This window comes from Armatimonadota bacterium (genome assembly GCA_039679645.1).
In the GTDB taxonomy this organism is placed as follows: Bacteria; Armatimonadota; UBA5829; order UBA5829; family UBA5829; genus UBA5829.
Genome location: JBDKUO010000032.1, coordinates 1 through 57,671 on the forward strand (window position 1 = coordinate 1; position 57,671 = coordinate 57,671).

General features: G+C 51.3%; 45 protein-coding genes, 3 tRNA genes and 1 other RNA gene (1 of these 49 running past the window's edge). 30 read left to right on the plus strand and 19 right to left on the minus strand.

Going from position 1 to position 57,671, the window contains the following annotated elements:
* Window positions 1–128: 128 nt before the first annotated feature.
* From ABFD83_06405 to ABFD83_06430, 6 genes are all read right to left on the minus strand, one after another.
* Window positions 129–383 carry an EF-Tu/IF-2/RF-3 family GTPase gene (locus ABFD83_06405; GenBank protein MEN6356702.1) on the minus strand — a complete coding sequence of 85 codons (255 nt, stop codon included), beginning with the start codon at window positions 381–383 and terminating at the stop codon, window positions 129–131.
* Window positions 384–575: 192 nt separating this feature from the next.
* Window positions 576–1,946, minus strand: coding sequence for a PFL family protein (locus ABFD83_06410; protein ID MEN6356703.1), 1,371 nt, complete (start codon window positions 1,944–1,946; stop codon window positions 576–578).
* A complete protein-coding gene (locus ABFD83_06415) occupies window positions 1,943–2,515 on the minus strand; it encodes an ACT domain-containing protein (GenBank protein ID MEN6356704.1) in 573 nt (190 codons plus the stop codon). Before ABFD83_06415 ends, ABFD83_06410 begins: the two co-directional genes overlap by 4 nt.
* A 133-nt stretch (window positions 2,516–2,648) precedes the next feature.
* A complete protein-coding gene (locus tag ABFD83_06420) occupies window positions 2,649–3,086 on the minus strand; it encodes a pyridoxamine 5'-phosphate oxidase family protein (GenBank protein ID MEN6356705.1) in 438 nt (145 codons plus the stop codon).
* A gap of 54 nt (window positions 3,087–3,140) precedes the next feature.
* Complete coding sequence (locus tag ABFD83_06425; GenBank protein MEN6356706.1) at window positions 3,141–4,520, minus strand: cation:proton antiporter; 1,380 nt, start codon at window positions 4,518–4,520, stop codon at window positions 3,141–3,143.
* 398 nt (window positions 4,521–4,918) lie between these two features.
* The gene (locus ABFD83_06430) at window positions 4,919–6,271 is read right to left on the minus strand and encodes an IS110 family transposase (GenBank protein MEN6356707.1); all 1,353 of its coding nucleotides are present in this window, start codon (window positions 6,269–6,271) and stop codon (window positions 4,919–4,921) included.
* Between the two features lie 351 nt (window positions 6,272–6,622).
* Here ABFD83_06430 and ABFD83_06435 point away from each other — a divergent pair, with 351 nt between their 5' ends.
* On the plus strand, window positions 6,623–7,567 hold the full coding sequence (locus ABFD83_06435; protein MEN6356708.1) for a glycoside hydrolase family 130 protein: 945 nt from the start codon (window positions 6,623–6,625) through the stop codon (window positions 7,565–7,567).
* 62 nt (window positions 7,568–7,629) lie between these two features.
* Here ABFD83_06435 and ABFD83_06440 read toward each other — a convergent pair whose 3' ends face one another.
* Genes ABFD83_06440 through ABFD83_06460 form a run of 5 tightly spaced genes read right to left on the minus strand, consistent with a single transcriptional unit; the run spans window position 7,630 to window position 12,570 of the window.
* Complete coding sequence (locus ABFD83_06440) at window positions 7,630–9,120, minus strand: monomeric [FeFe] hydrogenase (protein MEN6356709.1); 1,491 nt, start codon at window positions 9,118–9,120, stop codon at window positions 7,630–7,632.
* Between the two features lie 4 nt (window positions 9,121–9,124).
* Window positions 9,125–9,388 (minus strand): NAD(P)H-dependent oxidoreductase subunit E, encoded by a 264-nt coding sequence (locus ABFD83_06445; protein ID MEN6356710.1) that lies wholly within the window; start codon window positions 9,386–9,388, stop codon window positions 9,125–9,127.
* A gap of 11 nt (window positions 9,389–9,399) precedes the next feature.
* Entirely contained in the window at window positions 9,400–10,572 is a 1,173-nt protein-coding gene (locus tag ABFD83_06450) for a SpoIIE family protein phosphatase (GenBank protein ID MEN6356711.1), read from the minus strand.
* A complete protein-coding gene (locus tag ABFD83_06455) occupies window positions 10,569–12,317 on the minus strand; it encodes a [Fe-Fe] hydrogenase large subunit C-terminal domain-containing protein (GenBank protein MEN6356712.1) in 1,749 nt (582 codons plus the stop codon). The genes ABFD83_06450 and ABFD83_06455 overlap by 4 nt, the downstream gene beginning before the upstream one ends.
* Complete coding sequence (locus tag ABFD83_06460) at window positions 12,304–12,570, minus strand: (2Fe-2S) ferredoxin domain-containing protein (GenBank protein MEN6356713.1); 267 nt, start codon at window positions 12,568–12,570, stop codon at window positions 12,304–12,306. Before ABFD83_06460 ends, ABFD83_06455 begins: the two co-directional genes overlap by 14 nt.
* A 374-nt stretch (window positions 12,571–12,944) precedes the next feature.
* Between ABFD83_06460 and adhE the strand changes: the two genes are divergently transcribed.
* The 7 genes from adhE (at window position 12,945) to ABFD83_06495 (ending at window position 18,671) form a co-directional block, all read left to right on the plus strand.
* Window positions 12,945–15,554: a bifunctional acetaldehyde-CoA/alcohol dehydrogenase gene (gene adhE, locus ABFD83_06465; GenBank protein ID MEN6356714.1), complete on the plus strand. Its 2,610-nt coding sequence runs from the start codon at window positions 12,945–12,947 to the stop codon at window positions 15,552–15,554.
* Window positions 15,555–15,815: 261 nt separating this feature from the next.
* Window positions 15,816–15,891 (plus strand) — tRNA-Arg (locus tag ABFD83_06470).
* A 6-nt stretch (window positions 15,892–15,897) separates the two neighbouring features.
* Window positions 15,898–15,973 (plus strand) — tRNA-Arg (locus tag ABFD83_06475).
* A gap of 166 nt (window positions 15,974–16,139) precedes the next feature.
* Window positions 16,140–16,227 (plus strand) — tRNA-Ser (locus ABFD83_06480).
* An 8-nt stretch (window positions 16,228–16,235) separates the two neighbouring features.
* An RNA gene (ffs, locus tag ABFD83_06485) (signal recognition particle sRNA large type) lies at window positions 16,236–16,501 on the plus strand.
* A 116-nt stretch (window positions 16,502–16,617) separates the two neighbouring features.
* Window positions 16,618–18,330, plus strand: coding sequence for a DNA polymerase III subunit gamma/tau (gene dnaX, locus ABFD83_06490; GenBank protein ID MEN6356715.1), 1,713 nt, complete (start codon window positions 16,618–16,620; stop codon window positions 18,328–18,330).
* A complete protein-coding gene (locus ABFD83_06495) occupies window positions 18,330–18,671 on the plus strand; it encodes a YbaB/EbfC family nucleoid-associated protein (GenBank protein MEN6356716.1) in 342 nt (113 codons plus the stop codon). The genes dnaX and ABFD83_06495 overlap by 1 nt, the downstream gene beginning before the upstream one ends.
* A gap of 122 nt (window positions 18,672–18,793) precedes the next feature.
* On the opposite strand, the gene ABFD83_06500 is transcribed toward ABFD83_06495, so the two are convergent.
* Both ABFD83_06500 and ABFD83_06505 read right to left on the minus strand, forming a co-directional pair.
* Window positions 18,794–19,396, minus strand: a complete 603-nt coding sequence (locus tag ABFD83_06500) for a hypothetical protein (GenBank protein ID MEN6356717.1) — start codon at window positions 19,394–19,396, stop codon at window positions 18,794–18,796.
* Window positions 19,397–19,599: 203 nt separating this feature from the next.
* A complete protein-coding gene (locus ABFD83_06505; GenBank protein ID MEN6356718.1) occupies window positions 19,600–21,477 on the minus strand; it encodes a S8 family serine peptidase in 1,878 nt (625 codons plus the stop codon).
* 93 nt (window positions 21,478–21,570) lie between these two features.
* On the opposite strand from ABFD83_06505, the gene ABFD83_06510 reads away from it, so the two are divergent.
* The 21 genes from ABFD83_06510 to ABFD83_06610 all read left to right on the plus strand — a co-directional run bounded on the left by ABFD83_06510 (window position 21,571) and on the right by ABFD83_06610 (window position 50,050).
* Complete coding sequence (locus tag ABFD83_06510; GenBank protein ID MEN6356719.1) at window positions 21,571–22,335, plus strand: NAD-dependent deacylase; 765 nt, start codon at window positions 21,571–21,573, stop codon at window positions 22,333–22,335.
* Between the two features lie 28 nt (window positions 22,336–22,363).
* A complete protein-coding gene (locus ABFD83_06515) occupies window positions 22,364–23,029 on the plus strand; it encodes an undecaprenyl diphosphate synthase family protein (protein MEN6356720.1) in 666 nt (221 codons plus the stop codon).
* 105 nt (window positions 23,030–23,134) lie between these two features.
* Entirely contained in the window at window positions 23,135–24,145 is a 1,011-nt protein-coding gene (locus ABFD83_06520; GenBank protein ID MEN6356721.1) for a hypothetical protein, read from the plus strand.
* An 11-nt stretch (window positions 24,146–24,156) separates the two neighbouring features.
* Window positions 24,157–26,145 (plus strand): ATP-binding protein, encoded by a 1,989-nt coding sequence (locus ABFD83_06525; protein ID MEN6356722.1) that lies wholly within the window; start codon window positions 24,157–24,159, stop codon window positions 26,143–26,145.
* A 539-nt stretch (window positions 26,146–26,684) separates the two neighbouring features.
* Complete coding sequence (locus ABFD83_06530) at window positions 26,685–27,569, plus strand: hypothetical protein (protein MEN6356723.1); 885 nt, start codon at window positions 26,685–26,687, stop codon at window positions 27,567–27,569.
* Window positions 27,570–27,645: 76 nt separating this feature from the next.
* On the plus strand, window positions 27,646–28,779 hold the full coding sequence (locus ABFD83_06535) for a DNA repair exonuclease (protein ID MEN6356724.1): 1,134 nt from the start codon (window positions 27,646–27,648) through the stop codon (window positions 28,777–28,779).
* Window positions 28,780–28,897: 118 nt separating this feature from the next.
* Window positions 28,898–31,336 (plus strand): AAA family ATPase, encoded by a 2,439-nt coding sequence (locus ABFD83_06540; GenBank protein ID MEN6356725.1) that lies wholly within the window; start codon window positions 28,898–28,900, stop codon window positions 31,334–31,336.
* A gap of 463 nt (window positions 31,337–31,799) precedes the next feature.
* Window positions 31,800–33,110, plus strand: coding sequence for a phenylacetate--CoA ligase (locus ABFD83_06545; GenBank protein MEN6356726.1), 1,311 nt, complete (start codon window positions 31,800–31,802; stop codon window positions 33,108–33,110).
* On the plus strand, window positions 33,107–33,538 hold the full coding sequence (locus ABFD83_06550) for an ACT domain-containing protein (protein MEN6356727.1): 432 nt from the start codon (window positions 33,107–33,109) through the stop codon (window positions 33,536–33,538). Before ABFD83_06545 ends, ABFD83_06550 begins: the two co-directional genes overlap by 4 nt.
* Before the next feature lie 118 nt (window positions 33,539–33,656).
* On the plus strand, window positions 33,657–34,808 hold the full coding sequence (locus ABFD83_06555) for an ABC transporter substrate-binding protein (GenBank protein ID MEN6356728.1): 1,152 nt from the start codon (window positions 33,657–33,659) through the stop codon (window positions 34,806–34,808).
* Window positions 34,809–34,965: 157 nt separating this feature from the next.
* On the plus strand, window positions 34,966–35,865 hold the full coding sequence (locus ABFD83_06560) for a branched-chain amino acid ABC transporter permease (GenBank protein MEN6356729.1): 900 nt from the start codon (window positions 34,966–34,968) through the stop codon (window positions 35,863–35,865).
* A gap of 1 nt (window position 35,866) precedes the next feature.
* Window positions 35,867–37,282 carry a branched-chain amino acid ABC transporter permease gene (locus ABFD83_06565; protein ID MEN6356730.1) on the plus strand — a complete coding sequence of 472 codons (1,416 nt, stop codon included), beginning with the start codon at window positions 35,867–35,869 and terminating at the stop codon, window positions 37,280–37,282.
* Window positions 37,266–38,054 (plus strand): ABC transporter ATP-binding protein, encoded by a 789-nt coding sequence (locus ABFD83_06570; protein ID MEN6356731.1) that lies wholly within the window; start codon window positions 37,266–37,268, stop codon window positions 38,052–38,054. The genes ABFD83_06565 and ABFD83_06570 overlap by 17 nt, the downstream gene beginning before the upstream one ends.
* Window positions 38,054–38,797, plus strand: coding sequence for an ABC transporter ATP-binding protein (locus tag ABFD83_06575; GenBank protein MEN6356732.1), 744 nt, complete (start codon window positions 38,054–38,056; stop codon window positions 38,795–38,797). Before ABFD83_06570 ends, ABFD83_06575 begins: the two co-directional genes overlap by 1 nt.
* A gap of 7 nt (window positions 38,798–38,804) precedes the next feature.
* Window positions 38,805–40,106 carry a phenylacetate--CoA ligase gene (locus tag ABFD83_06580; protein MEN6356733.1) on the plus strand — a complete coding sequence of 434 codons (1,302 nt, stop codon included), beginning with the start codon at window positions 38,805–38,807 and terminating at the stop codon, window positions 40,104–40,106.
* An 80-nt stretch (window positions 40,107–40,186) separates the two neighbouring features.
* Window positions 40,187–41,287 carry a hypothetical protein gene (locus ABFD83_06585; GenBank protein ID MEN6356734.1) on the plus strand — a complete coding sequence of 367 codons (1,101 nt, stop codon included), beginning with the start codon at window positions 40,187–40,189 and terminating at the stop codon, window positions 41,285–41,287.
* Window positions 41,288–41,453: 166 nt separating this feature from the next.
* A complete protein-coding gene (locus tag ABFD83_06590) occupies window positions 41,454–41,609 on the plus strand; it encodes a hypothetical protein (GenBank protein MEN6356735.1) in 156 nt (51 codons plus the stop codon).
* A gap of 138 nt (window positions 41,610–41,747) precedes the next feature.
* Window positions 41,748–42,791, plus strand: coding sequence for a multiheme c-type cytochrome (locus ABFD83_06595; GenBank protein MEN6356736.1), 1,044 nt, complete (start codon window positions 41,748–41,750; stop codon window positions 42,789–42,791).
* 110 nt (window positions 42,792–42,901) lie between these two features.
* Window positions 42,902–43,729 (plus strand): C40 family peptidase, encoded by an 828-nt coding sequence (locus tag ABFD83_06600; protein ID MEN6356737.1) that lies wholly within the window; start codon window positions 42,902–42,904, stop codon window positions 43,727–43,729.
* Window positions 43,730–43,988: 259 nt separating this feature from the next.
* Window positions 43,989–49,367, plus strand: coding sequence for a right-handed parallel beta-helix repeat-containing protein (locus tag ABFD83_06605; GenBank protein MEN6356738.1), 5,379 nt, complete (start codon window positions 43,989–43,991; stop codon window positions 49,365–49,367).
* A gap of 170 nt (window positions 49,368–49,537) precedes the next feature.
* Complete coding sequence (locus tag ABFD83_06610; protein MEN6356739.1) at window positions 49,538–50,050, plus strand: Spy/CpxP family protein refolding chaperone; 513 nt, start codon at window positions 49,538–49,540, stop codon at window positions 50,048–50,050.
* Window positions 50,051–50,115: 65 nt separating this feature from the next.
* Here the strand turns inward: ABFD83_06610 and tilS are convergent, their stop codons facing one another.
* The 6 genes from tilS to ABFD83_06640 all read right to left on the minus strand — a co-directional run bounded on the left by tilS (window position 50,116) and on the right by ABFD83_06640 (window position 56,757).
* The gene (tilS, locus tag ABFD83_06615; protein ID MEN6356740.1) at window positions 50,116–51,477 is read right to left on the minus strand and encodes a tRNA lysidine(34) synthetase TilS; all 1,362 of its coding nucleotides are present in this window, start codon (window positions 51,475–51,477) and stop codon (window positions 50,116–50,118) included.
* Between the two features lie 19 nt (window positions 51,478–51,496).
* On the minus strand, window positions 51,497–52,684 hold the full coding sequence (locus ABFD83_06620; GenBank protein ID MEN6356741.1) for a cofactor-independent phosphoglycerate mutase: 1,188 nt from the start codon (window positions 52,682–52,684) through the stop codon (window positions 51,497–51,499).
* A 185-nt stretch (window positions 52,685–52,869) separates the two neighbouring features.
* A complete protein-coding gene (locus tag ABFD83_06625) occupies window positions 52,870–53,802 on the minus strand; it encodes a phosphoribosylaminoimidazolesuccinocarboxamide synthase (GenBank protein MEN6356742.1) in 933 nt (310 codons plus the stop codon).
* Entirely contained in the window at window positions 53,799–54,881 is a 1,083-nt protein-coding gene (gene thrC, locus ABFD83_06630) for a threonine synthase (protein MEN6356743.1), read from the minus strand. Before thrC ends, ABFD83_06625 begins: the two co-directional genes overlap by 4 nt.
* 95 nt (window positions 54,882–54,976) lie before the next feature.
* A complete protein-coding gene (locus ABFD83_06635; GenBank protein MEN6356744.1) occupies window positions 54,977–56,263 on the minus strand; it encodes a homoserine dehydrogenase in 1,287 nt (428 codons plus the stop codon).
* 8 nt (window positions 56,264–56,271) lie between these two features.
* Window positions 56,272–56,757, minus strand: coding sequence for a biotin/lipoyl-containing protein (locus tag ABFD83_06640; GenBank protein ID MEN6356745.1), 486 nt, complete (start codon window positions 56,755–56,757; stop codon window positions 56,272–56,274).
* 234 nt (window positions 56,758–56,991) lie between these two features.
* Here ABFD83_06640 and ABFD83_06645 point away from each other — a divergent pair, with 234 nt between their 5' ends.
* A protein-coding gene (locus tag ABFD83_06645; GenBank protein MEN6356746.1) for a hypothetical protein crosses the window boundary here: on the plus strand, window positions 56,992–57,671 show its 5' portion. It continues 439 nt past the right edge of the window; 680 of the gene's 1,119 nt are visible here — the first part of the coding sequence; it begins with the start codon at window positions 56,992–56,994; the stop codon falls past the right edge of the window.

Here is a 57,671-nt window from a genome sequence, read left to right on the forward strand (position 1 = left end):
TGCGCTGGAAGAGGCACGGAATCGAGACAATCGCACATTTGCGCTCTGCAGTGCTTAATAAAAGAACTGGCAATATATTAGAGGCTGCCAAAATTGCAGCGTGATTCCGTAAATCTGACATGCACCCTTCAGATATATGTCTTATAGACGTCGTCGTGTTCGCGCACGTGCTCGTCCACTTTTACCCCCACGTTCTGCCCTTCGTCCGCTTCATCAATAGGTTGATGTTCAAGCTCAATAGAGCCGACAACAACCTCAGCGTCTGTCGTATGTCCGACAAAGTGCAGCCTGTCGCCTTTGTGCAGTTTTCCATGCTCGACAGCTATGGCAGCCACGCCGATCTTGTCATAGTAGTGCGTTACCTTGCCGATTTTCTCTTCCATCCTATTTCCTCCTGCAGCGGCATTACGGCATTGTAATACCCTTGGGGGCTGGGGGTAGAAACGCGAAGGATACCCTGCGGTTGAAACCGCGGCAACACCTATGCGTAGTCGGCCTTCGCCGACTGGCGTCTTAGTGTCCGAAGGGACACTTTGTGTTTTTGTGGCCGTGAATTTATTCGCTGGGCATTTCCATTAATTATTTAAACTCGTCAGCGGCGCTGGAATCCTTCCGGCCATTTTTACGAACGAATCTGAAGTGTCATTGGGTATGCGCATAATCGGTGATCCGCCAAACAGCCCTCCGAACACGGCTCTGTCTCCTGCCTTCTTGCCGGGGACGGGTATGAGCCTGCATGAAGTGGTCTTTCTGTTGATGACGCCAATCGCCAATTCGTCCATAGTCAGAGCTGCGATAGTCTCGGCGGATGTGTCGCCCGGCAGTACGACCATATCCAACCCTACCGAGCACACACTTGTCATCGCTTCCAGTTTTTCGATAGTCAAGTGGCCGTCTTCGGCAGCTTTCGCGAGAGCTGAGTCCTCGGCGACGGGTATAAACGCGCCGGACAGACCTCCAACTGATGACGACGCAAACGCGCCGCCCTTCTTTACTGCGTCGTTAAGCATTGCTAGTGCAGCGGTCGTTCCCGGCCCGCCGACTTTAGGTATTCCCATAGCCTGGAAAATTTCGCCCACGCTGTCACCTACGTCAGGTGTCGGGGCAAGCGATAGGTCCACAATCCCAAACTCTGCGCCCACAGCCTTCGCCACCTCGCGGCCAATTAGCTCACCGCATCGAGTCACCCTGAAAGCAGTGCTCTTTATCTCTTCGGCAATGCAGCCCAGATCACAGTCCGGGTTTGACTGCCGGAGTCTTTCTATCGCTCGCTTTACCACTCCCGGTCCGCTGACGCCGATATTGATCACGGTCTCAGGCTCGCCGATCCCCTTATATGCTCCCGCCATGAACGGATTGTCCTCGGGCATGTTTGCAAAGACACTGAGCTTGCAGCATCCGAAACCATCAGCTTCGGCTGTCTTTTGGGCTATTTCTTTTATGATGTGACCCAGCAGGAGTACAGCGTTTACGTTGATTCCGGCCTTAGTCGATGCGGCATTGACCGATGCGCAGAGTCGAGTGGTCTGAGAAAGCGCATCCGGCAGGCTTTCGATCAAAGCCTTGTCGGATATGGTCATGCCTTTCTGGACCATTGCAGAGTATCCGCCAATTATATCGATTCCGGCTTCTTCAGCGGCCTTATCGAGTGTATGAGCCACCTGCAGGAGTTCATCCTTGCCGTGCCCGGCCATTACGTCTGCGATGGGGCTTATCGCGACGCGTTTGTTTACTATAGGAATACCGTAGCGAGCAGAAATCGTCCGGCATGCCGGGATCAGAGGCTTCGCATGGGTTACAATTTTTTTGCGTATAAGTTTACAGGCGGTGTCTATATTACGGTCGGCGCAATCGAAGAGGTCTATGCCCATGTTGACTGCGCGCACGTCCAGCTTCTCGCTCTGCAGCATTTCTATAATTTGAAGGGTTTCATCAAGTCCGATCATACTTCCTGCCTCTGCAAATCCATTACTGGCCGAACGTTCAATGTGGCCTGGAATATGTTCTCATGCTGGAGATGAGCAACGATTCCAAACTCCTCACCTACGTTTTCTAATCCGGCCTGTAAATCTTCAATATCGATACCTGCAGGTACGGAAACCTGCGCCAGCATGAGGAGAATACCTTCGTGCACATAGCAGTAGAAGTCGTCTACGTTCACATTTCTGTCGGCGAGATAGCCGGTTGTGCGAGTGATAATACCCTTGTGGTCTCTGCCCTGCATGCTGAGCGTGAAATGTTCAGCAGGGCCCGTATCGCATACAACAGGCTCGACATATGGCCTCACGTTGACTGCAAACTCGCCGACTCCGCCGTTACGCTCTATAGCCCGCCTTATCTCCGATTGCGTCCGTTCATCGGGCATTTGTGCTGAGATGATGAGAGTGAAGTAGCCGCGCACAACTGTCTGGCTTAGGTAGGTGATGTTGCCGTCGATGCCGGTAATTGCCGAGCTTACGTCACGAACGATCCCGATTCGGTCCCGCGCCATCACGGTGACGATGTAGTCGCGCATTTTTCCTCCGAAAATAGCTGAGAGCTGAGAGTGGAGAGCATAGAGCCCAGACTCATAATCGCTCAGTATATATCGAGGTTATTGTATCAGAACAAATGCGCGAAATCCAAATAATCAATCCAAAATACTAAATCTAAAATGTAATGCGGTCCAGCGGGTACTTGTGCGAGTCCATCAGCATGAGTTCTTTGGGCTTTACGACGATCACGACATATTCCGGGTCCGTTTTCCCGCCGGGAAAGTATTCTTTGAGCATATCGCTCCAGAACCGGTCTCTCAGAGCCTGGTCGTCAGAAACACTTGCATGGCCTTTTATAAGGGCATAGCTCCACCCGATCACATTGCCTTCGGTCTTTGTCCAGAAAGCGGTGACTTCCGGGTTTGCCTCAATTTGTTTGATCTTCAGAAGACTGCGGCCCGTGATGAAATAGATCGTGAAATCATCATCCACACCCGCAGTCCACATAGTCCTGGGGTGTGGAAATCCTTCGCTGTCGATCGTCATGAAAACAGCATTAACCGCCGAGTCGATCAACGCTTTTGCGCGTGACTTTATGTCTTGATCATTCATGATCCGTCTCCTCCAAGGGTTGAGTGGGTCACTTCTTGATTCCCACAATCGCCCTTATTTATTCATGGAGGCGGACTCGTCTGCTGCACGTTGGCTTCTTGATCTTCTTTCAATGCTCCATTTTAGGACCGGCGGGGTTATCATTGTCGTAAGCACAACCATTATGACAACCGCCGAATAGGTTGCATGATTGACCACTCGCATTCCATCCAGCACCAGCTTGCTGCCTATCGATGCGAATATGAGACCGACTTCGCCTCGAGGAATCATCCCGATTCCTATCGAGACCCTATCGAGCCCCTTTTGCAAGACGCCCAGTCCGCAGACCTGTTTGCCGAGTATCGCAGCAAGCGTAAGCACCCCGGCAAAGACAAGCACTTCCGGATTTGCGAATGTGCGCAGGTCAACGTTGGCTCCCATCCTGACGAAGAATATCGGCACCAGGAACCCGGCGATGGGCGCAATTAGCTCATCTACAGAATGCTCACCGCGCTCGGTAAAGTCCCGCCAGTGGATTTCGTCCATGATGAGACCGGCAGCGAAAGCTCCGACTATCGGAGCCAGGTCTATCTGAGCGGCAAGGTATGCGAAACCGAAACAGATTCCGAGCGCAGTTGCCAGCAGCAGCCCTTCAGCTTTGAATCGCGAAGCAATATTGAAAACGCGTGGGGCAAGTTTTGCTCCGATAAAGAGCGCGCCAAAGAGGAACAGCATAGCTTTCAGCACTATCCACAAAATGGAGATGCTGGACATTTTTGCGCCTGTGGCTGCTGCAGTTATGATCCCGCTTATGACCGCCAGTATTACAAGTCCCTGAACATCGTCAATAACCGCGGCTCCAAGAATGATACGAGCCTCAGGTGTCTGGACGCGTCCGAGGTCTCTAAGCACTCTGGCTGTGATCCCGACGCTGGTTGCGCAGAGTGTGGCTCCTATGAAGATATGCGCATAAACGCTTTCCAGCGGCAGAAAGAATGATGCTACGCCCCATCCCAGAAAGAAAGGCGCAATGACTCCGAGGGTTGCCACTACCAGTGATGATGCGCCGACTTTCATCATCTTGTTGAGGTCGGATTCCAATCCCACTTGAAACAGAAGCAGCATCACACCAATTTCTGATAGTATCTCAACGCTCATGTCGGTTTTTATGAACTCGACACTGTGGAAACCGATAAGGTAGAGATTGCCTACAATAATACCGAAGATGAGTTCGCCCAGGACGGCCGGCTGGCCAATGCGGACCATGACATCGCCGCCGATTTTTGCGGCAACTAAGATCACGATCAGCGCAAGGAGCACGCGAGGCAGTTCAAGACTTGCATCGTCTCCATGGCCGCTCGACGCGTGAGCGATGCAGCTTGTCAGACATAATACGACTATTGCGATTACAAGCAGACGAATTAGAGTGCCGCGGCCGGTTTTGAAGTTTTTCATGTTTACCTCTCAAAGATTCGATGACCCGAAAACCGTCTTTGTATATCGGGCATCGTCGCCTTGTGTGCCGGGCACCTTTTGCGGAACAGAGTCTCAACTCGGTTGATTTCTCCGTGTCCTGTCTATATATTATATGTATTATATGGGAATGATGCTTTGTCCTTCGCAATTAAGCACCAGGATAAGCGCAATTCTTTTTGCCGGTTGTAGTATAAAATTATCGTCTTACCCTCTACCGGTGTTGGATTGTTCCCGATATAATGGGTTGTATAGACTCGGGGTGTAAAGTCAAGCCCTAATTTGGAGTAGTTTTTGTAGTGCTGGTGGGCGTGCCAAAGTGTTCGCCTTCCAGATGGGTGTCGAGAGACGTGTTCTTTGACAATCTAAGACGGTGCTATTTAATCCCTGTGGACTCGGAACGCTCTTTTGGCTTGCCGACGCCTGGTGATATGTCGCACGAGTTCACCCTGGGTCATGTCTTTGGGTGACGGATTTTCGGCGCGGTCCTCCTTTCTTTGGTCGGGAGTCTTGTAGAGCACACCTTTATGCAGCAGATTGAAGATGAGCCTTACAAGCTTGCGAGCACATAAGACACACGCTCTCTTGTGGTGGTGGGTGGTCGACTCGCGATATTTGGTCTTGTAGAATCGGGCAAACTCGTCGTTATGTGTTCTCAGAGAGTTTGCCGCCTCGACCAGATAATAGCGGAGATACTTGTTTCCGGCACGGCTCATAGGAGTGTCATCCGAGTCGAACTCGCCGGACTGGTTCTTTTTCCAGACGATGGACGCAAACTTTGCAAGGGCGGAGTCTGAGTCAAAGCGTCTGACGTCTTGGATTTCGGCAATGATTCCGGCTGTAAAGACGGGGCCCAGGCCGGGGACCGAAAGGAGAATAGTCGCATAGCTATTGAATGCAGCGAGCTCTTTCGCAATTGCTTTGTCGACGGCGTCGATCTGGCGCTCAAAGAACCTTATGTTCTCCAGCGTCATTGCAAGCACAAGATTCACCGGGTTGGAAAGGCATTTGTTGAGTCGGTATGAGTTCCTCGCGGCATTTCTTACCGCGTTGGCGACTTGTTCGGGGTCGGCAAAGGAGTTTTTGCTCTTCTCGATTAGGAACGCGGCAAGGTCTTCAATTGAGGCTTCGGCAATTTCATCGACTGTGAGGAACTCCATAAGCAGCGCGCTCGAAGTCGCGCCAAACGGGTCCGAGAACGGTTTCTCTTGTCGAAACGCCGAAAACTTGAGAAACAGGTTCGTAAGGAAGCGGTTCTTTTCGGAAGTAACTGATTGTGCAAGTTGAAACCGATGTCTGGTGAGCTTTTGCAAAGCGAGATATTTCTCATCAATTAGCAGGGGCTTTGGAGGCTTTCTGAAACGAAGAAACTCGGCGATCATGAGAGCGTCAAGAGGGTCCGTCTTCGGAATATCTGGATATATCTTCTTGAACTTCGCGACCTGCCGGGCATTGAGATTATGAACATTGGCGTCGAGACCGGCAAGTCCGGGATGTGATCGCAGTGTTTCGACAAGAGCCGTCCAGAGATTTCCGGTGGCCTCCATCCCAATTTCGATCTTATCTATTTTGAGCTTGGAGACGACTCCGTTAATTCTCTCAATGAGTAAATCAACACCGAGAGGATTGTGAGGAAAGCTGAACCGTTTGACCGGTTCCGTCGTATCATCGAGTTTGAAAGCCACCGCGACGTTCTTGAGCGAAAGGTCCAGGCCAACATAAAGGGTAGACATCAGGCACCGCCTTAAAGAAAGTAGCTATCTGGGCTCCTGTCATCTTTTGCATCAACAGCCTCGCGGATCAGAACTGGCGTCCCGGCTTGGGATTCGGGTCTCATCGACACACCCCGCCTGCTGCGCGGGCAATGGACCGGCCGTTCATCTCGGGTGTAAGAAGTAACAAAAGACCAGGGGTAGCAGTCTAAAGCGAACGGTCAAAGCCGCAAGGAGAACCAGCCGTTCCCTGATAGCTCTTAACTATTTTGACAGGAGCCAAGCGTTCGGGCAACTCCTGCAACAGATAGTGCCCGAACAAGAATGATTATACGAGGAGTATGAATTTGCATGGAGGCATCATATATGCCAATGAGGCTGGGCAGAGATGTTGTCGAGCGGTGGTATAAAAATCCGATCATTACGCTCGAACATGTTCCCTTTGCTTGCAATACGGTCTTCAACGCCGCTGCAACCAAGTTTGGGGACGAATATATACTGCTTCTGAGAATTGAAGACCTTGCGGGTCGGTCTGTATTCGCGCTTGCAAGGAGTGAAGACGGATATCATTTCAGCGTGGACCCTCAACCTGCGCTTGAGCCGTCCAAAGTGGAGCCGTTCCGTTCGTATGAGCGGCGGGGTATCGAAGACCCCCGCATCACATATCTGGAGGGCGAGTATTACATTATGTATACCGCCTACTCCAGATACGGCGCGCGCCTTGCTCTGTGCAAGACGAGTGATTTTAAGAACTTTGAAAGGCTCGGGCTGATCTCAGAGCCGGAAAATAAGGACGGCTGCCTGTTTCCGCGCAAGATCAAGGGACGATATGTCCGGCTCGACAGGCCATATGGCGGCGGGATCGGCAATATATGGCTCTCTTATTCGGACGACCTTCTGCATTGGGGCGACTCCGAGGTTGTCATGACCACACGCGGCGGTTTCTGGGATTCGGACCGTATCGGCGCATGCGCCCCTCCCATTGAGACTGAGCAGGGTTGGCTCGATATATATCACGGCGTAAAGAATACCAGCGCCGGCCCCATATACAGAATGGGCGCGGCCTTGCTCGATCTAGAGAACCCCGCTAAGGTTCTCTGCCGAAGCGCTGTCCCTATTCTGACTCCACGCGAGTATTATGAGCGTGTAGGTGATGTGGGCAATGTTGTGTTCTCATGCGGAGCAATATTGGAGGACGGCGGCAAACTCAAGATTTACTATGGCGCAGCCGACACCTGTATTTGTCTTGGTTTTGCCGATGTTAACATGCTCATAGACAGGTGCCGCACAGATACAGATGGAGAAGACCTGGAGTAAAAATCAATAACACATAAATGTGGAAAGTGGAAAGCGAGCGATCGCTTTCCACTTTTTGTTTTTTATCCATTCAAATCGCGCTCGCCGGGACAGATTTTATCCGGTATCTTTATTTTAGATTCACTTCTTAGCTGCTGCACTCTCTTAGTTGCTGTCTTGGGATTACCGATAACGCACGGACCGGCCACACATCCGCCCTCGCAACACATCACTTCCAGCACATTAAAGTCGCCGCCGTGGAGGGCATAGTTCTTCATCGTCTTCAGAGACTGCTTGGATATGCCGTCAATGAGTTCTGGTTTAATCTCGTCATGCAACACCGATTCGTCGTCGGTCATATCTTTTATAGCCTCGGCGACCCCGCCGCTCACAGGAAACCCTCTGCCGCTGGCATGTGCCGGTAAATCTGCAGGCTGTGGTTCGGCGTCCGCAACGTCTATTCCCTTGGCGACCAGCAGTGATCCCAGTTCTTCGAACGTGAGAGTGTAGTCGACCAGCGGATCATCGACTGCTTCTTTTATCTTGGCTGCGCAGGGGCTTATAAACACCCTGAGCGCGTCAGGATACTGCTGCGCTGCTATCTCTGCGGCGCAGTGCATAGGGGTGCAGGTTTTGGAGACAAATGGCCGAAGTTCCGGCACATGTTTTTGAACTGCATATATGTATGCCGGGCAGCATGACGTTGCCATGAACGGATCACCCTCACCAAGCCTTTCAGCCAGCTCGATAGACTCCCGCCGGGCGACAATATCTGCCCCGAGTGCTACCTCCACCACATGATCGAACCCGAGCTGCTTTAGCGCCCCGACAACCTGTTCCAGTGACGCATCGAACTGACCGGCCAGCGCCGGAGCTATCAGCGCAACCGTTTTTCGGGGTGAGAGCAGGTTTTTGATGATATCCACAATTTGCGAGAGGCTCATAATCGCGCCGAACGGGCAGGCAGCCATGCACTTTCCGCACAAGATGCACTTCGCCTCGTCGATGATCTCCACGCCATCCTCGCCTTTTGAGATAGCTCCGACAGGACATTCCTCCTCACATGGGATCGGGACATATACAACTGCATGATACGGGCACACTTTCATGCATTTTCCACAGTTGACGCACTTCTCGGAATCGATCCTGGCCTGACCTTCGACAAATGAGATACACTTCTTGGGGCAGTTGACCGCGCACGGTCTGGCGAAGCAGCCTCTGCAAGCGTTGGTGACGAAGTAGTTTGTGCGCACGCACGCGCTGCACGCTTCATCAATTACTGTCAGATCACTCTGAGTCACCTTCTCGCGAGACAGAGCAAGCTGCGCATACTGCCCGAGTGTCATTAACTCGTCCGCTTCATCCTCGACCTTGAAACCCAGCGATGCCATGAGGCGATATTTGATCACTGCCCGCTCTTTATGGACGCAGCAGCGGTCGTGCGGGCTTCCTTTGGGCCGCACCTCGATGGGGATTCTGTCTATATTCTCAACAAGCTTATTTTCAAAGGCAAGCTGTGCCAGGCGCACCAGCAGCAGCCGCCGAATGCGAGTTGTGTTGTTGTCATATTGCATAATGCTATCCGCCTTCGCCCCTTGCAAGCAGGTTTATCCGTTCGATCACGACCGGCAGGCTGGCTTCGCTGACAACTTCTTCGTTTATCATCACAAACGGGGCTTTTCCGTAATTCTCACCTTTGCACAAACCCAGGCAGCGCATACCTTCTATTTCTACTAAGCATTTAATATCGGGTTCCAGATGGTCCTCAAGCGACTGGAGATACATTCCGCCCATGAGATAACATGTAGTGCCCGCGCAGATTTTGACTTTGATTTTATCCATCTAAGCTGTCCCTATACATAGTCGATTCGGACCTCCTTGAGATACTTCTCCCTGAGCAGGCCCACAATCTTCTTTACGACATTGCGCCGTATATCCAGTTCCACAGGCAGGTGGGGGTTCTGGTGAGCTTCGTTTATGCGAGTGCCCACAACAAACTCTATTATATCGCTTTGCAGCAGCATATCCACCAGCCGTGTTGCGCCGTTTTCGTACGCGGGGTTCTGATCCGACTCCAGTATCTGTGCGGTCTTGCCGAGTGTCAGGCAGCCCTCGGTCACCAGATCGACGCCGTCCATGATCGAAGTAGTAGGTATCTCAGGATCGATATCCGTCAGGTCCATCGTGACGGGCCTGTTAAGCTCTCTAGCCACTATATTCGCTGTAGTGCCGCCACAGACGACTGTCCGCCCATCGTATGTGTCGATCATATGAGCACACTCGGCATCACTTTCTTTATCGTACGGCGGCCCTGTGACAATCAGCAATCGCCTCGGGTGACGCAAATAGATAACTCCACAAGTGATATCATCTCCAGGGTTTCTATTATCATTCTGGAGGGCCTGGTCGGTGATGATATGGCTTAGACTTCGCGCGGATATGTCATTGTTCCTGCTCACAAGATCGAGTATCTGACTTTTGACGCCTTCCATGCCCCAGCCGAGAGGGTATTCGTATGTGCCCATACCCGACTGGCTGATCCCGTCGGAGAAGAAGACTATTCGGTCGCCCATGGTCGCGGTAAACTCCGAGTATGTCAGGCTGCGGCCGTTCCAGCGATCATTGGAGACAATCGACTGCGCGACCTGCACATCTTTGCTGTTTCTAATGAGTAAAAAGCGCGGGTTGCCGTGCTCTATGATGCGTGTTTCGCCGAGGATATTAGTGTCGACGATCGTGAATGCCGAATAGCTGATCTTTCGCTCCGGGCATATGGGCAGTGCGTCCATCACTATCTCAGCAGCTCTGCGTGTTTCAATGTTGCCGGTCACGTATTCAAGCGCCATCTGCGCAGTCAGAGACGCAAGCACGCATGCCTCCACACCGGAGCCAAGGCCGTCCACCAGCACCGATACAACCCTGTTGCCGCCATCAGTCTTTCTTGATAGAAACACATCTCCGGCGGCATTCTGGCCGGACTTTCGCAGCTGGCAGTAGTCCACTTCTATGAATGAGCCTACGTTCATTTTTCCATCTCCTCGTCTTTGTCGTAGCGAGCCACGGAGAACCCGTCGACGATGGAGTTTAATATCAGCTCAGACTCAGCGGAGCTTTTGCCCAGGCGAAACGCTATGTCCTGAACATTGGTCAGCATATTTTGGATCACCTGCTGCGCCTTTTCCACTATCTGCTCTCTGCGCAGCTCGGTGCTGGTGACGTTTATCATGATCGCGCCTACCACTCGATGACGCTCGACAGTAAATATAGTGACGCTGAGCACCGTGTCGCCAAAGCGAATATATTTTCGGATGATGTCCTCGCCGCTTTCCAGAACATCAGCAAATAGCTCCGAAAACGGCAGTATCGAACTCAATGCTGCTCCGACAAGCCCCGGCACCGCCTCACTGACTAATTCCAGGTCGCTGCCTCCGAGTTTCACGAACTCGCTGTTGCATTCTATAATGCTTAGCTTCTCGTCAACGATCACCGTGGCATAAGGCAGAGTGTGCAGTATTGCGTTGGCCTTCTTTTGCGCCAGCTCGCGCATATATGAAACGCACATGTTCGGCTCGGCGTTTCCGGCCAGTATCGCCCAAGCTAGCTCACGACACGAGTGATATCCGCAGCCTCCGCAGTTAAGCTCGTCTTCAATGCTCTGCTTGCCGATCTTATGAAGCGTGCTTTCTATCTCCTGCTGGGTATAGTCTGTTCGGCTTATCGGGGGAGTGTGCAGATCATCAGCAAGGCCGATAGCTGGTCTTCTGGGATATGCGTCCGGCGAGAAATCCGTATAGTCGAGGATGTTGAGACGAGACTCGATCTCTGAGCGTTCCTGCGCCTTAGGACCATTGACACATCCTCCTTCACAAGCGAGCAGTTCTAAAAAGACGCTGTGAGAGATATTGGCAGGGTCGATACTTCGCAGCGCCTTGTCTATATTCTCTATGCCGGATATGCTCTGAAACTGTGCTTTTGTACCCACACAATTGAGTCTTGTAGCTTCGAGCATGCCGCCTTCGACCGGGTAGATCGCCCCCTCTGCCGCCTTTTTGGGTATAAATATATCGCTGTCGTCGGGTTGAATGTCATCGAGCGAAATCTTTTCGTCAGCAAGCCATGCCCGCAGGTCTTCAAATGTGATCGCAGCGCTCAGAAGCTCGGGATGATAGTGAGCATCCAGCTTCTTTGCGATGCATGGGCCGATAAATACGACCGATGTGTCTTCCCCGAAATTGTCTTTGATCAGTTTGCAGTGCGCCAGCAGCGGCGAGAGAATGTGCGTGATCGACGCGGCGCGCTCCGGCAGATATTTGGATATATATTCCACCACCACCGGGCATGCCGATGAAATATAGAGATTGTTCTTGTCAGCATTTCTCTCAATATCCGATGCTGCCTGAGCCGACACCTGCTGCGCGCCGAGAGCAGTCTCACTGACACCCGAAAAGCCGAGCATCTTGAGCGTGTGTATCAGCTTTGCGGGGCCAACACCATTGAATTCACTGACAAATGACGGCGCCAATGAGACAAAAACCCTGCTGCCATTGCTTATAACTTGCTTCACATCAGGCAGGTCGTCTCTTACCTTCTTCGCCCCGGAAGGGCATACACTTACACAGTGGCCGCACACGATGCAGAGTTCCGGCACTATACTGGCCTGGTTGTTTGTGACCCGTATCGCCTTGACGGGGCACTCGCGCACGCATTTGTAGCAGTCCTGGCACCTTGCGCCTTCGGAGTATACGGGTTTGTAGACTTTATTTTGCATCATCGTGATCACCTCTTGAAAGAGCAGCGTCCAGGATGTCTTTGATGTTGTCGGGTTCGACACCGGTTATGAGTTCACCGTTAATGCGGATATTTGGGCCATGCATGCATTCACCTTCGCACCGGCTGCCTGCCAGCCTGACACTCCCCTCGACGCCGTTATCTTTGAGATACTCCTGAATGGCGGCGAGGTTCTTGCTATTGCCCCGCGAGAAGCAGGAACTGCCCATGCACACAACAATCTCGATACGTTTCATATCGGCACCTCAATAAACCGATTGCGCCCTGAGTAATCGGTAATTATTTATCTATTAATACCATGTTCTAATGTGGTTGTCAATTGAATAGTTACAATAGTAACGATATATCTGAAATACCAACCTGCAGGCGGTTTATTCGGCTTAAAAGCAGGGTATTAGTTACAGGCTCAGGGGCACAGATTCAGCGCAGAGGTTGCGATTTGAAAATTAATTGCGAATATTCTAACGAGTGCTCTTGACAAACTGGCAGCGTGTGCCTATCATTATATTGATAACTAATTATCGATATGTGGCGTGCGATTGGTTTTCGCACACCGTGAATGCTTAGGGGGGTTAAAATGGCTACTGTAATTGCTCCAACAATAAAAGAAATGCAACCACAAAAGGACCGCGCAGGTGAAGTCGAAAATGCACGGATCGAGCCGTGCACGCAAATCGACAAGCTGGTTTCCCGAGCAAACAGCGCGCTGCGCCAATTTGCCGATTACAATCAGGAACAGGTGGACGCCATAGTCAAGGCTATGACGCTTGCCGGTGAGGCGGCAAGGCTCCAACTGGCGCGAATGGCCGTTGACGAGACCGGCATGGGCGTTTTTGAGGACAAAGTTATCAAAAATCAGTTCTCGACCGAATACATCTACAATAATATAAGGGATCGCAAGACGGTAGGCATCATAGATGAGGACGACAAAGAGGGCATTATCACAATTGCGGACCCGGTCGGTGTTATTGCGGCAATAACACCCGTTACAAACCCCACATCTACAACCATATTTAAATCGATAATTGCCATGAAGACGCGTAACCCAATTATTTTCGCGTTTCACCCCAAGGCGCAGGAATGTAGTTCCGAAGCCGCAAGAGTGGTTCGCGACGCAGCGATCGAGGCGGGCGCGCCGGAAGACTGCATTCAGTGGATTGACGAGCCTTCACTCGATATGACTAACGCACTTATAAAACATGACGGCATTGCCACTATCCTTGCCACCGGCGGCAGCGGCATGGTCAAAGCGGCCTACAGCTCCGGCAAGCCTGCGCTGGGCGTGGGACCGGGCAACGTGCCGGTTTATATAGAAAAGACCGCCGACATATTTCGAGCCGTCAATGACGTGATAATATCCAAGACGTTCGACAACGGCACCATCTGCGCATCCGAGCAGTCTGTAGTGGTCGATGAAGAGATTGCCGATGCGGCAATGAAGCGATTCGCAGAGCAGGGCGCATATGTGCTCAATCCTGAAGAGACCAAAAAAGTCGGTGCGGTTGCCGTGGACGAAAAGCGGCACTCCATGTCCCCGGCTGTGGTCGGCCAGAGCGCTGTGAAGATTGCCAAGCTCTCCGGCATAAATGTCCCGGCAGCAACGAAGCTCCTGATTGCGCCATTGAACGATGTCGGGCCAAACACACCCTTGAGCCGTGAAAAGCTTTCGCCTATACTCGGCTTTTATGTGGCAAAGAGCACTCGTGAGGCCATAGATATCTGCGACAGGCTTGTGCACTTCGGCGGTCTTGGTCACTCGGCGGCTATTCACTCCAAGAATGCCGACATAATACGCGAGTATAGCATGCGAATCAAGACCAGCCGGATACTCGAGAACGTGCCGACCAGCTTTGGTGCTATCGGCGATATATACAACAGGCTGGCTCCGTCGCTGACTCTGGGCTGCGGCGCTTACGGAGGCAACTCGACATCCGACAATGTCGGCGTCAGCAACCTGCTCAATATCAAACGAGTTAGCAGGCGAAGAGTGAACATGAAATGGTTCAAAGTGCCGCCCAAGGTCTATTTTGAGAAGGGCTGCCTTGAATATCTGAGCAAAATCGACAGAAAGCGCGCGGTAATTGTCGCCGACCCGACGATGGTCAAGCTGGGCATGGTCAAAAAGGCCGAGGATTATCTACGCAAGGCCGGTATGGAGATCGAGATATTCGGTGATGTTGAGCCTGACCCGACCACCGATACGATCTACCGCGGCGTCGAGATGATGAGCCGGTTTAATCCTGACTTGATCGTGGCGTTCGGTGGCGGTTCGGCAATTGACGCGGCAAAGGGAATGTGGCTCTTCTATGAGTGCCCGGAGGCTAAGTTCCAGGATATGGCGCTGAGGTTTATGGACATTCGCAAGCGCTCTATGCGCTTCCCTGAGCTAGGCAGAAAGGCGCTGTTTGTCGCAGTCCCGACGACATCCGGCACGGGTTCTGAGGTAACGTCCTTTGCCGTAATCACAGACAAATCGACGGGCACGAAGTACCCTCTGGCCGACTATGAGCTGACGCCGGACATTGCAATATTGGACCCGGAACTGACTTATACGGTCCCGAAGTCAGTCACGGCAGACACGGGGATGGACGTGCTCTCCCATGCGCTTGAGGCATGCGTATCGGTTATGGCGAGCGATTACACCGATGCCCTTGCTATTCAGGCGGCGAAGATGGTGTTTAAGTATCTGCCGGTTGCGTATGAACAACCGGGTAACGAAGATGCGCGCGAAAAGATGCACAACGCAAGCTGTATGGCCGGTATGGCGTTTACAAACGCTTTTCTGGGCGTCAATCACAGCCTGGCGCATAAGATAGGCGGAGAGTTTCATGTGCCGCATGGCCGGGCGAATGCAATTCTGCTGCCGCATGTGGTCAGATACAACGGTTCGCTGCCGTCCAAGTTCACGGCTTACCCGAAGTATGAGCACCCGGTGGCAGACGTCAAATATCAGGAGATAGCGAAAGCTCTGGGCCTGCCTGCCGATACTCCGCAGCAGGGTGTGGAGAGTTTGGCGAAGGCCGTTGAGGACCTGCGCTCTAAGCTCAATATCCCCGCAAGCTTTGCGGAGGCCGGAATACCGGAGGACGTTTATATGAAAGCGCTGGACAAAGTAGCCTTGAAAGCCTTTGACGACCAGTGTACTGGCGCGAACCCGCGCTATCCGCTGGTGGATGAGTTGAGGGGCATTCTTTTGAAAGCTTACAAACCATCCAAATAGCAGTTGACTTTGCCTCCTGTCTCTCCGGCGCATGCGGCAGCGCCGGAGAGACAATTTTATATATGCAACAATCCCTTATACTTCGCGGGCGAATGCCCCGAAGATGGGCACTTTACTGAAAGCCTGCATACCTCACTGCAAATGCCCCGAATAGCAAACCTGTTCTCTCCATTTTCGCATTTTTATTGACAGTCTCGCCATCCAATGGTATACTTTTTTGGTCGGCTAGGCTAATTAGCTTCGGCAGACGGTTTGTGTCGTGCGCTCGTAGCTCAGGGGATAGAGCGAATGGTTGCGGACCATTAGGTCGGGGGTTCGAATCCCTTCGAGCGCACCATATCATGGCCGATTAGCTCAATGGATAGAGCGCCGCCGTCCTAAGGCGGGCGTTGGGGGTTCGATTCCCTCATCGGCCACCACCCCTAGTAGGGGTTGCCCACATGTTTCGATCGGAAACAGAGTTTGGTTATGGATGGATAGTCTGCCGTCGGCGGCTATTCAGTTTTTATATACATTTTATCGGAAGTGCGGCGAGCGCCCAAGTGGGCAGTGTCCGGCTTCCGTTTTTGGTCTTTTAGATATCGCGGAGAGGTGGCTGAGTGGTCGAAAGCGACGGTCTCGAAAACCGTTGTGCCTCCGGGCACCGTGGGTTCGAATCCCACCCTCTCCGCCAAGTTGTGACCGTGCTAGACGGGGAGCTAGCGGTGCCCTGTAACCCGTAATCCGCTCTAAAGGGGTTGAATTCCTGTCCGCGGTCTGATCCGTTTGAGTTGCACCTTGGTAAGTGGTGTTGATAGTCGGGCCCTACGCAATGCCCGGCGTGTGAACCCCGTCAGGTCCGGAAGGAAGCAGCGGTAAACACGTTCGCGCATGTGCCGTATGGTGATCCGGCTGGAGCTAACTGCACGGGCAGCGCTTGGGCGGTCTTATCAGAGGCAGGTGCACGGTCGCTATTCAGTTTGAAAGTTTGAAAGTCAAAAAGTTTGAATGTTGGGGCTGCATAGTGCTTTAGGCGCTGATTTTGACTTTTTGACTTTTCGACTTTATAACTTTTGGACTTGTCATGGCCTATATTTCCCTCTATCGAAAATACCGGTCCCAGACGTTCGACGATGTCATCGGTCAGGATCATGTCGTGCGGACGATCAGGAACGCCATCAAGGCAGGCCGGATAGGGCAGGGTTACCTCTTCTGCGGATCGAGGGGCACAGGCAAGACCACTGTCGCCCGATTGATCGCCAAAGCTCTTAACTGCCAATCATCCGACGGTCCCACACCCGAGCCATGCAACAAGTGCGATGCATGTCTTGCAATTACAGAGGGCAGCGCCGTTGACGTGATCGAGATGGACGCTGCGTCAAACCGCGGCGTGGACGATGTCGATGCCCTGCGCGACGGCGTGAAATACGCCCCGATGCAGTTTCGCTATAAGGTCTACATTATAGACGAAGCCCACCAGCTCTCCGCAACGGCAAAGGACGCATTCCTGAAAACTCTCGAAGAGCCGCCTCCTCACGCAGTCTTCATACTCGCTACCACTGAGGCCCAGAAGATTCCCATTACTATACGCTCCCGCTGTCAGCAGTTCGATTTCAGGCGCGGGTCAGCCGATGAGATCGGCGGCAGGCTGAAGTATGTTACTGAAAATGAGGGCGCATCGATTGATGAAGATGCAATCGATCTCATCGCTCGTGCGGCAAACGGTTCTTATCGCGATTCTCTTAGCCTGCTCGAACAGGTGATGGCGTATACCGAGGGCACGATCACCGCAAAGGACGTATATACGGTCCTCGGCGCTGTTGAAGAGGATGTGCTGCTTGAGATGGGCGAGGTCCTTGCATCGACTGATACGGCAGCCGCATTTGCGATTTCGGACAATCTATTGCGCCAGGGCAAGGACGTTCGTGAACTCCTGAAAGACTCAGCGAACCATTTTCGAGATGTGCTTGCGCTAAAGGTCGGAGCCGACACGCGGCACAAGGATAACAAGCGATGGCGCAACCAGGCCGAGAGCTTCACTCAGGACCGTCTGGTTCGGATCATAGACGTTTTCAGCGCATCCGAAAAGGATTTGAAGTGGAACGAGCAGCACCGTCTGGGTCTGGAGATGGCTCTGCTTAGGGCTATGATAAGGCCGAAAGAAGCTCCTGTCGCACCTGTCGTTCAGCCCGTTCAGACTATCAGTCGACCGGAACCACAGCCTGTGTCGGTAGATACATCCGCGCCAGAGCCGATTAAACAGACTAAGCCGTCTGCCCCAGCTCCTGCTCCTGAAAAGCCCGCGGGTCGCAAAGCTCCAAAGCCTGCAGCAGAGCCTGTGGCAAGCGCCACTGCTCAGGAGACAGTTGATGAGTCCGGAAACGGCGGCGTGAGCGTCAGTCTGAGTGATATTCAGCGCGACTGGAGCAAGGTTCTCAAGCATATTCAAAAGATTTTGAAGCAGCCGAATATATCGGCTCTTGCGCATCAGGGACATCCGGTAGAGCTTACCGGCCACGTGCTCACACTCGGTTTTACAAAGAAGTGGGACTTCCACCGCGAAGGCGTTGATCGCGGTTCGGAGTGGGTCGAAAGAGGCCTGTGGGACGTGATGGGCGCAAAGCTCAAAGTCAGGACGACTATCGTTGAGAGCGAGCCGGATAGTCACAGTGGATATAATAGTGACGCTTCCCATGAGCACAGCGAGCCGACCCAGCACCCGCTCATAAACGATGTACTCACGATCTTTGACGGCACACCCGTAGAGATCGATAATGACCCTTGGGAGGAAAAGTAATGGCAAAAGGATTTGGCGGCCTGCCTAATATACCCGGAATGGGCAATATGATGAAGCAGGTACAGAAGATGGCCGAGGAGACTGCGCGCATTGAGGAAGAGCTTGGCAACGAGCGCATCGAGGCAACCTCTGGCGGCGGCATGGTAACAGCCGTGGCGAACGGCAAGCAGGAGATTCTTGAAATCAAGATTGACCCGCAAGTCGTTGACCCTGATGATGTGGAGATGCTGCAGGACCTGGTCGTCAGTGCAGTCCGCGAAGCTCTCGAAAAGAGTGTGGAGATGAAGCAGTCACGCCTTGAGGCACTTACCGGAGGCCTGAACATACCAGGACTCTTCTGATTTGATATTTAGTATTTTGTATTGAGTATTATTGATATGGTGCTCCCTCGAAGTTCGGGCGCGATATCTAATCGCGCCCGAAAAAAGAATCTTGAGATTTCAGATAGCCTTGAAGTTATTGCTTAAGATATATGCCTTCTCCGCAAGACGGCAGGTATCAGTGACGTCAATCCCACACATATCGCAATCATAGACGACGGCTCTGGGACATATGCAGCGAGAGTGGTTTTGTACCATCCGCTATCCTCAAATGTAGATGTTTTCTGGTAGCCTATATGCATCCCCGAGAGCACTTTGTTGTTGTTTATGTTAAGTGTTTTATAAGCGAGTGTTATGTCTTCACCCGGATGAATTCTGTCTGGATCCGTGCCATGCCAGCCCGCAATAGCCCCTGGAGTGTCTTTGTACTCCCATGTCCAGTCATTGACTCCAACTGCATTGGCAGCATCAATCGGTGTGTCTTGATCCTGGCTTACAAGGAAATACGCCTGTATCCAGTTCACTGCATAGGTATTACCGGATAATGTTATGGTAGGATGCGCGCCCATTGATAATGAGTAGGTCAACTGGTCTGTTGCAGGTACTGGCGTTAGGTAGACTTCATCAAATTCGGCGGGGTCAAAGCTGGACCACGAAGGCGGGTCTGCGCTGGCCGCTATTCCTAGCGCTCCCAACAGAGCAAATACTGCTATTACGGCGTACAGCCGGATAGTCTTATTGCGCATCTTGTTCTCCTTCCGTCTCGCTCACGCCTTTATTATTATAGGCCTGCAGCGGACTGTGTGCTGTGATATTCTCGCGCTTAAATCATCGATTGGACTTATTTATTCGGAGTATAGCCTAGCAATCGGGCGTTGTCAAGGGGGGCTATAATATTTATATTGATATTATAGTGACGTAGTAATCTGTCGTGTGCATAACCCTGGCGTCATGGTATGGGCTCGATGTCGTTCTGTTCTCTTACTCTTACAACCGGCACGTATACTTCGAGGCCGTCAGGCTTTTCGATGCTGGATATCCCGGTTACACGAACATGGCTGTTTTTGGTCGGTTTTGTGAGGCTTCCGCATATAACCTTGAGCCCTGCAAATCCTGAGCCGTCTTCTAGGTGTGACCCATCATCAACATAGAAATATGTCCAGCCGGTCGCTGTAACCTTCCCGCAGATGCTGATAAGCAGCGAGATATTATTTAGTCCAACTCCATTGCTCACCCCAGGTTTCAGCCCCAACCTGCCTCCACCGACAGCCTTCGTCTGCATAAGGAAAGGTTTGAGAGGTGTGCGAGATCCGGTTTTCGATAGTGATGCTCCCTGAATTGTTCTCTCACCATTTTGGGTCATGAGCGTGCCTATTACACGTACAATATTCCCCTCTGAGTATCCTGCCGGGATCGTGGTAAAAGGAAGCATAATTGCAGATGCGCGGTTGTCCTGTTCGATATACATTCTGTCCGAAAGTTGGGTGCTGCCACTGGTTATTACGGCGTTATCCACCTTTACCAATGTTCCACTGGGCTTAGCAGCCAGATCACCGATCTTGTTGGATGCTATAGGGGGGTCTACAAGCGCATGATAGGCGTTGACCAGCCCCCAGCCTGTATATTGGTCCCATCCGATGGAGCCGATGTCACGGCAGCTCAGTTTGATCTGCTCGACGACCTCTCCATTGCTCCAGTTCGGATATTGGCTCCAGATGAGCGCGGCGATCCCAGATACGAAAGGAGCGGCGGCGGATGTGCCCGATGATATGTTATATGTGCTGCCTCCGGCATCCCACCAGGTGCTCATAATCTCGTTGCCGGGAGCCATAACATCAAGATATTCTCCGTAGTTGCTCCCGCCGGCGCCCCAGTCATTTTCGCTGCAGCGCTGACTGTTCTCATTAGAAGCGCCAACGGCAATTACCTGATCATATGATGCGGGATAAAATGATGTGTCCAATCCGTCATTGCCGCTCGCACCGACGAGCACACAGTCTTTGTTGTAGGCATACTCAATAGCCGCCTTTTCCGCAGGGACATCATCATATCCGCCAAGGCTCATGCTTATAATCTTTGCGCCATGGTCGGCTGCCCAAATGATCCCTTCGGCTGCGTCGGACTCCAGACCATATCCGTCGGCATCCATCACCTTGATCGGCATGACCTTGGCTCCCCAGCTCACACCGGCTATCCCAATATTGTTATTGGTCTGTGCGGCGGCGATCCCGGCCGTAAATGTGCCATGGCCATTATCGTCATTTGCATCGTTCGGGTTGGGTGCGCCGGTGACAAAGTTGTGCCCAGCCACTATCTTGCTCGCCAGGTCTTCATGGTCGGTATACACTCCTGTATCTACCATCGCTATGATTACACTTGAACTCCCGGTTGTGACATCCCATGCATCCGGCGCTTGTATACCGGCATTGGGATATATGTCCGAGTAGAGTCCCCACTGCCAGTACCAGTATAACCATGGATCGAGATAGTACTCGTCATCGGGTTCCATGCAGATATGTATGATATGATTTGGACCGGCATACTCGACAGCCGGGTTCTTCTTATACTGCGCGATTGCGTCATCGATTGTTACATTCTTTGGCAGCTTGACCCTCTGAAGCCTGATCTGGCTGACAGTGCGCTCAATTGATGCACCGGCGATTTTTGTGCCCGATGCAAGCTGGGATTGCATGCCGGACTTATATCTGACGATTATCTCGCCATCTTTATGCGCTCCACTCGCGCTGCCGGCAATAAGGCATGTTAGGATGACCACCAAGCAGCAAGCTAGTCTGTGACACCGGGCCAAATCATTGTGTGCAATCATTGACAACCACCTCTCATAATTAAGAGTGCCAAACTGCTTTATATGTTCCAATTTTACATGCTGTGGTTGTATAATTGACTGTGGAGGCGACAGATGCCGGATAAGCAGTCACAAGATCAACTGATAGACCTCTTAAAGAATTCTAAGCATGTTTTTGTCTTTACAGGCGCGGGGGTAAGTAAAGAGTCTGGTCTTCCCACGTTCAGAGACCTCGACGGCGAGTGGACAAAATACGACCCCATGACCTTCGCCACACTCGACGGTTTTCTGCAGAACCCGGTGATGGTTTGGAACCTGTATCGCCGCCGCCAGAAGCAGATAGCCGCTGCCCAGCCCAATCCTGCTCACGTTACTATTGCCCGGATGGAAAGCTATTATCCCGAGTTCCTGGTCTGCACACAGAATGTAGATGATTTGCATGAGCGCGCGGGCAGTCGAAAGATTGTGAAAATCCATGGTGATGTCTCCAAGGTTAGATGCATAGACTGCGGGCGCAGGCACCCCGTAGCGGATTATGATTTCTCTGATGAGTTTGATAATAATGACAGCCTGCCGATGTGCTCTGATTGTGGGGGCTTGTGCAGACCTGATATCGTGTGGTTTGGCGAGTATGTGCCTCAGGAGCCGATGGCGGCATCTATCATGGCTTCGAGTACATGCGATCTGATGATGATCGTCGGCACATCCGGCGAGGTCTCAGGCGGATACGGCTTCGCTGAGCGTGCCTTGAGCCATGGCGCAAAGATAGTTGAAGTTAACCCCACACAAGGCGCGCTTACACACTACGCCCACTTCTGGATACCGGAGCCTGCGGGTGTTGCGCTGCCTAGAATATGGGAGCTTGTGACGGAGAAATAGATCCGTCAGCTTTTTTGAGGTGTAGATTATGAAATTGCCCGCGTTCAAGCGCATCCCCAGACATGTTGGCTTTATTCCGGATGGCAACCGCCGCTGGGCGCAGCGTAGGGGACTAGCCAAATATGCCGGATATGCGGCCGGCATCAAACCTGGTTTTGAGCTTTACCGAACGTGTATCGCTCTTGGAATCGAAGAGATATCGGTATACGGTTTTACCAATGATAACACCCATCGTCCTGCCGAACAGACTGAGGCTTTTAGCAATGCGTGCGTCAGCGCCGTTAAACAGTTGGCAAGGATGGATGCCGAGTTGCTGGTGGTCGGCAATGACGAGTCACCTAAGTTTCCGCCTGAGCTTAAAAAATACAGAGTCAGGCAGAAGTTGGGCAGGGGGCTTATAAAAGTAAACTTTCTAGTCAACTACGACTGGCACTGGGATCTGAATTACGCTCTTCGCCATAATGCTGGTGATCAGCGAAAAGAGTTCAAAGAGTCCATAGCATCAGCCGATGTTTCGAGGATCGATCTTCTGGTCAGGTGGGGAGGAAGGCGCAGGCTGAGCGGCTTTTTGCCGGTGCAGTCTGTCTATTCAGACATATATGTGGTTGATGAACTTTGGCCGGACTATAATACCCGGCAGTTTTTTGACGCGCTTCATTGGTATGAGTCGCAGGATATAACTCTCGGCGGATAAGCTCTAGACACCGATATGCGGACTTATGACGGCAGAGCGTATTGACATGAAGCTCGTCAAATGGTAGATTAACCTAACGTATGTTCGAACTCCATAGAAGGTGACATGAGCGAACTTCTCAGAAATTTATCCTCATATGTCCACGCTCAAGCCGAGCGCGATGTGCACGTTGTTTTGGCTCGCAACGACCTCGATGAGATGCCCATGATTCTGGCCGCAGCCGAGCCTCGTCAGGCCGAAGCCGACCTGGAGGGCAGATGCATAGATGCAGTTCGGGTGGGCGATGCGCAGCCGGGCAAACTGGCATACTTCATGGACGGCATGCAGCGCCCGCGAGGACCCATATACTTTGGCTCACAGCTTCCTGTGATGTATGGATATGTAGCCGCGACGATACGCGTGCGCGGTGAGGATAAACGCATGCGCAAACACGATTTTATCCGCAGGGAGTCTCTCTATTTCCCTTATGATTTTCCAGGCGCGCCGATGAAGCTTGCCGATGCCGGGTTTGATATAGTAGATACGGGCGAGCGCGGCAAATCGCCTGAAGAGCACCCGCTGATGCTGGTGGAGCGCGCAAAGAACAAGATAGGCGTAGTCCGATCCGATCTTGAGAGCAGAATCACATCGACGTGGCTCTCTGACTTTAATGGCAGGGACGACTGGCTTCTGGTGGACGGCTCCCTGAGCGGCGACTATCACAGATACGACTCGCCAAATATAGTCGGCCTGATCAAGAGCCACCAGACTCAGTATTTCTTGTGGGAAGACCAGCAAAAGATTTTGAGCCTCAAAACGGGCGAGCGCAGCGGTGTATTCATACCTAAAGGCCGCAACCGGCCGGACGTATACAGTTGGTATCTGCGTCTTCGCCCCAATGACGGACGCGACGTCTATTTCGGCCTGGTGCGTGTCGAAGCGGCTAAATGTGAGCGAACACTGGAGATGGCGGATGAGATATCGCGCTGGCTCCTGGCTGAGAGAAGCCCATTGAGCATGCCGGACGCCAGGTGGGATAGATTGATCTACCCGATCCACGACTGCGAGCTATACATGAAGAGCGTCGCCCCGAGCCACACTTCTCTTGATTCACTTATGATCAGCCTTGCAAATTAATGGAGAGCAAAATGGAGCAGGATAACCTTATACAAGTCGGTCGAGTGGTAGCCACCGAGGCAAAACCCAGCACAGCCTACAGCTTCAGCTTCTGGGCAGCCGAGGGTGATTGCAAGGTCGGCATAGGCACGCTGGTCGTGGTTAAAAAGGGCGACCTGGAGGTCTACGGCGTAGTAGTAGAGGGGTTCGGGTTCACCGATCTCAACTCAGCCATGCACGACTATATCGGCTCCGAGGGCGACCCCGGTTCCGAGGCTCCCACACTTCGTCATGAGGTGAGGTGTTATACGGCTGCCGTGCTGCGTGTCGAGCCTGAGGAGCCGCTGCAGCCTGTGCCTGTCGCGCCTGTGTTTCTGGCCGATGATCTGGTTGTCCGCAATGCCCTTCGCATGGACGGTTTCTGGGAAAAGACCGGCATCCCAATTGGCCTGTATCAAAACGGCGATCTGCTCTCGCCTGTTTACCTGGACTCCGAGTTCCTGCTCGGCCCTGAGGCGGCGCATCTCAATATTACGGGCGTCTCCGGCCTTGCCACCAAGACAAGCTCAATCGAGTTTATCCTGCTGAGCATTTTCGAGCACTTCAAGGATTATGACGACGATGGCATAGCGGTTGTATGCTTCAACGTCAAGGGCCCCGACATGCTCTTCCTTGACTTTCCCGGCAAGGTCGATGAAACCAGCCCATATTATGAGAAGTATAAGGAGCACGGTATAGACACGATAGATGACCGCGACGCCGATATGTATAAGCTGCTCGGTATGCCGTGCGAGCCGTTTAAGAACGTGAAGTATTTTGCTCCGTTCAAGTCGGACAGGGTGAACCTCAACACTCTGCGCACAAATGCCGACCTGGTCGGTGACGTCACGCCCCTCTCGTGGGGTCTGACGGATATACTGGAGTTCACCGAGGTCGTGCTAAACCGTGATGATGTGGACGCAAAGGCCGATGCCCTGATCTCATATATCAAGGACCGCGTCGTCAATGAGACCGCGGAGGTCAACGGCCAGCAGATCACCGTGCGCAACTTCCAGGACATGAACCACTGGTTCGATATGGTCTTAAAAGAGATGGAGCAGAGCAACCGTTCCGAGTGGAAGACCCATCACTATGCGACCATCCGCAAGGTCTACAATCGCCTGTCTAACCTCAGCACCCGCTACCAGGGTCTGGTGAGCCCGGACGAGTTCAGGTCCGACCTGCCGTGGGGCGATTTCGAGGATCGTGCGGTCTACGTAGTTGATGTCGCCAATGTCGACCCGCAGGCGCAGGACCTGGTATTTACCAGGATCGTGAGCCAGCTCAGGCAGCATCTTGAAAAGGGCGATTTGGGTGTGAAGCACGTGATAGTAGTGGTGGACGAGCTCAATAAATACGCTCCGTCCGACGGCCAGGAGACCTACCTCAAACAGACCCTGCTCGATATATCCGAGCGCGGGCGTTATCTGGGGCTGGTGCTCTTCTCGGCGCAGCAGTTCCGCAGCCAGGTGCACAAGCGCATAGTCGGCAACTCCGCGACGTGCATCTATGGGCGCATGGACATGGACGAACTTGCCACACCCGGCTATCAGGTCCTGACCTCCGCCACGAAAGAGAAACTGGCCACGCTCTCTAAGGGTCAGTTGATGGTCCGCCATCCGCACTTTAACCAGCCGATATTTGTGAAGTTCCCGAGGCCCAATATACTCCGCGGGCCGGACGGCATCAAGATGTTCCCTCCGGCAAACGACCTGCCTCTGGAGGAGGCCGTATGGCGGAATCTGAACCGTCTGGACGGCGGCGTAAGCCGGAACGATGTCAGCGATATAGTCTCATCTGCGGCTGATCCGTCTGAGATAGTGCGAGCGATGAACATCACTCTTCAGCGCAAGCCGGATGACCCGGTCAGCCATTTCAGAAACTGTGTGCGAAAGAAAGCAGGTGTCCAGATGACACCCGATGCCAAACCGAGCTTTATCCCGGTTCTCGATCCCGACCCGAACGACCCCTTTCAGGATTGAGTAATGAGTATCTGATATTTATTATTTGCCTGATGTTTGCAAGGATGCTGGATAGTGTAATTCCCTCTCCTGGGGGAGATGGCAAGGGTGAGGGCGCAACTGATTTAGTAATTGATAGTTTGTATTGATTATTTGAATAGTGTCTCAATTACAGTCATTCCGAGGAGGAACGACGAGGAATCTGCTGTGCGCTAAAGCAATCAAAATGCCGGTTCTTGAGGTATGAGAATAACGCTGAGTGTTCAACCATGTCATTCCCGACCTGATCGGGAATCCAGATAGCTGCGCTATAATATAGCTTAAGTGCCTGGATTTCCGCTTTCGCGGAAATGACAAGATACAGTGATTCTTTCGTTGTTTCAGGCTGAGGGCGCAACTGATTTAGTAATTGATATTTTGTATTGATTATTTGAATAGCGTCTCAATTCCAGTCATTCCGAACGGATGTGAGGAATCTGCTTTTCAGCGTTTCCGTTCTTTCAGTGCCTCAGCGGTTCGGAATCATGCTTTGTGTTTTCTGATAATCCAGAGGGATAAATTTGGCACAAGTAGAAGCACAATGGTTTGTCTATTCAATGCAATATAAGCTGATATACCTGTGGCCTACGTACATAATGGCTGCGATAATATATTGGAAAATTGCCTCTGCAAATTTTAGAGTATATGATCCGAGTTCATGGGTGACAGCACTGGCGTTACTTACTATGTTTTGTGCGGCATTGGCAGGGCTTGAACTGCTATCCCGGCACACACCGACAAGGATTCGTGTGCAAGATGGACGAATATCACTTTACCGATTGTGGTTGTATGCAGAATTTGATATACGAAATATATTATATGTTGAAACGAACGTCAGAAGATCATTTGATCTGTTTATGGGAAATTGGACTAAAGTAACAGTAAGTATGGATGGACAAAATGCGGAGTATTATATAGATCCAAATATCAGTTCTTACGTATATCTGCTCAAAGTACTTAATCGCGCATCGGAGCAGAATTTGACAAACCATGCGATAGACAGTGAGGAAGAATCATTTATCATCCCACGTATCCATCAATGTGTCTTGGGGTTTCAATCATTAGGAGGGATTGTTATAGCATCTCTAGCCATAGTAGTCTTTCACAATGATTCTGTATGGATTGCGTCGGCTGTGGTTTTTTTAATTGCATTCACCGTGTCATTTATACATATTCGGGTAGCACCTATGCGCGTAGACTTTATGGACTGCTTTATTTCATTCAAATTCTTGTTGGGACAACGGCTGACAGTTCGTGAAACCGACATATTGAACCTGGATGTTCGTCGCACTAGTGGTGCGACCATTAGTCTTGCGGGAAATAGAAAGCTATGGTTGTTGCCATATTTCAACAATTATTCTCGATTATCTGACAGATTGAATGCTGTTGCTAAACACGGTGGGTGACGCCGGTTTGTTTCTTCGGTTGCGAAGCGGCCGAAGCCGACGCTGCAGGCGTCGAATCCCAACTTTTTGACCAATCATGAAAATAGCACACATAGCGGACCCCCATCTGGGCTACCGCGCATACAATAGAATAACCAGCCAGGGTTTGAACCGTCGTGAAGCGGATGTGTTTCAGGCATTTCGGCAGGCTCTCGCCAAGGCGGTTGAGATAGACCCGGATGTGATACTTATCGCAGGGGACATGTTTCACGTCGTCCGGCCAAGTAACCTCACTATCCAGCAGACTTTCCGCGAGTTCGCCGCACTTAGGAACAAGACAGCCGCGCCTGTCGTGATAATCGGCGGCAACCACGATTCGCCACGCTCAGCAGACACCGGCTGCATTCTTGATTTGTTTGCAAATGTGCCAGATGTGTATGTCGCTCACTCGGAATATGTTCAGGTTAAGCTCGACAACTTAGACATGTCTGTATTCTGTCTATGTCACCGCGCTCTGCCGCATCTTAATTCGCTCAAGATAGAGCCGGACCCGTCCAGCAAGTATAATGTGCTGATGGTCCACGGCACTCTTGAGGGCGTTATCCGCCATGCCTACGATCTTTTTGAGATCAGGCGTGATCAGGTGATATCGGATGCATGGGACTATGTCGCGTTCGGCCACTACCACGTATTCGAGGAACTTGCGCCGAACGCATATTACGCCGGTTCCACCGAATACACCAGCACTAATATCTGGAGCGAGACCAAACAGCCCAAGGGCCTGATCGAGTATGATCTCGACGAGCATAAGCTGGTCGATTTCCATAAGATAGATACCCGCGAGGTAATCGACCTTCGCCCGATAGATGCAGCAGGTGTTGTAGCTGGCGATCTTAATACAATGATCCAGCGCCGGATTGAGAGTATCGATGGCGGCCACGAGAATAAGATTGTCAGACTTGTAGTCGAAAACTTGCACAGGTCGGTGCAGGCCGACCTTGATTTCTCCCTTATAAGGCAGGTCAGGTCGGAGGCACTTCACTTCGAGCTTCAACTTCGTCCTCCGAGCCGGGATGGCCGGACACTTACTTCGGGCTCGGAGTCGGGCGCAGCGAAACCTCTGGAAGAGAAGTGGGACGAGTTCGCAAAAGTATATGATGTGCCCGCAGGTGTCGACCGCGAGCGCTTCACCAATCTTGGTCGAGATTATTTAATCAGTTGTGAGTCATAAGAAGAGTTGTGTGCTGTGAGTTATGAGTTGCGGGTTCATATAATTAAGCGCTTATCCGGCACACTTTACGCTCACAGAACTCATAACCCAAAACTCGCATAACCCGTAACTTATATCTATGAAACTAATAAGCCTTGAACTCAAAAATTTCAGACAGCACGCCGATTCGGCGATCACCTTCACCGATGGCGTGACCGGCATTATCGGCCCCAATGGCTCGGGCAAATCCACCGTGCTTGAGGCTCTCGCTTGGGCGCTGTATGGCGCGCCTGCCGTCCGCGGAACCAATGACACGATCCGCACCAAGGCCAGCGAGGGTGGGGCGAAAGTCAACGTTACACTCACATTCGATCTCGGCGGATCGGTATATAAAGTGACCCGCACGCTTGACGGTCACGGTCGTTCCGGTTCGGCTGTCTTGGAAGTTGATGGCCGCCCTCTGCGCTCCGGTATGACGGAAGTCTCCGAGTCGATCACAAAGCTCCTTGGCATGGACTACCGGGCGTTTTTCACGAGCTTTTTTACGGGTCAGAAGGCTCTGGAGTTCATGGCGGCGATGGATGGCCGCGCTCGTGCAGCCTCAATAGGTAAGATGTTGGGCTATGACCGGGTCACCAAGGCGCGTGACAAGGCCAATGAGGACCGCAAGGGTCTGAACCGCGAGATCGAGGGTCTGGAAAAGGGCCTTGCCGACCCTGAAGAACTCAAAGAGCGCAAGAAAGAGGCCCATGCCAGGCTTGCCGGAGCCAAATCGTCTTTATCTGAGGCTGAAAAGGTCCAGAAGACCTCTACCGATATCGTGGACAAGCTCAAGCCTCTCAAAGAGGCGTCTGATCAGAAGTCAAAGCGGTTTGATGAGATATCCCACAGGCTGGAGTTCGATCGCGCGGATGTCAAGCGTTCGGAGACTCGTCTGGCTCAGATCAAAGCCGAGCTTGTCGATCTGGAGTCTAAGCAAAAGGAACTCGATACTCTTGCGCCAAAGCTCGATGAGTATGAGCATGCCAAGACTGAGTATCGAAAGCTCTCGGAACTTCAGAAGCACGAGGGCGATCGCCAGCGCCTAGCTGGTCAGATTGCAGCGATTGAGCAGGATATCAAGCGTCTGCAGTCGCGTGACAACGAACTATCCAAGTCGGATGAACAGCAGTTGCGAGCATCAGCGGAATTAGCAGCCGGTGAGCAAGCGCTCGCCAAGGCTGAAGAGATGTTGCGCACAGCGAGAGAGAGTAAGATAGCTCAGGAGCATACGGACAAGGCTCAAATTGATAATCTCCAGTCGAGACAAATTGAGATCGAAGCCAAGCGCGCACAAATAGCTGAAGCTGGAGCCGAGGGCGCTTGTCCGACTTGCGAACGTCCTCTCGGAGACGAGCTGCCCACAGTCCTTGCAAACTTCGATGCGCAGATAAAAGATATCACCGACCGGATTGAGCGAATACAGAGCCTGGCTCAAGCGCGTGAATCCGAATCGGCGCAGATCGAAAAGATGGAAGCGGAGCGCGCCGGTGTCACAGCCCAGATCGAGCAGCTCAGAAGTGAGAAATCGGCTGCGGATGCGCTTGTAGCGGAGAAAAAGAAGCTCAATGAGCAGATAAAGTCACGTATGGCTGAGCATGAGTCCATGCGCAATCAAATCGAGTCGATTCCAGGCGGTTTTGATCAAACCAGGTATGCCGAACTCCGCAAGGCAGGCGACGAACTCCGACCTGTCCATGACTGCGCCATAGCCCTGAAATCTGCTTTGGAACGTCTACCGGTTGTTCGCACTGAAATGTCGGAACTCGAAGCAGGGCTTACAGCCAGGACAAGCGAGATCGCAGCGTCCGAGAAAGTGCTTGCAGATCTTTCTTTCTCGCCTGATGATCGTGATAAGCTGCTGCGCGATTTTGAAGAGGCAGCAGCCGCGCTCAACGCATCGGCGCTCCAGCTCGAACGCCAGCGCGGCGAGGTGAACATTGCCGGCGCTCTGCTTACAGCAATCGAGCGTGAAGAGGAGCAGTATAAGTCCAAGCTGGAGGATTTGAAACTCAAGCGCTCAGAGCGATTGCATCTTGAGACTCTCGCCCAGGCTATGGACAAACTCAGAGCCGAGCTGAATGACCGCATCCGACCCGAGCTTGAAGCCATAGCAAGTGAGCTTTTGGCTATGATGACAGACGGCCGCTACGATACTCTCGAAATCAACGACAGCTACCAGGCAACCATCCGTGACGATGGCGAACTCAAGCCGGTAATTTCAGGCGGGGAGGACGATATCGTAAACCTTGCTTTGCGGCTTGCGATATCTCAGATGATAGCCGACCGCGCGGGCCAGTCGTTCTCGCTGCTGGTTTTGGATGAGGTATTTGGTTCTCTGGATGATAACCGCCGCGACAACGTGATCTCACTCCTGCAAAACCTCAAGAACAGGTTTGAGCAGATTATTTTGATAACTCACGTCGAGTCGATCCATGATGCAGTGGATAACTGTTTGTGGGTAGCTTTTGACGAGCGTACAAAGACAAGCCGACTCATAGACCGCGTCGAGCAGCCAATGGCCGGCATCACACTTTAGAAAACGAAAGCTATTTCTTCTTCTTTTCTTCTCTAAGTCTCGCCTTGTAGCTTTCCTGCGCTCGTTTTCTGGTTTTCTTCAGTTCTTTAGCTCTGACTCTCAGCTTCGTTCACCCCCACACTTGATGTGAGCTTATTATAGGACCACCTCCGCGTAGTGTCAAGATAGGCAGATAAGATACAATTGTAATATGGTAAAATCGCGGACAAATTTTCTTCGTGGCATCAGTAGACACTTATCCGTCGGAATTCTTAAGTAAAAAGGCACATGATGAGATAATTATGAGCATAACCTTAAGTAAAAGAAGGAGTTTTATTCGGCATACTGGAAATAACTATGTAATAAACTCAACTGCAACACTGTCTCAGTATTTGCGAAGATGGTTTTCTTGTGGGATAATAAGCAGAGCTTAAGAAACGGTTACAAAGTTTCTAACCTCTTTTTTTACGGAGGCAATGCATCAATGTATTATTGGAATAAAGATGCCGAATGTGTAGACCGGGGTGAGTTGGACGCGCTGCGCAACTATCGGTTGCTGAAAACAGTCAGGCATGCTTATGAAAATGTTCCAGCCTATAAGCGCAAGTTCGACGAAATAGGTCTGCGCCCCGAACATATACGCGGCATTGAGGATCTGCCGAAGCTGCCGTTTACAAACAAGACAGACTTCCGAGATAATTATCCGTTTGGAATGTATGCCGTGCCCATGGACAAGGTTGTAAGAGTCCATGCCAGTTCAGGCACCACGGGAAAGGCTGTTGTCGTCGGCTACACGCAGGGCGATATAGCAACATGGGCCGAGATGATAGCACGGACTCTCGGCGCGGGCGGAACTTGCAAAGGCGATGTTGTGCAGAATGCATATGGCTATGGTCTGTTTACCGGCGGGTTGGGTGCGCACTATGGCGCCGAGCGCATAGGCGCATCGGTCGTGCCTATTTCGGGTGGCAATACCAAGCGCCAGATTCAGATAATGCAGGATTTTGGGAGCACAGTCCTGTGTTGCACTCCCAGTTATGCGGAGTTGATTGGCGAGACGGCGCATGAGATGGGTGTCGATACATCCAAGTTGCCGCTTCGCGCAGCATTTCTTGGCGCTGAGCCGTGGACCGAGGCTATGCGGCGAAAAATCGAAGAGCTGCTCAATATTGATGCGCTGGATATTTATGGTCTGAGCGAAGTGATGGGCCCCGGCGTTTCATATGAGTGCATGGAAAAGAATGGCCTGCATATAAACGAAGATCATTTCATTGCAGAGATAGTAGACCCGGAGACCGGCGAACCGCTGCCGCCCGGAAGCAAGGGCGAGCTTGTATTTACAAGTCTTACAAAGGAAGCTCTTCCAATTCTGCGCTATCGCACCCATGATATTACTTATATTGATGACTCACCATGCCCATGTGGTCGCACCTTCCACAAGATGCATCGGATCATGGGCCGCACGGACGACATGCTTATTGTTCGCGGGGTTAATGTATTCCCGAGCCAGATCGAGAGTGTGCTTATGGAGATGGAGGGCACCGAACCTCACTATATGATCGTTGTGGACCGCAGCGAGGGCGAGATGGACACGATGGAAGTCTGGGTTGAGGTCTCTCCAGAGTTGGTCTCGGACGAAGTTAGGACGCTTGAGAATATGGAGCGCAAAATTGCGGGCGAACTGCATTCATTGCTGGGTATCTCGCTCAAGGTGAAGCTCGTTGAACCTAAGAGTATTCCTCGCAGTGAGGGCAAGGCGAAGAGAGTAGTAGACAGGAGGGAACTGTATCAGTGAAAGTAAGCCAGCTATCTGTATTTATAGAAAACAAGTCGGGCCGCCTGGCGGATGTCACGCGGACTCTGGCGAACGCCGGGATCAATGTGCGCGCTTTATCTATTGCCGATACCATTGATTATGGTCTTCTCAGGCTCATAGTCAACGATCCCGCGCGGGCGAAATCCGAGCTTACGAACGCAGGCTTTACTGTTGCGCTTACGGAGGTGCTTGCGATTGAGGTGCCTGACAAGCCGGGCGGTCTTGCCGGGATCATAGACGCATTTGCCGAGTGCGGTCTGAATATCGAGTACATGTATGCCTTTGTCGGCACCTCCGGTGAGAATGCTATAGTCATATTCAGGGTCGAGAAGGTGGATGAGGCTATGTCGTCACTTCAGAAAAAGGGCGTCAAGGTACTCAGCGGCGAGAAATTGTATGCAATATAAGGTGTCGCATACAACCGCACCTATCAAATAACAATAACCCATATACAAATACCAAATAAATACTAAATACCAAATACTAAATACTAAATCTAAAATTGATTGTAGGGGGTTTTTGGGTATGTTTAGGCGTTTGCTGGTTTTGTTGGTAGTTGTGATTGTTGCAGTGCTGGTTGCTTTGCCCGGTTGGGGAGCAAAAAGCGGGAAGAGTCCGTATGTCATCGGGGCGATCTTTTCGACCACTGGTGACAATGCTCCTCTGGGCGTGCCGGAGCGCGAGACCGTCCAAATGCTTGTTGAAAAGGTCAACAAGTCCGGCGGCATCAGTGGCCATCCGGTAAAGGTGGAGTTTTATGATGACGGCGGCAGTCCGCAGCAGGCTGTGCAGGCCTGTCAAAAACTGCTCGCCAATAAGAAAGTGATTGCAATAATCGGCCCTACGCTTTCAGGGCCGAGCCTCGCGATCACTCAGATGTGTCAGAATGCCAAGGTGCCGCTGGTCTCATGCGCGGCAAGCATCAAGATTGTCGAGCCGGTGAAGCCTTATGTCTTCAAGACCGCGCAGGCGGATTCGCTCGCGGTTGGAAAGATCATCAGCTATTTAAGGCTGAAGAAGATCAAGCGAGTGGGCTTTATTAATGATTCCAATGCTTTCGGCTCCAGCGGCCGCGACCAGTGGATGGAGGTTGCAGCGAAGGCAGGTATCAAGACGGTTGCCACGGAGTCTTTCAACACTGCCGACACTTCCATGACTGCGCAGCTCACCAAGATACGCGCGGCCAAACCCCAGGCGATAATCTGCTGGGGGACCAATCCCGGCCCTGCAATCGTGGCAAAGGATGTAAAGAGACTGGGGATCAAGATACCGCTGATTATGAGCCATGGCATCGCGAACATGAAGTTCATCGAGCTTGCGGGAAGCGCAGCCGAGGGTGTGATATTCCCCGCGGGCAAGCTGATTGTTGCAAAGCAGATACCGTCTTCGGACCCACAGAAAAAGCAGCTCTTGAGGTATTCCTCCCAGTATACGAAGTCTTATAACAAGTCTTCGAATACTTTTGGCGGGCATGCGTGGGACGCGTTCACGCTCGTGACCGATGCCATCAAGAAGGTGGGCGGCAACCGGGCTAAAGTCAGAAGCGCCATAGAGAGCCGGAAGAAGTTCGTCGGAATAACGGGCGTGTTTGACTTCAGCTCAAAAGATCATGCCGGTCTGGACAAGAACGCCTTTGCTCTCGTTCAGATCAAGAACGGCAAGTGGGCGCTTAAATAGTAGTTGAATATTAGAGGTTGGGTGTCTTGCATCCAACCTCTAACTATATGAATACCGTATATTCAGCCCGATCAAAAGGTCTGAGACTCGCGAAGAGGAGTGGGTAAGCAGGCTCTTAGCTCTCTACTCTCTGCTCTTAACTATTATCGAGGTAGTATTGGACCAGTTAAGTCAGATTCCCCAACTGGTAGTCTCGGGGATTACCAGCGGATGTATATACGCGATCGTCGCGATCGGTTTTTCAATCATCTATAACTCCACTCAGGTTATTAACTTTGCGCAGGGTGAGTTTGTGATGATAGGCGCGATGGTCGCTGCTGTGCTGGTAGCCAAGGTGAGTTTGGCAATCGCTTTTCCGGTTGCGGTTGCCGCGGGCTGCCTAGTCGGCGCTTTAGTAGCATTGTGCGTGATCATTCCGCACAAAAAAGCATCAGTGGTGACTTTGATCATTATCACTGTCGGCGCTTCGATAATGCTGCGCGGTCTGGCGCAGCTCTTTTGGGGAGAGCAGGCGATTCCTGTCGCGCCGTTTACGGGCAGTGTGAGCCGATTTGGCGTGGAGGATCGAATTTTTCATATATTCGGAGCTGCGGCCAGAGCGCAGGATTTATGGGTCATAGTGATTACGGCGCTGCTTGTCATAGGTATGCACTTATTCTATAAATATACGCTGGTCGGTCAGGCTATGCGCGCCTGTTCTATGAACCCGACCGGCGCCAAGCTTGCCGGGATCAGCGTGAAAAAGATGATCGTGCTCTCGTTTGTGATGGCAGCGGCGATGGGGGCAGTCGCGGGAGTGACTGTCTCGCCGGTCTTCTACGCCCGCTGCAATATGGGCACAGCCTTGGGCCTAAAGGGCTTTTGCGCGGCGGTGATGGGAGGGCTCGGCAGCTTCGGCGGCGGAGTCGCTGCCGGAATCGCGCTGGGAATCATCGAATCGCTCGCCGGAGGGCTGCTTTCGAGCGACTACGGCGAGGCCGTGGCGTTTGTTATTCTGCTCGTGATACTCTTTGTCCGACCCGAGGGTCTGCTCTCTCGCCGAAAGGCGGTGGCTTGACATGGCGGTTGAGGCTCCTGCAGCGGTTCCGGTCAAGATCAGACATTCTGCGGCGGAATCGGGCATTTGGAGTCTGCTGCCATTTATCATTTTCGCACTCGTCTGCATTTTTATACCAAGGTTTGCGAGCGAGACTCAGTTGATGCTGCTGATCTACATCGGGATCAGCGCGCTGTTGGCTATCGGTCTTAATCTATTGATGGGCTATGCGGGCCAGATATCCCTGGGTCACGCAGCGTTTTTTGGTATAGGGGCGTATACATCGGCGATCCTTACGGTGCGCCCGATTGCCGCCGAGGTGATACCCGGGTTCAGCACCGGGGTAGGGGTCATCGCGGGTGTGGCGGCGCTGATGTCTCTTGCCAGAGTCACGGGAGGCAGGCTTGCGCTTGGAGTGGGCGCGCTTGTTCTGGTGGGATGGATTGCGGCGCTTGCAAAACCGCACTTTTTGGTTGTGCTGCTTATATATGGCGTCGGAATGGCGTTGTTCGGCATTGCCTTAAAGATCAAATGGTGGAAATCTGGAGCGGCAGGCATTATCTGCGCACTTTCGGCTGCCGTTTGCGACAGGTTCTTGTTGGGCGTGCTGGCGAAAGGCGGCGCATCACCATGGACGGCTATGCTGGCCGGCATAATAGTGACCTCGCTCATTGCTTATCTGATCGGTGGTCAGGTGCTGCGGCTCAAGGGACACTATCTCGCGATGGCGACCCTGGGCTTCGGTGTCATTGTCGAGATCATATTCAGGCAGTGGACTGCGGTGACCGGCGGCTCCAGCGACGGCATGTTCGGGATTCCATCCATAGCCTGGCTTGACGGTTCGCCCAGGTTCGTGCGGCATATATTCGCTTCGCTTGCAGGCGGGCAGGTCGATTTACAGAAGCAATATTACTATCTGGTCTGGTTTTTTGTTTTCATAGCGCTTGTGCTTGCTGTGAATATTGTGCGAAGCCGGGTCGGGAGGGCTTTTCGTGCGGTGCACAGCAGCGAGATTGCGGCTGAGTCTCTTGGTGTCGATACCCAGCGATATAAAACCCAGGTCTTTGTCTTGAGCGCGGCAATGGCGTCGGTCGCCGGGAGCCTGCATGCGCATAACGCAGGTGTCGGCTATGTGAACCCGGGCGATTTCGGGTTTGCCGTCTCGGTGCAGCTTGTCGTAATGGTTGTAGTCGGCGGAATGGCGAGTGTGTGGGGTGCCCTTTTCGGCGCAAGCGCGATTCAAATTCTCAAGAACTGGATGCTCAACCTCGACAAGGCCGATGTAAGGGTAATGGGACTCACTCTCAAGGGCCTGGACCCAATAGTTTTTGGCGCTGTGCTGATAATCGTGATGGTTTTGCTGCCGCAGGGATTCGTTCGCGGCATTACGGATATGGCAGCGGCAGCCTGGCGAGCCGCGCGTGGAAAGGCAAAATAGAGCCTTGGAAGTGCTTATTGAGGCGAAATCGGTGACATGCTCGTTCGGCGGGCTTGTCGCTGTGGATAATGTGGATGCAAGGGTGGTCGCCGGGCAGACCAAGGCGCTCATCGGCCCGAACGGAGCGGGCAAGAGCACACTTTTGAACCTGCTGACCGGAGTGATGCCGGTGAGCGGCGGTGACATACGAGTCCGCGGCGTTTCAATTGCGGGCAGGTCGTGCTATGAGGTTGCCTCGCTCGGGCTTGCCAGGACATTTCAAAACGTCCAGCTCTTTGATAACATGACGGTCTTGGAAAATGTAATGGTCGGCTGTCACTGCTGGAGCAGACAGGGGATCGCATCGGCGGCGCTCAGGTGGGTCGGTCATTTGCGAGAGGAGAAGCAAATTCTCAAAGAGTCGGTGGTCCAGCTCGACAGAGTAGGTCTTGCCGACCAGGCTAATATGTCGTCAGGCAGCCTGCCGTTCGGCAAGCAGAGGATGCTGGAGATAGCGCGAGCGCTTGCGAGCAGGCCCAAGCTCCTGCTCCTGGACGAACCGGCGTCGGGTCTTTCAACCCGCGAGACCGATGAACTCTGTGACCTTCTGCGGCGGATTGTCAAGGAAGGTGTCAGTGTGCTCCTCGTCGATCACGATATGCAGTTTGTGATGGAGATTTCGGACGAGGTAATGGTGCTCGATCAGGGTAGAAAAATTGCCGAGGGCACACCTGAGGAGGTTCAAAACGACGCTCATGTGATCGCAGCCTATCTGGGTATGGAGGCGAAGTAGTGCTCAGGATTCGCAGCCTTGTCACATATTACGACCGTATTCTTGCCCTGCGGGGTGTGTCGCTTCATGTCGATCCGGGCGAGATTGTGGCAATCGTCGGTCCGAACGGCGCAGGCAAGACGACTGCGCTCAACACTATATCAGGTGTAATACAAGCCGGTTCCGGCGAGGTGTTTTTTGCGGGTGAAGACATCACCGGTAAATCGTCTGAGCGTCTTGTTGAGATGGGGCTTGTTCAGGTGCCGGAAGGCCGCCAGCTCTTTTCGGGCATGACGGTCTATGAAAACCTGATCCTTGGAGCGTACAGACGCGGCAGGCTTGCGAAGAAGACTCATATGGCGAGCGACATGGACAGGGTCTACGAAATTTTTCCAAGGCTCAAGGAGAGGACGACGCAGCTTGCAGGGACACTTTCGGGCGGTGAGCAGCAGATGCTGGCGATAGGCCGCGCTCTTATGGCCGGGCCGAAGATGCTTCTGCTCGATGAGCCGTCGATGGGGCTTGCTCCTTTGGTTGTAAAGGAAATTTTTAAGGTGATCGCCGACCTGCGCAAAGCGGGGACGACTGTTCTTATTGTCGAGCAGAACGCAAAAGCCGCGCTTGGCATTGCAAAGCGCGCTTACGTAATGGAGACCGGGCGGATAGTTATGGAGGGTCCGGCATCCGAACTTGCCAGGAACCCCGAGATCCAACGTGCTTACCTCGGCAAGGGATACAGACAAATGTCTGAAGTAGACAGGTAAGGTAAAAATGCCGATTTGGAACCGTAGATACGAGCGAATGGAACGCCAGGAGATGGAGCAGCTTCAACTGGAGCGGCTGCAGCTCACTGTCAATCGAGTATATCGAAACGTCCCGTTCTACCACAAGCGGTTATCGCAGATGAGCTTTGTACCTGAAGATATCATGTCTTTGGGTGATATTTCCAAACTGCCGCTTACTACAAAAGACGACCTTCGCGACGGCTATCCGTATGAGATGTTTGCCGTGCCGCTGAGAGAAATCGTGCGCATACACTCATCCTCGGGCGCAACAGCAAGGCCGGTCGTTGTGGGATATACTCGAAACGACTTGAAGCATTGGTCGGAGCTTGTCGCTCGGGTGTTGAGCGCAGCCGGGCTTACAAAGGATGATGTCGTGCAGATCGCGTTCGACTACGGCCTCTTTACAGGCGGTTTCGGAATGCATTACGGCGCGGAGAGGCTTGGGGCGTCGGTCATACCTGTCTCGTCTGGCAATACCGAACGGCAGGTTCAGATCATGGAGGATTTCCGAACCACAGCGCTCATCGGCACCCCCAGTTATGCCCTGTATATGATCGAAGTGATGGACCGCATGGGTGTCTCGCCTGCGGGGCTGAGCTTGAGAGCGGGCCTTTTCGGCGGCGAGCCGATGAGCGAGAAAACAAGAGCAAAAATCGAATCGAGTTTAGGGGTAGTCGCGACCGATAATTATGGCGTAAGCGCGGTGATGGGCCCCGGTGTCGCGGGCGAGTGCGAACTGAAGAACGGCTTGCATGTCAACGAGGACCATTTTCTGATCGAGATAATAGATCCCGAGACATTAGAAGTGTTGCCGGATGGCCGGGAGGGCGAGTTAGTAATAACCACGCTCACCAAAGAGGGCCTTCCGATGATCCGATATCGGACCAGGGACATCACAACCATCACGCGCGAGCCTTGTAAATGCGGACGAACCACCGCGAGGATTGCGCCCATCAGGAAGCGCACCGACGATATGATTATCATCCGCGGAGTAAATGTTTACCCTTATGAGGTCGAAAAGCTGCTCTATGATATCGAGCACGTCGAGCCTCGCTATCAGATAGTTTTGGATCGTGAGGATGGGCTTGATCATCTCACTTTGAATATCGAATTGTCCTCTCGCATGATCAGCGACCAGATGCTCAAGCTTGTGGAGCTTGAAGAGACTATCAGACGTCGTGTTCATGGCGCGCTGGGCATTACACCCAGAATAAGACTTGTGGAACCGAAGACGCTTCAGGCTATCGGCCCAAAGGACCGTGTAGTCGACAATAGGGAGAATAACTGATCCGGCAAGTGGAGGTGATGGACGAAATATTATTTTATTTGGATGTGTATATCTATCGTTAAGTACGAGGAGGAGAAGATTTGAAAAAGTATTTGATTGGGGCAATACTGACAATTTTATTGATGAGCCTGGTGGTAGTTGTCAGTGCTCAGGGTCTTCAGAATGTCGAACTTCACGGCTATTCGCAGAACAGGTTCTATGCGCCGCAGAGCGGCAATGCAAGGATCACGACGGACAGGGTCTCCCTCTCCGCTAAGGGCAACATAAGCGAAGACATAACAGGTTATATGGAAGTTTACTTCCATCCTTATATCTCCAACGATGTTCAGCCGGACAACACAACTGCCGAGCAGTCTCGCACTTACCTGGAGAGCGCATATGTCGATATGCCGCTTGGTCTTGGCCGTGTGAGAGTAGGCAAGGGAAGACAGCTTAATTTCGGCGTAACGCCGTCATATCCTAACAGAAAGACATCGCAGTACGGCATTGTGCCTGAGACATTTACGATGGCCCGAATAGTCGGTATCCAATACACGCAAAAAACCGGTCTTTTCGATGGTGGCATAACTCTATTTGAGGATAATTCATTAGGTACCCAAAGCATAGGAAGTTACCCCGCTGCGGATCCGGTCAATATGGTCAAGCACTTTACCGATAATGATATTCCATCCGACATAAGCGGTGAGTTGGCGACCAGTGTTAGATTAGGGATCACCAAGCCATGTTTCCAGGCTCATGTTTCCGGCGCGTTGGGCAAACTGAACAAGACCGACATCGCCACTATGTACAAAGCGTATTCTCTTGCAACAGGCACCGACGATACGCACAATAAGTATGGCTTTGATGCCAGTTATGCGCGCGGCAACTTTGTTGCTCAGGGCGAGTATTACATCGGCAACTTCAGTTTCCTGAAGGTGACCGGCTACAACCTGGTTGTCGGCTATACCAACAAGAAGCTGCAGCGGATGTATGTCCGCTACAATGCCCTCAATAACGATAAGGCTCCGACACCCGAAAAGCTCACCTGGGACAATCAGCAGTGGATATTTGCGTTTGTCCAGCCGATTGCAAAGGGTGTATGGGCTGAGTTGGAATATGAAAAGAACTCTTCAAGTCCCGGCACCGGGGGCGTCGCTCCCGACAACGATCTGTTGTTCATGGAGCTCTTTACAGGGTTCTAAAGCTTGTTATTGCAAGCTATTTTGCAGCCGGCCCGCATTTTGTGTGGCCGGTTGTTTTATTACAGTGAGTTTTGGGCATCAAATGGTTTGACAGTGCATCAGGCTCGTCGTATACTACCAGTTGAGGTATCTACCTCTGGTCTTTACTTCTATAGAGGGGTGTTTTGTGAGAGTATCACAAAAGGTCTATGTGGTGTTGTGCGTGACGGCGCTGCTTATTGCAGCTTTGGTCTCGGTCGGGATCAATGCAGGTGAGCAGACAAAGTCGATCCGCATAATCTACACAAATGATCTGCTCGGTTATACCGAGCCGTGTGGGTGAGGCGGCCACAAGGACGGCGGTCTAGCCCGACGAGCAACCGCGTTAGCGGCTCTTACTAAAGAGAATCCTAATGACGTTATCGTTGATAGCGGCAATCTCTCAAACACGCCTGAAAAACTGGATGTCATCACAACCATCATGTCTCAGATGCGTTACGATGCCGTTGGTGTGGGCATGAACGATTTGCGTCTGCGCGATAAATTCTTCAGCGCTCTGGAAGCCAAGAAAATCAATGTCCTTGACGCTGGTCCTTCAGCCGAGAAGACAGCCAAGTCTTATATAGTAAAGGTCGTCGATGGTGTAAAGATCGGCATAGTCTCTTTCGGTGTCACTCCGACTGAGGACGATGAATATCAGGTCAGAAAGGCTTGGTACAGCGCATACAAGTCCGCGCGTGACGCGTCCGATATCTTGATAGTTTTGGACCAGTCAGGCACTATAGACAAAGACTGGCTGATGCGAAACACGTCCAGGTTCGGTGCTCCCGACATCGTTATTGGGGGCTTGGCTAATATGTCCAAGGGCCAGCCTGAGATAGTGGGGCGCACGTTTCTTTGTCCGACAAGTATCCAGGGCAAATGTATCGGTGTAGCCGATGTTGATTTTGTAAAAGGCCAGGACCCGAAAATATCAATTCGGAAGATGCCGCTCGGCACGAATTACGCTGAAGATGGTGCCGTGCTCAAGTTGGTAAAGGCTGAGAGAGATCAGACGGTAAAGAAAATAGGTCAGTCTGCTGATTCTCAGGTCTTGACGGAGCCTGTGGTTTCGGGAAAAGCTCTGCCTCCCGCCGACAGAAGGCCATACTATCCTCCGCAGCTTTGCAAGACATGCCATGTGCAGGAGTATGAAGACTGGCTAAAGACCGGCCATGCCAGGGCGCTCAGGACTCTCGTTGATGCAAAACGCACGGTCCCCGAGTGTCTTACCTGCCATTCGGAGATGTATCGAAGGCTGGGACAGTGGGTTGACAAAGAGGATGGATCTGCCGGTGTGGAGTGTGCTACATGCCATCTCGACTCTTTGCCGCATGGTCTCGAACGTCTGAACGTCAAGAAGAAGACCAAAGTGAGCCCGACATTATGTCTGAGCTGTCATACAAAAGAGCGGAGTCCCGAGTATGATGAAAAGACCTATTTTCCAAAGATGGCTCATGCTGTTTCTTCAGCTTCTGCTAAATAAGGAACAATACGGCATTCTTGCCGTCTAACAAGAGACTATTCGGCTGCCGATAATATCGTATAGAGGCGTGGCATGCAGGCGCCGAATCTGATTTCTGGAGTTTATTCGGTTTGATTCGCACTCTTACCAATATTATAATCGCACTATTTGTGATTACACTTCTGCCGAGCGCATCTTTATGCGCTGCGGATACGCTTACTCTCAGCCTGGAGGCTCCCACACTCGGCTCGACGAAAGCGACGGAGAAGTCAGTCCCCACAAAGAAAGCTAAAGGATCGACTAAGCCAAACACCGTCAGGGTGGGGCGTGTAGGGATAGTCAGCGCAGCTTCTGCGTCCATTTACCATGCCAAGTCATCAACATCCGCCAGGTTTGCGACAGTCAAATCCGATACTCCCCTTGCGATTATAAAAGAGGAGGATGGGTGGTACGGCGTGCTGATGTCAAATGGTCAGACCGGCTGGGTCAAGCAGGCGTTCGTCAAAGAGACCGGCTATGAGCTGGTCGCCAAGAAACCTCTAGAGAGAGGCGCGGGCACATCTCGCGGTGGTCAGGTGTCGCGTGCGGACACATGGCTAAGTGACCTTGTACGCACTGCTTCTCAGACCTCTGTAGCCCGGTATCTCTATGGCGGGACCAATCCTGCAACCGGTATGGACTGCTCAGCTTTCGTGCGTATGGTTTTTGGTCAGTATAATATCAAGCTTCCGAGGACCTCGCGTGAGCAGGCTCGAGTCGGCGAGACAGTGCCTTTCGATCAGCTCAAACCTGGCGACCGGCTATACTTCGCCTGCCACAACCCCTATATAGACCACTGTGGCATATACGCCGGCAACGGCTATTTTGTGCACTGCTCTGCTACACGAAACGGTGTCGGAATAGACAGCCTCGCCTCAGATTTCTTCTGGCGCAGCTTGGTAGTCGCAAAACGCTCCTGATAGACAACCACCACATAGTTAATCCTCTGCCTTTGTCAAGAAGTCAATCATTTACTGCGCACATTATGTTCCCCGATAATTAAAGATATCATCATACTATCTTTGACAATTAGCGTTGTCTGGGCTAAATTACAACATGCTCATGAACAATGCTGCCATTTGCGCACGAAAGGAAGTGATTGTTTAGACCGCAACATCGCACATATATTAGCAGCACACTCATGGCCAATCTCGCAAGAACTACTATAGGAGGCAACTCATGGAAGGAAAGTCTCGAATTTTGGTAGTATTGGCAATTTGTGTTTTAATGCTTTGGTCACTGCCGGTCTACGCTACTGTCTACTACGTAGACTCGGCCAAACAGGATGACACCGGTGATGGAACGTCCTGGGCCACCGCAAAAAGGACTATTTCGGCGGCCATAACTGCCGCATCGGGCAGTGGTGATATATGGGTTATGAATGGAACCTACCAAGAGCCAATTACGCTCAGCAATGGAGTTAATCTTTATGGCGGCTTCAATGGGACAGAAACCAGCATCGATCAAAGGGATGAATTCCCAAGGGCAGAACCAGATGACGAATATTCAAACAGCGTTCTGGACGGAGAAGTCTCAAGAATAGTCGTCAATGCGCCAGTAAACTGCACGTGCGTTTTCGACGGTTTTACAGTAATTAACGGTTATTGTCAGTCAGGGAACTACCCTGGTGGAATGTACTGTAGATCAGGATCATCGGTCAGAATCGTTAATAATGCGTTCATAAACAACGTCGGCATTTATGGCGGCGGGCTTTATTTGGAGAGTGTAGCCTCAACGACTTTTGTAGATAATAACATGTTTTCTGAAAACTCCACAACTTCCGGGGGAGCGGGAGCCGGGATGTACGTTAGGCTTGCACCCGCTACGATTACTAACAACAATTTTGTTGGCAATACCGGAACCGCACTAGCGCTTTACGCAGCTGGTGCAACCAATATCAAGTGGAACGTTTTTGACGGAAACTCAAGAGGTATCTATGCCGTTTGGTCGACAACAGGGCTAATCGCATACAACACCATAAAAAACAACTATACAACGAGTTGGGGAGCAGGAATATTGTGCCAATGGGCTGGCTGCAATCCCACAATTGCGAACAACCTGATTATTTACAACACTTCAGAAGGTCGAGGCGGGGGCATTTTCTGCGATGAAGATGCACCCAAGATTATCAACAACACGTTTGCATACAATTCAAGCCCAAGTTGGGCAGGTGCCGTTCAGTGTTGGGATGCTCCGGATGCTGTAATAGCAAATAACATTATTAGTTATAACGATTCTTGGGGTGTCATTTACGAAGGATGTACCCCGCCGTTGACTCAGAACTGCGTATACGGCAACTCACAAGGTAACTACTACCCTACAAACATTCCACACAGCTCAGACATCAATATCGATCAACTCTTCGCAGATGCAGGCAACGGCGACTACCGGCTGACGTTCAATTCTCCCTGCATAGATGCAGGTGATGACAACGCAGTGGAAGAGGACTGGACGGATTTGGGCGGCTATGCCAGACAAATTGATATTCTCTCAATCAGCGGCTCGCTTGTGGATATCGGGGCGTATGAATACGTTGATGACTCTGCGCCCAGCACGCCGACTGTTACGGCTGTTGGAGCACAAAATGGTGCTTATACAACATCCGATGGCGAGTTGCAATTCACCTGGACAGCAGCCTCTGACGCTGAGTCAGGCATAGCCAAATATTGGTATGCCATAGGAACCTCCCCTGGTGGCACAAACACCAAGGATTGGTCGGAGGTTTCGGCGAGCACGCACGAAGCAACAGTTACGGGTCTGAGTCTTGCCAACGGAACCACTTATTACATTTCCGTCAAGGCCGAGAACGGCGCTGGGCTTAAAGGCAGTGAGGGAACGGACGCGATACAGTGTAATGTCTCGTATTTGGTAATTCATGTGGATGCGTCCAAATCTGATAACAGCGGTTCAGGAAAGAGCTGGGCGGCTGCAAAGAAAACTGTCCAGGCTGGAGTTGATGCCGCTTCATCAGGACAAGAAGTATGGGTCAAGGCAGGTACTTATAACGAATGTATTACCCTAACGTCTAACAGAAAAATGTATGGCGGGTTTGCCGGAATGGAGACTCTAAATACCCAGCGTGATTGGCTCAACAATATCACAATACTTGACGGCACAGGCAAAAATAATGCCGTTGTCACAGCCTTTTACGGTGATATCAACACGGACACGGTAATCGATGGTTTTGTAATTCAGAATGGTACTGGGAGACCCGATGGAAACTCACGCTTAGGTGGCGGAATCTTCTGCCAATGCGCCTCTCCAACCATCAGCAACAACGTGATCCAGAATAACAGTGTAGCAGGCCAGTCTGGTGCGTCTCATGCATATGGAGGTGGTATATACACATTGGGTTGTTCACCCCATATAACTAACAACGTTATCCTAGACAACACCAGCACGCCGTCATCCGCCACATATGTCTTAGGTGGTGGATTATTCCTCAATGGTGGCGCACCAGTTGTGCACGGTAACTCAGTTGAGTCTAACACCGCGACTGGTGGAGGTGGTATCTATCTGTCTGATTGTCCCGCTACTATATACAACAACGATATAGTTGGTAACACCACTCCAGATGGTGGATATGCGGCAGGCATAGCTACGTATCAGTCCAACGCCAGTATACTTGGAAACAGGATTAGAAACAATATTAGTGGTGGTCAAACTGGTGGCGTTGTTATAAACAGTGGTTCACCTGTGCTTGCAAATAACGTAGTTTCCGACAATGAGGCGTATACGTCACCTGGCGCTATCTTGTGTAGTAACGTTACTTCGGCTGTGATTGCAAATAACACTATCGTGAACAATAAGGCTCCATATAATACTTGTGGTGGCGTGTATTTTTGGAACTGTTCTCCAACTGTCGCTAATAATATCGTTGCATATAACAAGGGCGGCGGTGTAGATAAAGGATCCGCAACTCCAGTATTTCAGCATAATGATGTTTATGGCAATGTCAGTTATCAGTACTCGTGGACTCTAATTCCTAGTACTGACATCAGTGAAGATCCACAGATAGTTAACTACAATCAAGACTACCACCTTCTTAATGGATCTCCCTGTATAGACGCAGGATACGACAGCGTCGTGGTTAGCGGATGGACCGATTTCGATGGCAACGCCAGACAAATGAATATTCTCTCCACTGGGTCGCTTGTGGATATTGGTGCTGATGAGTATACTTCCAGCCAACCTTACGACAAACCCACAAAGCCGGTAGTTACAGACTATGGTCAGTATTCTGCCAGCACGACACAACTCCAGGCATCGTGGACTTCTTCAACTTCACAGTCTGGAATTGTCAGATATGAATACTCCATCGGCAAATCGCCACTTGGACCCGGATATGGTTTGCTTATTGACTGGACATCCAACGGTACAAACACCTCTGTGACAAAGTCCGAGTTGACTCTCGTCGAAGGTGGACCTTATTACTTCTATGTCAGAGCGCAAAATGGTTTTGGCGTTTGGAGCGATATCGGAATCTCCGATGGAATACCGGTGACACAACAGGAAGCTGATCTGGATCTATTTATAGGTATGAGTGATTTCAGCCAGAGCATATATACCAAGAAGTATGGCGGAGACACTTATGGCGATTTATCAACAACATATGATCAGGTTGAAAATGGGTGGCAACGATGGATTGATAGTTCTCTTATGCTCTTTGACGAGAACGATCCTAATGAATACAATACATATATAGTAAATATGTCTCAGTCTGGCTCTGATTGCAAGCAGAACATGCAGATGATGAACATTACTGGTGACACCAATGTTGCGATGTTGATTCGAACACAGACTCCAGTAAACGGTAGCACATCAATTAATGATCAGATGCTGCGTGTTGGAGATACAGCATATTTCTGGATTGACGGAGTTGGAAAGACTGGCTGGAACGGACAGGATGTTATAGCCAAATTGTTCAGTAATTTGAACGATGACTATGGGACCACTGTAACAGATATAATAGGTGATTTAGGCATTGAAGATAATGAGCATGTAATAGCAACAGGAACAAGCTGCTTCACAACGTATATTCAGTTGCAAGCTGTACGCAATAGTAATGTTTATTCGCCTTCTCTGTCTTTCTCCAATGCGCATTTGAATATCAAGCGCTCGGGTGTGATAGTAAAAGAGTGGATACCTTATTCTCCCAATCGAGATATCAAAGTCCAGTATTTCGGGTGGCACAACTTCAGTTATAATGCAGGGTTAACTTACAACTATCGTCTTGCAGCACAGAACTACGATGAGATTGTTACAGGCGCAGCTGAATATCCGTATTATGCAAGTCTGAGAGAACTAAACCCGGATATCAAGATTTACCTGTATGTAACCGGCTGTGCCATCTATAATCAAGGAGATAGCAATGAATGTGACCGTTGGAATCTATCACCTTGGGCTATGAAAAATTTTGTCACCAATCATCCTACTTGGCTGTATCCTGATAGTAACAAGGGGTTAGAAAATGACCCTAAAGGCACAGATACGACTTCTTATATGTACCAATATCTTAATGAAGGTGGACAGTCCGACAGGTTTCTCGTCGACATCGGGACAAGTGATAGCTTTGCAGATGCATGGGCCGCAGCAACAATAGAAAAAGCTCAGCATCTAGGAGTTGATGGTGTAGCAATAGATGATGTGGGAATACTGCGAGATCTTTATGAAGCTAATGGAGATCCTGACATTGATAATTCCGATGGTGTTAACCGATATGCTTGGCAAGTGCAGCACTTTGTTCACAGGGTTGTGCCTTTGCTTAAAAATGCAGGACTAACTGTGATAAAGCTAAAATGTCAGGATAACTGTGATGGGTCGGCGTCTGTGAACGGTGATTATCCTCTTAGATATTTCGATCCTAACTGGAAGCCGGGCGCAGTTGAGCAGCAGGAAGGTTATTTTGCACAATATGAAAACAACACTTCACTTAATACACCCGATGCTATGTGGTGTGAATATTCTTTTGTTAAAGCAGACAACGGCTGGAATTGGGACTGGGATGAGTATTGGCTCAAGTGTTTAATTGATGCCTCTATTGTGGCAGGCTGGAATACTGACCTGTCTAAGGACGAGATGAAATTCATCCAATATAATTCGTCATGGTGCAGCAGTTACACGGATACCGGCATGACTGAAGCTGAAGCTCAAAGCAGATGGATCAAGTTTACTCTTGCAAGCTATTTACTCTGCCAAAATGAATTCACCAATTTTGGCTTAAGCACCAACAGTTACAATTCTTGTCCTGATGTGGACTTTACTGTAACCAAGAAGCTCGGGCTACCGTATGGAGAATTTGGCAAGTTAGATGAAGACAACGATTACTTCCTTTACAGAAACTACATATCTGACGGTAGTTCTGGCTCTTATGGCGGGGTAGTGGTTGTAAATGGAAATTGCAGCAGCGATATGACATTTACACCAACTGATCTCGATTCGCAGATGCTTGTGTATGATGAGGATGGCACTTCTTACGGTTATGGAGGCGACTATTCGTCAATTTCCATTCCGGTACATACCGGCATGATTTTCTTCAGCTCTGATCCTACACAGTAAAAACCTCAAAACAAGGGGGCGCTCACTTCTCGTGCCCCCTTTTCCTCACATATTTATCTGGGTTTTCAAAGGTGACCAGCGTCCTCGTTCCATATTTCAGCATTTGCGGTTAGAACAGCCTCCCAACGGGTATAGTTGAGCACAGATCAACAACAAGGAGGGCGCTTGTAATGCGAACCAGGATTATTGTAGTGGCATTGATTGTCGTGCTTGCAGTTGCGGGAGTTGTTATGGCTCAGGGTCCTAAAGGCGGCATGAGCAAAGGTATGGGCATGGGCATGAACTGCCCTATGATGGGTTTAGGTCCAAAGATGATCAAGGAACTCGGCCTGACGGATGATCAGGTAACCAAGCTCCGACAGATACATACCGATTTTATGACCGCCACGCAGTCCACACGCGATCAAATCAGAACAAAAATGCAGGAGATGGCACAACTTTGGACGACGGATGCCACTGCCGATCAGCTCAAAGCAAAACTCGACGAGATCGATCCCTTGAAGGTCGAACTGCGAGACGCCGCAATAGATTCCGCGTTGAAGGCACGGTCAGTGTTCACTGATGAGCAGCGAGCAAAGGTCCGGCAGATGATAAAGGATAAGACAGAAGACGGCATGGGTATGTCCATGGGTCTCGGAGCTTGCTGCGGTGTAGGGTGCCCAATGGCTGAAAGCGCCAAATAATAAATAATTGCGTGTGTCGGTCATAATGATCGGCACACGTTTATTCCAAGACGGGAGGGCGAAGCTCACGCTGGGCCAATTTGCAAATGTATTGCCCGTCGCGTATGATGCGATATCTTTCCGATATCCGAACTTACAACCCCTGCTACCCACAGTATCTTTTCATCGTCTACGACAATAGCTGTTTTCGCCCGCTGTTGCCTTGGAATTTTCTTGTCGACAAATACATCCTGCAGCTTCTTGCTCTCCGCCATGCCCAGTGGTGTAATCCTGTCGCCCGGCCGGATGCTTCTGACTCTCAGAGCGCCTTTTATACTTACGCAGTCTATTATCGCCTCATCGCCCGGCAGTTTGGATATTATAGGCGTTTCCACGATTTCAGCTTTGATCGTGCTTGCTATCTCTGGGATATGTGTAATGCCCGGCACACACAGCTGCCTGTCGAAGCTCTCAATAGTCTCTCCAGCCTGCTCCAGTTCTATCCCAAAGCGTTCAGCTTGCCTGACGGCATATATACGGCCTGTCGGCAGAGTTATTTTGAAGTCCTCTTTAGTCCGCAGAGCATCCAGCACACGGTCTATCTGTTCAAGCGAGACGTCCTTCAAGTCACCTTTAAGCGATTCTATTTCAGACCGCAATATCTGCCTCTGTATTGCGACAGGAAGTTCAGCAAAAAGATCGACATCCCATGCATCTCGATAGACGAGCCCGACCTTAATATTGTCTGCTGACCGTGCGATAAAGTCGTTTGTGTCCGATGCGATATCAGCCAGCCTAACCAGCGCTGATCTTATCTGTGAGTTGTAGCCGGATTCGAGCAGCGGCAGCAGTTCATGCCTGATCCTGTTTCGCGAGTAGACTGTGTCCATATTTGTCTCATCCACTCGAAAAGGCAGTGTGTGCTCTTTGATATATTCTTCAATTTCGCGGCGGGTCGTGTGGAGCAGCGGCCTGACAATATTGCCTCTTATCGGTTTGATAGAGCTGATTCCGTCAATTCCCGCGCCTCTAATGATATTGAACAGAACAGACTCCGCGCGGTCATCAGCGTTATGACCTACTGCAATCTTATCAGCGTCCAACATTGCAGCAGTATCCTGCAAAAACTTATACCGAACAACACGCGCCACGTCTTCAAGGCATGTCTGCATCTGTGTTTTGATACTGGGAATATCTACGCGCTTTGTTGTGCAATTCAGACCAAGTTTATATGCAAATTCTTTTACAAACTGCTCGTCAAGATCAGACGCCTCGCCTCTTATCCCATGATTAAGGTGAGCTACATGCAGACTGATGCCAAACTCTTCCGAGCGGGTGTGTAGTGAGTGGAGTAGGGCGATAGAATCCGGTCCACCGGAGACGGCGACAAGGACCTTATCACCCTTATCGAACATGTGATGATGCTTGGCGGCTGAGAGGATATCCATATATCGGTTTTACCCTCGGCTATTGTTCGAGAAGCATTTTCATCAAGTCAGGAGCAAAATTGACTTTCAGCTTGGTCTCATGCACGGCGCGCTCATCGAAGGGCAGGTTATTGGCCTCCGGCTTTGTTGAGTCGAACAGGATGAACGGCACGCTGTTTGATGAGTGCGAGCCGGTAGCTATAGGTGTCGGATGATCAGGCATCAGGAGAATGCGCGCATCCTCGCCGGACTTCTTGAGGCCGTTCAAGATGGTGCCCAATACCTTCTCATCGCACTCCTGAATAGCTTCTATCTTCTTATCTATATTGCTCTCATGTCCGGCCTCATCGGGCGCTTCAACATGCACCCAAACAAAGTCATACTTTTTGAGAGCCTCGACTGCATATTGACCCTTGCCCAGATAATTCGTGTCAACATATCCGGTAACCCCCGGCACATCGATCACATCAAGACCCACCATTCGGCCAAGTCCTTTGATAAGATCGACCGCTGCAACCACCGCGCCGGGCATTCCATACTGCTTAACAAAACTGGGGATCGCAGGCGGCCTACTCTCACCCCAGAACCAGATCATATTAGCGGGTAGTTGTCCCTCATCCTTGCGGCGTCTGTTGACCGGGTGGTTGTCGAGGATCTCAAACGAATCGAGTATCATCTGCCGCAGTTTCTGGTCACCGTCGCCTTCGGGCATATGCTCCAATATAGGCTCATCTATAATCTTATAAGGAGCGGCGCAGTGCACTTCAGCAGAGCCGCCATGCCAGACCATTATATGTCTATAGCTGACGCCGGGGTAGAACTTGATGACATTCGTAGAAAGCTTTGCATCCACAGCCTGGATAAGCTCGTGAGCCTCCGGCGTGCTGATATGCCCGCCGCTGGACTCGATCATTTTAACGCCGTCAGTTGAGACCAGGTTGGTCCTGAACACAGCGTCGGAGGTCTCTACAGGGATACCGAGACTAGCGGCCTCGATTGCTCCGCGCCCGGTGTAATATGCCTTCGGGTCGAAGCCGAGAATTCCCATATTCGTGACATCGCTGCCGGGTGTCATGCCGGTTGGAGTCGTAATAGCAGCCCCGATCTGTCCGAGCCTTGCGATTTCGTCCATATTGGGCTTTTTAGCCGCCTGCATAGGTGTCTTGCCGTCAAGCTCCGCAAGCGGTTCATCAGCCATGCCATCGAATATAATTAGTAAATGTTTCATGATAGGTTATGTGTTTGTGTGTTATGAGTTTTTTCGGATGGTCCGGGATTTGAATCCCGGACCCTGTATGGGGGATTTTAATCCCCTTGAGTTGCTATCATTTAGGGACTAAAGTCCCTTATACATGCGTCGGGGATTCAAATCCCCGACGATCATGTAATAAACGATCATGTAATAAATAATAACTAAAGACTTTTGCCCGTAATTCGCCGATAAGCTTCGCGATATTTATCAGCAGTCTTCTCGACTATCTCCGCCGGCAGTTCCGGGCCCGGATAAGTCTGGTCCCAATCCAAAGTCAGCAGATAATCGCGCACGAACTGTTTATCGAAGCTCGGCTGGCTCTTGCCTGGCGTATATGTCTTCGCGTCCCAGAACCTCGACGAATCGGGGGTCAGCACCTCATCTATCAATATCAGACGTCCGTCCAGCATACCGAACTCAAACTTGGTGTCGCAAATTATAATTTCCTTACCGGCCGCATATTCTGACGCGCGCTTATAAACTCCGAGTGAAGCGGCTTCGAGTTGTCTGCCGAGGTCATTACCGACGATCTCACATGCCTTTTCCGCGCTGATATTTATGTCATGGCCGGTCGATTCTTTCGACGACGGCGTAAACACAGGCTCAGGCATTTTCTGCGACTCGACCATATTCGACGGCAGCGTCACGCCGTGGAGCACAATCGCATCGCCATTGCCCGATGCGGCTCGCATTGCGGAATACTCTTTCCACGCCGAACCCGCCAGATAACCGCGCACTACACACTCAATGGGAGTCGGCGCTGCCTTGGCTGTTATCATCGAGCGCCCATTGAGCATCTCGCGATAATCTTCAGGGTTTGCGACGCTGGCCTTACCTATTCGAGCAAGTATATCGTTTATATCAGCCGAGATCAGATGATTTTCAATCAGGTCTTTGGTCAGGTCGAACCAGAAGAGAGACATCTGGGTGAGGACTCTGCCCTTATCGGGGATACCTGTCGGCAGCACGACATCAAAAGCAGAAAGCCTGTCGCTTGCGATCATCAGCAGGCTGTCGCCAAGATCATATATATCGCGCACCTTACCCGTGGCGTGCTTTTTGAGACCCTTGATATCGGTCGTCGTCACGATCATACCAGCTTCATCTCCTTTGCCACCGCTTCAGTGTCCGCAGGCAGCTCGATGAACGCCGGGCAGATTTCCATAGCCCGCTTGGGGTCCTTCAGCCCATGGCCTGTGAGAATGCAGACTATCTCGCACTTCTGGGTAAAGAATCCTTCTTTCGCCTTCTTTATAATGCCTGCGACTGATGCGGCAGACGCAGGTTCGCAGAACACGCCTTCGGTTGCGGCCAAAAGCTTCTGAGCCTCAGTGATCTCTTCATCGGTGACCTTTTCGATCAGCCCACCGGACTCGTCTCTTGCAGCCTCTGCAAACTTCCAGCTTGCCGGGTTGCCTATTCGGATTGCAGTCGCAATCGTCTCCGGATTGGGGATCGGGTGACCCTCGACAATCGGAGCGGACTTCGCGGCCTGGAAGCCGAGCATCTTAGGCAGACGGTCGATAATTCCGGCCTCTTTATATGCCTTGTAACCCGCCCAATATGCCGTTATATTACCGGCGTTGCCCACAGGAATGGCATGATAGGTCGGCGGATGACCCAGATCGTCGCAAATCTCAAACGCGCCCGTCTTCTGACCCTCGATCCTGTATGGATTCAGAGAGTTGACCAGGGTGATCGGATACTTGTTGGTGATATCTTTAACGATATTGAGAGCATCATCAAAATTGCCGTCGACTGCTATGACCTTAGCCCCGTGCATCATCGACTGCGATACTTTACCCAGCGCAACCTCGCCCTTGGGCAAAATCACCGCGCACACAAGTCCTGCGCGCGCAGAATATGCGGCAGCCGACGCGGCGGTGTTGCCTGTGGATGCGCAGATTGTCGCTTTGCTTCCGGCTTCGACCGCTTTGGTTATGGCCATGGTCATACCGCGGTCCTTAAAGCTGCCTGTCGGGTTCATACCCTCGAACTTGACATACATCGTGATCTTGTCGCTGATCCGGGATGCCAGCCGGTCCACGCGGACCAAAGGCGTGTAGCCCTCGAGCAGCGAGACAATCGGCGTAGTCTCGGTTACAGGAAGGAACTCCCGATATCTTTCTATCAGCGGCAGGCGCTTAAAACAGGCTGTTTTGGGGTTGGTCATAACCATGGTTTTGCTCCAAATTATTTATAGCTATCTTTTGATCGTTGAGTCATCGCCTACGATCATACGATACACGATCAACGATCAAACGAATTTCATTCTTCGACTCTAATCCAACTGCATATCTCGGTCACGACCGGCAGATTGCGGATCGCTTCGAGCGCATCCGCCATATCGGGTTCTTTGGCGGTATGCGTGAGAATGACGATTTCAGCCTTCGCATCCGGCCTCGAATTCTGAATAACCGAAGATATGCTTACCTTATGATCTGCGAGCTTACTTGCGATAGACGCCAGCACTCTAGGCTTGTCTTTAGCAAGGATTCTCACATAGTTCTTGCAGCTCACGTGCTCCATACCCAGCATCTCGCGGTGCTCGTAGCATGTGCAGTGGAAGTGGGATGTCGAGCCGTCGTTTATGTTTCTCGCGATGTCGATCACGTCTCCGACCACTGCGCTTCCCGCTGCAAGCGAACCTGCGCCTGGTCCATAGAACATCACTTCGCCCACGGCGTCGCCCTTCACCCAAATGGCGTTCATAACACCATTTACACTTGCCAGCGGGTGCTTTGCGGGCACGAAAGTGGGGTGCACGCGCGCCAGCATTCCGTGATCTTCCTGCTTTGCAATGCCCAGCAGCTTTATCACATATCCAAGCTGTTCGGCATAGTTCATATCCTCTGCAGAAATCTTTGTGATGCCCTCGCGGTAGACTTTCGATACATCCATCCGGCTGGTAAATGCGATAGATGCAAGGATCGAAGTCTTGTATGCGGCATCGTTTCCTTCGATATCGGCAGTGGGGTCGGCTTCAGCGTAGCCCTTGGACTGAGCGTCCTTGAGCACGTCCGCGAAGTCAAGCCCTTCCTCGCGCATCTTTGTGAGTATATAATTCGTCGTCCCGTTAACTATTCCCTTGACCTCAAGTATCTGGTTACCAGCAAGGCAGGCCTTAAGCGGGCGTATAATAGGTATTCCTCCGCCCACACTGGCCTCGAACATAAAGTCCAAACCCAGCTCGGCAGCCTTAGGCAGAATATCAACGCCTTCTTTAGCGATCAATTCTTTATTTGCAGTCGCCACGCTCTTGCCGTTTGCGAGCGCGCGCAGAATGAAGTCCTTTGCGGGATGGATTCCGCCTATTGTCTCGACTACGATATCGATCTCTGGGTCGTCAAGGAGTTCATTGGCATCTGTCGTCAGTACGGACTTGTCGACCTCAACTGGCCGAGGGGTTGTGATGTCAAGATCAGCGATTTTCTTCACGCAAATCCTGGACCCTACTTTTTGTGCGATGGAGTCTTGATTATCGAGTAGAATCTTAACGGTCCCTGCCCCGACTATTCCAAAACCAATTACACCAACATTAATTACATCTTTCACGGCTAAATCTACTCCTCGCCGACTCTAACTCTTACCAATACATCCCCTTCATGAACAAGTGTGCCATTTTCTATGGGGATATCGACCACCACTCCGGCGATCTCGCTTGGTATGGGGCTGAAGACTTTCATGGCTTCAATGAGACCGACTTCCGTGCCAACCTCGATGCTGTCGCCAACTTCAACAAAAAACGGCGCATCGGGCGATGGCGCTCTATAAAATACACCAACAAGCGGGGCGGTGATATCTACGATATTGCCCTCAAACTCCGCTTCTGCCTGCTCATGTTCTTCTTCCACATATTCTTCAACTTGCTCGGGCATCTCAGCGGGACCAGCCGCCTGCACGATCACAGGTGTCGCTTGCTTGGATGAAGTGCCCTTAACAGTGATCGAAAGACCGTCGGACTCGACTGTCAGCTCTTCAAGATTGTGCGACTCGACCAGTTCAAGCAGTTTCTTGACCTGTGATACATCTATCTCAAGTTTCTCCAACCAAGCCCTCCCAAGCATAAACCAGCAAAAGGACGAAATCTATCCGTCCTCCTGCATACCTCTCCGATGGGTCTATGATAGCATTCGATTTTATAGGGTGTCAAGGCAAATCGGAGCTTATGAGGACGTTCATGCAATTCTTGTCGCAGTTGGAAGGATATTCATATATAGAGCGCATAGAATACATAGGGCGGTTGCTGCCGTCTCAAAAAAAGAGAAGAGGTTTCGCACTCAATGAATAACAGAGAGCGCACACTTGCCGTTCTAAACTATCAGGACTATGATCGTCTTCCCCTAGTGCACTTTGGCTACTGGCATGAGACGCTTGCCAAATGGGCGGATGAGGGTCATATTACCCATGAAGAAGCGCCAAACTGGGGCGATGGCAACGATATAGACAAGGCTATCGCAAAGAAACTTGGCTTTGACTTTGACTGGGCTGTCAAAGTCGGCAGCTATACCGACATTACACCGACTTTTGAGAGAAAAGTAGTCGAGGAAATGCCGGACGGCTCTCGTAAGGTAGTTGATCCTCACGGAGTAATAATTTTAGAAAAAGACGATGCAGGCTCGATTCCTATGGAGTTCGACCACCTTCTAAAAGGCAGAAAAGAGTGGGAGGAGTATTTCCTGCCCAGGTTGCAGTTTACGCCGGACCGAGTGTGGTTCGGTGAAAAAGAAAAAGCCATGCTTGAGGTCGAAAACCCTGCCGATATACGAGGAATACATGTAGGCAGTCTTTTCGGCATGATCCGCAACTGGCTCGGTCTGGAGGGTACGGCCTATCTTCAAGCCGACGACCCTGAGCTTTTCGACGAGATCATAAACACAGTCGGCGAGCTTTCCTACAAATGTGCTGAGGCTGCGCTAAAGATCTCAAATGCTCTGGACTATGCTCATTTCTGGGAAGATAT

What these genes read in the sequence shown, in the direction of transcription:
- ABFD83_06535 (MEN6356724.1), top strand. Translation starts at nt 27,646, where the DNA reads ATGAAAATAGCACACATAGCGGACCCCCATCTGGGCTACCGCGCATAC.
- ABFD83_06595 (MEN6356736.1), top strand. Translation starts at nt 41,748, where the DNA reads ATGTCTCAGATGCGTTACGATGCCGTTGGTGTGGGCATGAACGATTTG.
- thrC (MEN6356743.1), bottom strand. Translation starts at nt 54,881, where the DNA reads ATGACCAACCCCAAAACAGCCTGTTTTAAGCGCCTGCCGCTGATAGAA.
- adhE (MEN6356714.1), top strand. Translation starts at nt 12,945, where the DNA reads ATGCAACCACAAAAGGACCGCGCAGGTGAAGTCGAAAATGCACGGATC.
- ABFD83_06500 (MEN6356717.1), bottom strand. Translation starts at nt 19,396, where the DNA reads ATGCGCAATAAGACTATCCGGCTGTACGCCGTAATAGCAGTATTTGCT.
- ABFD83_06525 (MEN6356722.1), top strand. Translation starts at nt 24,157, where the DNA reads ATGGAGCAGGATAACCTTATACAAGTCGGTCGAGTGGTAGCCACCGAG.
- ABFD83_06605 (MEN6356738.1), top strand. Translation starts at nt 43,989, where the DNA reads ATGGAAGGAAAGTCTCGAATTTTGGTAGTATTGGCAATTTGTGTTTTA.
- ABFD83_06510 (MEN6356719.1), top strand. Translation starts at nt 21,571, where the DNA reads ATGCCGGATAAGCAGTCACAAGATCAACTGATAGACCTCTTAAAGAAT.
- ABFD83_06415 (MEN6356704.1), bottom strand. Translation starts at nt 2,515, where the DNA reads ATGCGCGACTACATCGTCACCGTGATGGCGCGGGACCGAATCGGGATC.
- ABFD83_06405 (MEN6356702.1), bottom strand. Translation starts at nt 383, where the DNA reads ATGGAAGAGAAAATCGGCAAGGTAACGCACTACTATGACAAGATCGGC.
- ABFD83_06540 (MEN6356725.1), top strand. Translation starts at nt 28,898, where the DNA reads ATGAAACTAATAAGCCTTGAACTCAAAAATTTCAGACAGCACGCCGAT.
- ABFD83_06495 (MEN6356716.1), top strand. Translation starts at nt 18,330, where the DNA reads ATGGCAAAAGGATTTGGCGGCCTGCCTAATATACCCGGAATGGGCAAT.
- ABFD83_06460 (MEN6356713.1), bottom strand. Translation starts at nt 12,570, where the DNA reads ATGAAACGTATCGAGATTGTTGTGTGCATGGGCAGTTCCTGCTTCTCG.
- tilS (MEN6356740.1), bottom strand. Translation starts at nt 51,477, where the DNA reads ATGGATATCCTCTCAGCCGCCAAGCATCATCACATGTTCGATAAGGGT.
- ABFD83_06555 (MEN6356728.1), top strand. Translation starts at nt 33,657, where the DNA reads ATGTTTAGGCGTTTGCTGGTTTTGTTGGTAGTTGTGATTGTTGCAGTG.
- ABFD83_06455 (MEN6356712.1), bottom strand. Translation starts at nt 12,317, where the DNA reads ATGATGCAAAATAAAGTCTACAAACCCGTATACTCCGAAGGCGCAAGG.
- ABFD83_06435 (MEN6356708.1), top strand. Translation starts at nt 6,623, where the DNA reads ATGAGGCTGGGCAGAGATGTTGTCGAGCGGTGGTATAAAAATCCGATC.
- ABFD83_06580 (MEN6356733.1), top strand. Translation starts at nt 38,805, where the DNA reads ATGCCGATTTGGAACCGTAGATACGAGCGAATGGAACGCCAGGAGATG.
- ABFD83_06425 (MEN6356706.1), bottom strand. Translation starts at nt 4,520, where the DNA reads ATGAAAAACTTCAAAACCGGCCGCGGCACTCTAATTCGTCTGCTTGTA.
- ABFD83_06520 (MEN6356721.1), top strand. Translation starts at nt 23,135, where the DNA reads ATGAGCGAACTTCTCAGAAATTTATCCTCATATGTCCACGCTCAAGCC.
- ABFD83_06420 (MEN6356705.1), bottom strand. Translation starts at nt 3,086, where the DNA reads ATGAATGATCAAGACATAAAGTCACGCGCAAAAGCGTTGATCGACTCG.
- dnaX (MEN6356715.1), top strand. Translation starts at nt 16,618, where the DNA reads ATGGCCTATATTTCCCTCTATCGAAAATACCGGTCCCAGACGTTCGAC.
- ABFD83_06445 (MEN6356710.1), bottom strand. Translation starts at nt 9,388, where the DNA reads ATGGATAAAATCAAAGTCAAAATCTGCGCGGGCACTACATGTTATCTC.
- ABFD83_06410 (MEN6356703.1), bottom strand. Translation starts at nt 1,946, where the DNA reads ATGATCGGACTTGATGAAACCCTTCAAATTATAGAAATGCTGCAGAGC.
- ABFD83_06430 (MEN6356707.1), bottom strand. Translation starts at nt 6,271, where the DNA reads ATGTCTACCCTTTATGTTGGCCTGGACCTTTCGCTCAAGAACGTCGCG.
- ABFD83_06505 (MEN6356718.1), bottom strand. Translation starts at nt 21,477, where the DNA reads ATGATTGCACACAATGATTTGGCCCGGTGTCACAGACTAGCTTGCTGC.
- ABFD83_06620 (MEN6356741.1), bottom strand. Translation starts at nt 52,684, where the DNA reads ATGAAACATTTACTAATTATATTCGATGGCATGGCTGATGAACCGCTT.
- ABFD83_06515 (MEN6356720.1), top strand. Translation starts at nt 22,364, where the DNA reads ATGAAATTGCCCGCGTTCAAGCGCATCCCCAGACATGTTGGCTTTATT.
- ABFD83_06450 (MEN6356711.1), bottom strand. Translation starts at nt 10,572, where the DNA reads ATGAACGTAGGCTCATTCATAGAAGTGGACTACTGCCAGCTGCGAAAG.
- ABFD83_06610 (MEN6356739.1), top strand. Translation starts at nt 49,538, where the DNA reads ATGCGAACCAGGATTATTGTAGTGGCATTGATTGTCGTGCTTGCAGTT.
- ABFD83_06625 (MEN6356742.1), bottom strand. Translation starts at nt 53,802, where the DNA reads ATGATCGTGACGACGACCGATATCAAGGGTCTCAAAAAGCACGCCACG.
- ABFD83_06440 (MEN6356709.1), bottom strand. Translation starts at nt 9,120, where the DNA reads ATGCAATATGACAACAACACAACTCGCATTCGGCGGCTGCTGCTGGTG.
- ABFD83_06565 (MEN6356730.1), top strand. Translation starts at nt 35,867, where the DNA reads ATGGCGGTTGAGGCTCCTGCAGCGGTTCCGGTCAAGATCAGACATTCT.
- ABFD83_06545 (MEN6356726.1), top strand. Translation starts at nt 31,800, where the DNA reads ATGTATTATTGGAATAAAGATGCCGAATGTGTAGACCGGGGTGAGTTG.